The sequence below is a fragment of the Devosia sp. P3_B2 genome (genome assembly GCF_056402875.1).
The window spans coordinates 1-55777 of record NZ_JBFUGO010000013.1 but is presented as its reverse complement, the minus strand read 5'-3'; the positions used below and the strand labels follow the sequence as shown (position 1 = coordinate 55777).

54 protein-coding genes (1 of these 54 cut by a window edge) are annotated in these 55777 nt (G+C 65.3%); 28 read left to right on the top strand and 26 right to left on the bottom strand.

Features of this window, described 5'->3' with window-relative positions:
- Positions 1-611: the end of a beta-ketoacyl-ACP synthase I gene (gene fabB, locus AC1DV8_RS18755; RefSeq protein WP_477158488.1), read on the top strand. 613 nt of this gene lie to the left of the window's left edge; 611 of the gene's 1224 nt are visible here — the last part of the coding sequence; its start codon lies off the left edge, out of view; it ends in the stop codon at positions 609-611.
- Between the two features lie 163 nt (positions 612-774).
- Here fabB and AC1DV8_RS18750 read toward each other — a convergent pair whose 3' ends face one another.
- From AC1DV8_RS18750 to ubiE, 6 genes are all read right to left on the bottom strand, one after another.
- Complete coding sequence (locus AC1DV8_RS18750; RefSeq protein ID WP_477151612.1) at positions 775-1491, bottom strand: HesA/MoeB/ThiF family protein; 717 nt, start codon at positions 1489-1491, stop codon at positions 775-777.
- On the bottom strand, positions 1488-2243 hold the full coding sequence (locus tag AC1DV8_RS18745) for a DUF2259 domain-containing protein (protein WP_477158487.1): 756 nt from the start codon (positions 2241-2243) through the stop codon (positions 1488-1490). The genes AC1DV8_RS18750 and AC1DV8_RS18745 overlap by 4 nt, the downstream gene beginning before the upstream one ends.
- Positions 2197-2655, bottom strand: a complete 459-nt coding sequence (gene dut, locus AC1DV8_RS18740; protein WP_477151610.1) for a dUTP diphosphatase — start codon at positions 2653-2655, stop codon at positions 2197-2199. The genes AC1DV8_RS18745 and dut overlap by 47 nt, the downstream gene beginning before the upstream one ends.
- A 2-nt stretch (positions 2656-2657) precedes the next feature.
- Complete coding sequence (locus tag AC1DV8_RS18735; RefSeq protein WP_477151609.1) at positions 2658-3278, bottom strand: hypothetical protein; 621 nt, start codon at positions 3276-3278, stop codon at positions 2658-2660.
- Between the two features lie 117 nt (positions 3279-3395).
- Positions 3396-4934 carry a 2-polyprenylphenol 6-hydroxylase gene (gene ubiB / locus AC1DV8_RS18730; protein WP_477158486.1) on the bottom strand — a complete coding sequence of 513 codons (1539 nt, stop codon included), beginning with the start codon at positions 4932-4934 and terminating at the stop codon, positions 3396-3398.
- A 4-nt stretch (positions 4935-4938) separates the two neighbouring features.
- Positions 4939-5694 (bottom strand): bifunctional demethylmenaquinone methyltransferase/2-methoxy-6-polyprenyl-1,4-benzoquinol methylase UbiE, encoded by a 756-nt coding sequence (gene ubiE, locus AC1DV8_RS18725; protein WP_477151607.1) that lies wholly within the window; start codon positions 5692-5694, stop codon positions 4939-4941.
- 150 nt (positions 5695-5844) lie between these two features.
- Between ubiE and mutM the strand changes: the two genes are divergently transcribed.
- The 9 genes from mutM (at position 5845) to AC1DV8_RS18680 (ending at position 15990) form a co-directional block, all read left to right on the top strand.
- Positions 5845-6726, top strand: a complete 882-nt coding sequence (gene mutM, locus AC1DV8_RS18720) for a bifunctional DNA-formamidopyrimidine glycosylase/DNA-(apurinic or apyrimidinic site) lyase (protein WP_477151606.1) — start codon at positions 5845-5847, stop codon at positions 6724-6726.
- Between the two features lie 238 nt (positions 6727-6964).
- Positions 6965-7231: a 30S ribosomal protein S20 gene (gene rpsT / locus AC1DV8_RS18715; RefSeq protein ID WP_055047341.1), complete on the top strand. Its 267-nt coding sequence runs from the start codon at positions 6965-6967 to the stop codon at positions 7229-7231.
- A gap of 853 nt (positions 7232-8084) precedes the next feature.
- Positions 8085-9539, top strand: coding sequence for a chromosomal replication initiator protein DnaA (gene dnaA, locus AC1DV8_RS18710; RefSeq protein WP_477151605.1), 1455 nt, complete (start codon positions 8085-8087; stop codon positions 9537-9539).
- A 150-nt stretch (positions 9540-9689) separates the two neighbouring features.
- Positions 9690-9839: a hypothetical protein gene (locus AC1DV8_RS18705; RefSeq protein ID WP_477151604.1), complete on the top strand. Its 150-nt coding sequence runs from the start codon at positions 9690-9692 to the stop codon at positions 9837-9839.
- A 215-nt stretch (positions 9840-10054) separates the two neighbouring features.
- Positions 10055-11173 carry a DNA polymerase III subunit beta gene (gene dnaN / locus AC1DV8_RS18700; RefSeq protein WP_477151603.1) on the top strand — a complete coding sequence of 373 codons (1119 nt, stop codon included), beginning with the start codon at positions 10055-10057 and terminating at the stop codon, positions 11171-11173.
- Positions 11170-11757, top strand: a complete 588-nt coding sequence (locus tag AC1DV8_RS18695; RefSeq protein ID WP_477151602.1) for a HEAT repeat domain-containing protein — start codon at positions 11170-11172, stop codon at positions 11755-11757. Before dnaN ends, AC1DV8_RS18695 begins: the two co-directional genes overlap by 4 nt.
- Positions 11754-12881 carry a DNA replication/repair protein RecF gene (gene recF / locus AC1DV8_RS18690; protein ID WP_477151601.1) on the top strand — a complete coding sequence of 376 codons (1128 nt, stop codon included), beginning with the start codon at positions 11754-11756 and terminating at the stop codon, positions 12879-12881. The genes AC1DV8_RS18695 and recF overlap by 4 nt, the downstream gene beginning before the upstream one ends.
- A gap of 307 nt (positions 12882-13188) precedes the next feature.
- Entirely contained in the window at positions 13189-15645 is a 2457-nt protein-coding gene (gene gyrB, locus AC1DV8_RS18685; protein ID WP_477158485.1) for a DNA topoisomerase (ATP-hydrolyzing) subunit B, read from the top strand.
- A gap of 12 nt (positions 15646-15657) precedes the next feature.
- Entirely contained in the window at positions 15658-15990 is a 333-nt protein-coding gene (locus AC1DV8_RS18680; protein WP_477158484.1) for a hypothetical protein, read from the top strand.
- A 10-nt stretch (positions 15991-16000) separates the two neighbouring features.
- Here AC1DV8_RS18680 and AC1DV8_RS18675 read toward each other — a convergent pair whose 3' ends face one another.
- The 7 genes from AC1DV8_RS18675 to AC1DV8_RS18645 all read right to left on the bottom strand — a co-directional run bounded on the left by AC1DV8_RS18675 (position 16001) and on the right by AC1DV8_RS18645 (position 20955).
- On the bottom strand, positions 16001-16768 hold the full coding sequence (locus tag AC1DV8_RS18675) for a nucleotidyltransferase domain-containing protein (RefSeq protein ID WP_477158483.1): 768 nt from the start codon (positions 16766-16768) through the stop codon (positions 16001-16003).
- Positions 16769-17006: 238 nt separating this feature from the next.
- Positions 17007-17909 (bottom strand): SH3 domain-containing protein, encoded by a 903-nt coding sequence (locus AC1DV8_RS18670; protein WP_477158482.1) that lies wholly within the window; start codon positions 17907-17909, stop codon positions 17007-17009.
- Positions 17906-18415 carry a hypothetical protein gene (locus AC1DV8_RS18665; RefSeq protein WP_477158481.1) on the bottom strand — a complete coding sequence of 170 codons (510 nt, stop codon included), beginning with the start codon at positions 18413-18415 and terminating at the stop codon, positions 17906-17908. The genes AC1DV8_RS18670 and AC1DV8_RS18665 overlap by 4 nt, the downstream gene beginning before the upstream one ends.
- A 117-nt stretch (positions 18416-18532) precedes the next feature.
- The gene (locus AC1DV8_RS18660) at positions 18533-19450 is read right to left on the bottom strand and encodes an aldo/keto reductase (protein WP_477158559.1); all 918 of its coding nucleotides are present in this window, start codon (positions 19448-19450) and stop codon (positions 18533-18535) included.
- Positions 19451-19503: 53 nt separating this feature from the next.
- Complete coding sequence (locus AC1DV8_RS18655; RefSeq protein ID WP_477158480.1) at positions 19504-19773, bottom strand: YjiS-like domain-containing protein; 270 nt, start codon at positions 19771-19773, stop codon at positions 19504-19506.
- A gap of 49 nt (positions 19774-19822) precedes the next feature.
- On the bottom strand, positions 19823-20809 hold the full coding sequence (locus AC1DV8_RS18650) for an aldo/keto reductase (RefSeq protein WP_477158479.1): 987 nt from the start codon (positions 20807-20809) through the stop codon (positions 19823-19825).
- Positions 20806-20955, bottom strand: coding sequence for a YjiS-like domain-containing protein (locus AC1DV8_RS18645; RefSeq protein ID WP_477158478.1), 150 nt, complete (start codon positions 20953-20955; stop codon positions 20806-20808). The genes AC1DV8_RS18650 and AC1DV8_RS18645 overlap by 4 nt, the downstream gene beginning before the upstream one ends.
- Before the next feature lie 192 nt (positions 20956-21147).
- Between AC1DV8_RS18645 and AC1DV8_RS18640 the strand changes: the two genes are divergently transcribed.
- The 6 genes from AC1DV8_RS18640 (at position 21148) to AC1DV8_RS18615 (ending at position 26855) form a co-directional block, all read left to right on the top strand.
- Positions 21148-22035, top strand: a complete 888-nt coding sequence (locus AC1DV8_RS18640; RefSeq protein ID WP_477158477.1) for a LysR family transcriptional regulator — start codon at positions 21148-21150, stop codon at positions 22033-22035.
- Positions 22036-22097: 62 nt separating this feature from the next.
- A complete protein-coding gene (locus AC1DV8_RS18635; RefSeq protein WP_477151590.1) occupies positions 22098-22631 on the top strand; it encodes a response regulator in 534 nt (177 codons plus the stop codon).
- 244 nt (positions 22632-22875) lie between these two features.
- The gene (locus tag AC1DV8_RS18630; protein ID WP_477158476.1) at positions 22876-24045 is read left to right on the top strand and encodes an MFS transporter; all 1170 of its coding nucleotides are present in this window, start codon (positions 22876-22878) and stop codon (positions 24043-24045) included.
- Positions 24045-25229, top strand: coding sequence for an MFS transporter (locus AC1DV8_RS18625; protein ID WP_477158475.1), 1185 nt, complete (start codon positions 24045-24047; stop codon positions 25227-25229). Before AC1DV8_RS18630 ends, AC1DV8_RS18625 begins: the two co-directional genes overlap by 1 nt.
- Positions 25222-25683 carry an MmcB family DNA repair protein gene (locus AC1DV8_RS18620; protein ID WP_477158474.1) on the top strand — a complete coding sequence of 154 codons (462 nt, stop codon included), beginning with the start codon at positions 25222-25224 and terminating at the stop codon, positions 25681-25683. The genes AC1DV8_RS18625 and AC1DV8_RS18620 overlap by 8 nt, the downstream gene beginning before the upstream one ends.
- Before the next feature lie 35 nt (positions 25684-25718).
- Entirely contained in the window at positions 25719-26855 is a 1137-nt protein-coding gene (locus AC1DV8_RS18615) for an MFS transporter (RefSeq protein WP_477158473.1), read from the top strand.
- Positions 26856-26858: 3 nt separating this feature from the next.
- Here AC1DV8_RS18615 and AC1DV8_RS18610 read toward each other — a convergent pair whose 3' ends face one another.
- The 3 genes from AC1DV8_RS18610 to AC1DV8_RS18600 form a co-directional block, all read right to left on the bottom strand.
- The gene (locus AC1DV8_RS18610; RefSeq protein ID WP_477158472.1) at positions 26859-28532 is read right to left on the bottom strand and encodes an MBL fold metallo-hydrolase RNA specificity domain-containing protein; all 1674 of its coding nucleotides are present in this window, start codon (positions 28530-28532) and stop codon (positions 26859-26861) included.
- Positions 28533-28574: 42 nt separating this feature from the next.
- The gene (locus AC1DV8_RS18605; protein WP_055047327.1) at positions 28575-29126 is read right to left on the bottom strand and encodes an ActR/PrrA/RegA family redox response regulator transcription factor; all 552 of its coding nucleotides are present in this window, start codon (positions 29124-29126) and stop codon (positions 28575-28577) included.
- 119 nt (positions 29127-29245) lie between these two features.
- On the bottom strand, positions 29246-30568 hold the full coding sequence (locus AC1DV8_RS18600; protein ID WP_477158471.1) for an ActS/PrrB/RegB family redox-sensitive histidine kinase: 1323 nt from the start codon (positions 30566-30568) through the stop codon (positions 29246-29248).
- A 123-nt stretch (positions 30569-30691) separates the two neighbouring features.
- Here AC1DV8_RS18600 and AC1DV8_RS18595 point away from each other — a divergent pair, with 123 nt between their 5' ends.
- Positions 30692-31141: a DUF2852 domain-containing protein gene (locus AC1DV8_RS18595; RefSeq protein WP_477158470.1), complete on the top strand. Its 450-nt coding sequence runs from the start codon at positions 30692-30694 to the stop codon at positions 31139-31141.
- 95 nt (positions 31142-31236) lie between these two features.
- Entirely contained in the window at positions 31237-31980 is a 744-nt protein-coding gene (locus AC1DV8_RS18590; RefSeq protein ID WP_477158469.1) for a M48 family metallopeptidase, read from the top strand.
- A gap of 69 nt (positions 31981-32049) precedes the next feature.
- Here the strand turns inward: AC1DV8_RS18590 and AC1DV8_RS18585 are convergent, their stop codons facing one another.
- Both AC1DV8_RS18585 and AC1DV8_RS18580 read right to left on the bottom strand, forming a co-directional pair.
- Positions 32050-34218, bottom strand: a complete 2169-nt coding sequence (locus tag AC1DV8_RS18585) for a transglycosylase domain-containing protein (protein WP_477158468.1) — start codon at positions 34216-34218, stop codon at positions 32050-32052.
- Positions 34219-34753: 535 nt separating this feature from the next.
- A complete protein-coding gene (locus AC1DV8_RS18580; RefSeq protein ID WP_477151580.1) occupies positions 34754-35656 on the bottom strand; it encodes an AraC family transcriptional regulator in 903 nt (300 codons plus the stop codon).
- Positions 35657-35844: 188 nt separating this feature from the next.
- Here AC1DV8_RS18580 and AC1DV8_RS18575 point away from each other — a divergent pair, with 188 nt between their 5' ends.
- Together AC1DV8_RS18575 and AC1DV8_RS18570 are read left to right on the top strand one after the other, a co-directional pair.
- On the top strand, positions 35845-35979 hold the full coding sequence (locus AC1DV8_RS18575) for a hypothetical protein (RefSeq protein ID WP_477151579.1): 135 nt from the start codon (positions 35845-35847) through the stop codon (positions 35977-35979).
- Positions 35972-36346, top strand: coding sequence for an Atu4866 domain-containing protein (locus tag AC1DV8_RS18570; RefSeq protein WP_477158467.1), 375 nt, complete (start codon positions 35972-35974; stop codon positions 36344-36346). The genes AC1DV8_RS18575 and AC1DV8_RS18570 overlap by 8 nt, the downstream gene beginning before the upstream one ends.
- A 67-nt stretch (positions 36347-36413) precedes the next feature.
- On the opposite strand, the gene rhaI is transcribed toward AC1DV8_RS18570, so the two are convergent.
- A complete protein-coding gene (gene rhaI / locus AC1DV8_RS18565; protein WP_477158466.1) occupies positions 36414-37706 on the bottom strand; it encodes an L-rhamnose catabolism isomerase in 1293 nt (430 codons plus the stop codon).
- Between the two features lie 162 nt (positions 37707-37868).
- The gene (locus tag AC1DV8_RS18560; RefSeq protein WP_477158465.1) at positions 37869-39968 is read right to left on the bottom strand and encodes a bifunctional rhamnulose-1-phosphate aldolase/short-chain dehydrogenase; all 2100 of its coding nucleotides are present in this window, start codon (positions 39966-39968) and stop codon (positions 37869-37871) included.
- A gap of 178 nt (positions 39969-40146) precedes the next feature.
- Between AC1DV8_RS18560 and AC1DV8_RS18555 the strand changes: the two genes are divergently transcribed.
- The 6 genes from AC1DV8_RS18555 to AC1DV8_RS18530 all read left to right on the top strand — a co-directional run bounded on the left by AC1DV8_RS18555 (position 40147) and on the right by AC1DV8_RS18530 (position 47054).
- Positions 40147-40962: a DeoR/GlpR family DNA-binding transcription regulator gene (locus tag AC1DV8_RS18555; RefSeq protein ID WP_477151575.1), complete on the top strand. Its 816-nt coding sequence runs from the start codon at positions 40147-40149 to the stop codon at positions 40960-40962.
- Positions 40963-41004: 42 nt separating this feature from the next.
- Positions 41005-42000, top strand: a complete 996-nt coding sequence (rhaS, locus tag AC1DV8_RS18550) for a rhamnose ABC transporter substrate-binding protein (RefSeq protein WP_477151574.1) — start codon at positions 41005-41007, stop codon at positions 41998-42000.
- Positions 42001-42191: 191 nt separating this feature from the next.
- Positions 42192-43697, top strand: a complete 1506-nt coding sequence (locus AC1DV8_RS18545; protein WP_477158464.1) for a sugar ABC transporter ATP-binding protein — start codon at positions 42192-42194, stop codon at positions 43695-43697.
- Positions 43694-44704, top strand: coding sequence for an ABC transporter permease (locus tag AC1DV8_RS18540; RefSeq protein WP_477158463.1), 1011 nt, complete (start codon positions 43694-43696; stop codon positions 44702-44704). Before AC1DV8_RS18545 ends, AC1DV8_RS18540 begins: the two co-directional genes overlap by 4 nt.
- A complete protein-coding gene (locus AC1DV8_RS18535; protein WP_477158462.1) occupies positions 44701-45693 on the top strand; it encodes an ABC transporter permease in 993 nt (330 codons plus the stop codon). The genes AC1DV8_RS18540 and AC1DV8_RS18535 overlap by 4 nt, the downstream gene beginning before the upstream one ends.
- Positions 45690-47054 (top strand): FGGY-family carbohydrate kinase, encoded by a 1365-nt coding sequence (locus AC1DV8_RS18530; protein ID WP_477158461.1) that lies wholly within the window; start codon positions 45690-45692, stop codon positions 47052-47054. Before AC1DV8_RS18535 ends, AC1DV8_RS18530 begins: the two co-directional genes overlap by 4 nt.
- A 23-nt stretch (positions 47055-47077) precedes the next feature.
- Here the strand turns inward: AC1DV8_RS18530 and AC1DV8_RS18525 are convergent, their stop codons facing one another.
- On the bottom strand, positions 47078-47287 hold the full coding sequence (locus AC1DV8_RS18525; RefSeq protein ID WP_477158460.1) for a hypothetical protein: 210 nt from the start codon (positions 47285-47287) through the stop codon (positions 47078-47080).
- Positions 47288-47971: 684 nt separating this feature from the next.
- On the opposite strand from AC1DV8_RS18525, the gene AC1DV8_RS18520 reads away from it, so the two are divergent.
- Positions 47972-48970, top strand: a complete 999-nt coding sequence (locus AC1DV8_RS18520; RefSeq protein WP_477158558.1) for a LacI family transcriptional regulator — start codon at positions 47972-47974, stop codon at positions 48968-48970.
- A gap of 90 nt (positions 48971-49060) precedes the next feature.
- Here AC1DV8_RS18520 and AC1DV8_RS18515 read toward each other — a convergent pair whose 3' ends face one another.
- On the bottom strand, positions 49061-49468 hold the full coding sequence (locus AC1DV8_RS18515; protein ID WP_477158459.1) for a tautomerase family protein: 408 nt from the start codon (positions 49466-49468) through the stop codon (positions 49061-49063).
- A gap of 97 nt (positions 49469-49565) precedes the next feature.
- Between AC1DV8_RS18515 and AC1DV8_RS18510 the strand changes: the two genes are divergently transcribed.
- The gene (locus AC1DV8_RS18510) at positions 49566-50435 is read left to right on the top strand and encodes a LysR family transcriptional regulator (protein WP_477158458.1); all 870 of its coding nucleotides are present in this window, start codon (positions 49566-49568) and stop codon (positions 50433-50435) included.
- Between the two features lie 79 nt (positions 50436-50514).
- On the opposite strand, the gene AC1DV8_RS18505 is transcribed toward AC1DV8_RS18510, so the two are convergent.
- From AC1DV8_RS18505 to AC1DV8_RS18490, 4 genes are all read right to left on the bottom strand, one after another.
- On the bottom strand, positions 50515-51546 hold the full coding sequence (locus AC1DV8_RS18505; RefSeq protein ID WP_477158457.1) for an aldo/keto reductase: 1032 nt from the start codon (positions 51544-51546) through the stop codon (positions 50515-50517).
- Between the two features lie 98 nt (positions 51547-51644).
- Complete coding sequence (locus AC1DV8_RS18500) at positions 51645-53456, bottom strand: ABC-F family ATP-binding cassette domain-containing protein (protein WP_477158456.1); 1812 nt, start codon at positions 53454-53456, stop codon at positions 51645-51647.
- Positions 53457-53798: 342 nt separating this feature from the next.
- Positions 53799-54275 (bottom strand): iron-responsive transcriptional regulator RirA, encoded by a 477-nt coding sequence (gene rirA / locus AC1DV8_RS18495; RefSeq protein WP_477151564.1) that lies wholly within the window; start codon positions 54273-54275, stop codon positions 53799-53801.
- 195 nt (positions 54276-54470) lie between these two features.
- Positions 54471-55517: an aldo/keto reductase gene (locus tag AC1DV8_RS18490; RefSeq protein WP_477158455.1), complete on the bottom strand. Its 1047-nt coding sequence runs from the start codon at positions 55515-55517 to the stop codon at positions 54471-54473.
- Between the last annotated feature and the right edge of the window lie 260 nt (positions 55518-55777).

Sequence of the window (55777 nt, the reverse complement as noted above, 5' to 3'; positions counted from 1 at the left end):
TGTCCACCGACTTCAACGCCACGCCGGAAAAGGCCTCGCGGGCTTACGATGCGAAGCGCGACGGCTTCGTCATCGCCGGCGGCGCCGGCGTACTTGTGCTCGAGGAATACGAGCACGCCAAGGCGCGTGGTGCCACCATCCTCGCGGAACTGGTCGGCTATGGCGCGACCTCCGACGGCTACGACATGGTCGCCCCGTCGGGCGAGGGCGCCATCCGCTGCATGCGGCAGGCGCTGTCGACGGTGACGGGCAAGGTCGACTACATCAACCCGCACGCCACCTCGACGCCGGTCGGCGATCTGAAGGAAATGGAAGCGATCCGCACCGTGTTCGGCAGTGGCGACAGCTGTCCGCCGATCTCGGCCACCAAGTCGCTCACCGGCCACTCGCTCGGCGCGACGGGCGTGCAGGAATCGATCTACTGCATCCTGATGATGAAGGAGCGCTTCCTCTGCGAAAGCGCCAACATCGAGGAACTCGATCCGGTGTTCGCCGACATGCCGATCCTGCGCCAGCGCCGCGACAACGTCGATATCGGCATCGCGCTCTCGAACAGCTTCGGCTTCGGCGGGACGAACGCCACGCTGGTGTTCCAGCACCCGGACGCGTAGGCGCGTCTGGTCGGTCTGCGCTTTCTAGGTCGCCCATCACCACTGGTGTCATTCCCGCGAAGGCGGGAACCTAGTGCGATATCTCGACGTCCGCTGGTCCTGAAGCATCCCACCGGACCCCCGCCTTCGCGCGGATGACGCCGGTGGATAGATGAATACCAGCCTAGTAGTTCAACTCCGTGAACCGCGCCGCCCTGCCATCGTAGAGTAGCAGGCGGCCGACCAGCGGATCGCCGACGCCGGTGATCAGCTTGATCGCTTCCATCGCCATCAGCGTGCCGATGACGCCGGTGACAGCGCCGAGCACGCCGACCACCTCGCAGGAGGGCAAGTCGGCTTCGTCCGGGGTATCGGGGTAGAGGTCGCGGAACTGCCTGCCGCCCGGCATTAGGACCGTGACCTGGCCGTCGAACATCGAAACGGCTCCTGAAACCAGCGGGATCCCAGCTGATTCCGCCGCTTCCGCGACGATCTTGCGGGTACCGAAATTGTCGGTGCCATCGAGCACCAGGTGGTAGCCCTCCAGCAGTCGCGCGGCATTCTCCTGGGTGATGCGCTCGATATGCGGGATGTACTCGACATGCGCGTTGAGCCCGGCAACGAACGTCCCCGCGCTCTCGGCCTTGGGCGTGCCGATGCCGTTGCTCTGGTGGATCATCTGGCGCTGCAGGTTCGAGAGCGACACGGTGTCGTGGTCGACTACGCCGAGCGTCCCGACGCCGGCCGCCGCGAGATAGGCGATCGCCGGGCTCCCGAGCCCACCGGCGCCGATCACCAGCACCCGCGCCGACTTCAGTTTCTGCTGGCCGTCGCCACCCACCCCGCGCAACACGATGTGGCGGGCATAGCGCTTTATTTCTTCCGGACTGAGGGCGGTCACTTAAGGCCAGTCACCGGCACGGCGATGAAGCGGCGGTCCGGTCCCTCGAAGCCGTGCGAGAACACCGAGATGATGGCGACCGGCGTGCGGCCCAGCCACGACCAGTTGACCGGCGCCACGATGCCGTACGGCCGGTAGGCGACGGTGCAGTTGCGCGAGGCGGGGACGCTGGTATCGCGATGCAGTTCCGTGGTCTTGCCATCGGCCTCCAGCGTCAGCGCGAAGCCGACCGGTGGCTCGAAGCTGAAGTCCTCTACGCAACGGACCGTCGAGGTGGATGCGAAGGTCTCGATCTTCAGCTTCACCGGGTTGGGTGGCGGGTTCATGTCGAAGCCACGCGCGCCGAAGGTGAGCGTCGTGCCGTCATGCCCCACTTCACCGTCGCCGTTGAGCGCCTCGATAACCGCCGGCTCGGTGATGTCGAGATCGGCAAATGCCTTGGCCGCCTTTGCCGTCGCCTCGGTGCGGACGCCCGCGAGCGTTGGGCTCTCCTCGTCGTGCCGGACCCGGAACGGCGAGCCGCCGACCCATTTGTCCTCGGCGACATCGAGAATGAAGATGTTCGAATAGGGGAAGCCCGAGCCGTCCTGGATGCCGAACTCCTCGTAGCCGAAATAGCGGCCATCCGGAGAAAAACCGAGCAGTGCCAGGTTGGCGGCATCGCCGGCCAGCGTCGGGGCAGCCGCGAGCGCGAGAAAACCGAAACTAGCGGCCAGTCGAACCGAAGCCGCCTTCACCACGCTTGGTTTCATCGAGGGTCTCCCTGAGCGCGAATTCTATGCTCGAAACCGGTGCCACCACCATCTGGGCGATGCGATCGCCACGCTGGATGGTGAATGGGGCGTCGCCGTGGTTGATCAGGATTACCTTGATCTCGCCGCGATAGTCGGCGTCGATCGTCCCGGGAGTATTGAGCACCGTGACCCCGTGCTTGACCGCAAGTCCCGAGCGCGGACGCACCTGCGCCTCGTAGCCGGCCGGCAACGCGATCGACATGCCTGATGGCACCAGGGCCCGCTTGCCGGGCTCGATCGTCATGGTCTCGGAAGCGCCGAGCGCGGCAAGGAGATCAACTCCTGCCGCGCCCGTGCTCTGTTGTTTCGGGGCTTCGAGGCCCCGGCCGTGATCGAGCCAGATGAAATCGACTTTGACCCGATCCGTCATGGTCAGTTCGTATCGACGACGGCGAAGAACTCTTCGGGCAGCTTGGCGGTGCCATCGAGCAGTTCGGTGAACTTCAGCACCACCTCGGCGGCGTTGTCGCCGACCTTGGTCATGTTGGTGTCGACGATCCTCTTGCCCTTGATGCGGATGGTGGCGGTGTGACCCTCGAAATAGGTCTTCATCATCGCCGCGGTCTGCGCGTCCTGTTCGCCGCCGGTACCTTCGCTGAGCTGGCTGGTCATCTCGCTGGTCTTGAAGGCGACGCGCACGACGCCCGGGCTCACCACGGTGAAGCTCGAATCCTTGTTCGGGCCGTCTTCTTCGGTGAGCTTGGCGAGTTCGCCTTCCTTCACGCTGACGCAGGTGGCGCTGCCATCGGCGTTCTCGGTGAGGACGTCGCCCTCTTCCTTGCAGAAGCCGTCGTCCGGCTTGGCGTTCTCACCGCCCGCGGCGGCCATCTGCTTCAGCATCGGGTAGAAATCAGCGCCCATCGTCATGGTGGTGGTCGCCTTGCCGGTCGTTTCCGACTGGACGTCGATCTCCGCCGTCATGTCGATACAGCCGGCGAGGCCCGCGCTGAGCAGCAGGATCCCGGCGAGCCGGGAAATGGTCTTCAGGGTCATGGAATTCTCCTCAACATCGCCCGCCGCATTGCCCCCGTTGTAGGAGCCGGTCCCAAGCGCCGCAAGCTCATGTTGCCTCGGTATGGCCTCAGTGATGAACGCTTGATGAACCGGCGTTCAGAGTCCGAGCAGCCGCCACAGCGCCATCACCAGCACCGCCGCGGCGAGCCAGAATCCAGCCACGATCATGAAGCGGTTGAACTTGCGGTCCGGCGAGTTCTTGTCGCGCTCGTAATCGTCGAGCGCTGTCTCTGCCTTGGTGACGATGGCCGGCAGCCGGCCGAGGGTCGCAACCACGGTGTCGAAATGATCCTTCAGCTCCTCGATCCGGCCGAGAGGGCCGGCGGAGCGGCGCACCCAGTCGCCGACGATCGGCTCGGAAATGGTCCAGATATCGAGCTCGGGGTCGAGCGCTCGCGCCACGCCCTCGACCAGCACCATGGATTTCTGCAGCAGGATCAGCTCCGGCCGGGTCTGCATCTCGAACAGTTCGGTGGTGGCGAACAGCTGCCCCAAGACCTTCGCCATCGAGATATCGGAGACACGGCGGCCATGCTGCGGCTCGCCGATGGCGCGCAGCGCCAGGGCAAAGTCGTCGATCGACTGGGTGCGCGGCACGTAGCCGATCTCGAAATGCCGCTCGGCGATCAGCCGGTAGTTGCGGGTGATGAAGCCGTAGAGGATATCGGCGAGGAAGCGCCGCTCGCGCCGGGTGATGCGGCCCATGATGCCGAAATCGACGGCGATGACGTCCTGCGTCCTGGGGTCGGCGAAGAGGTTTCCCGGGTGCAGGTCGGCATGGAAGAACCCGTCGCGCACGGTGTGGCGGAGGAAGGCCTGTAGCAGGTTCTTCGCCAGTTCCTTGCGGTCGACCCCGGCAGCATCGAGTGCCGCATTGTCGCGGATCGGGATGCCGTCGACCCAGGTGGTGGTGAGCACGCCGTCCGAGGTGTAGTCCCACAAGACCTTGGGGATGACGAAGCCGGCATCGTCCTTGATGTTCTCGTAGAACTCCGAGATCGCCGCTGCCTCAAGTCGCAGGTCGAGTTCGACGCGGGCCGAGCGGTCGAGCGTCGTCACGACGTCGACCGGCCGGAGGCGGCGGAGCTTCGGCACCAGCGTTTCAGCGAGCCTGGCGCCGGCATACTGGCTCTCGATATCCGCGCGGAAGCGCTGGCGAATACCGGGGCGGAGGATCTTCACCGCCACCTTGTGCCCGCCATTGCCCTCGGTGAGCGTCGCGTGATGGACCTGGGCGATCGAGGCCGCGGCGATGGGCGGGGAGATATTGGTGAGTTCTGCGGCGCGCGAACCGAGTGCCGCCTCGAGCAGCCCCGGAACGAGCTTGTCGTCGAACGGCTCCATCGCATCCTGCAGCACCGCGAGCTCGGCGGCGACGTCGGCGCCGACGATGTCCGGGCGGGTGGCCAGCGTCTGGCCGAGCTTCACATAGGTGGGCCCGAGCCGGTTGAGGGCGCGGGTGAGCCGCTCGACCTTGCCGGTGCGCTTCACCTCGCCACGTTCGAACAGCCGCCCGAAGCGTACGCCGGCCTGCATCACCGGCGGCAGCGCGTCATTGTCGAAGATCGACAGCGCACCTTCGCGCGCCAGAACGAAGCCGGCCCGGGCCAGGCGGAAATAGGCGGCGAGCCCCATGGTGTCAGAGCTTCCAGGCCGCGTGCAGCGCCGCGATGTTGCCGGTAAACGGGGTGTGGGTGACGCGCTTGAACCCGGCGTCCGAAATCATCCGGCTGAAGCGCTCGGGCGTCGGGAACTTGCGGATCGATTCCACCAGATACTGGTAGGGCTGCGCATCGCCGGTGACGGCGCGGCCGATCGGCGGAATCACCCGATCGGAGAAGGCCTTGTAGATATCGGAGAGCACCGGGGTATCGACCTGGCTGAACTCGAGGCAGAGGAACCGCCCGCCGCGCTTCAGGACGCGATGCGCCTCCTTCAGCGCCAGCTCGATCCGCGGCACGTTCCGGATGCCGAAGGCGATGGTGTAGGCGTCAAAGCTCTCGTCCTCGAACGGCAGCTCCTCGGCATTGGCCTCGACGAACTTCACCTGCGCCGGGAAGCGCCAGCCGTGCGAGCGCTCCTCGCCAACACGAAGCATATCGGCATTGATGTCGGAGACGGTGACCTCGGCATAGCCGACCGAGGCGTTGACAATGCGCTCGGCGATGTCGCCGGTGCCGCCGGCCATGTCGAGCACGCGGTACGGGACGCTCCCCTGTTTGGGCGGAGCAAGCCTCGCCACCATGGCGTCCTTCCAGATGCGGTGGACGCCGCCGCTCATCAGGTCGTTCATCAGGTCGTAGCGATCGGCAACGCGATGGAACACGTCGTTGACGAGGCCCTGCTTGTCGTCGAGGGCGACCGTCCGTTCGCCGAAATGCGTGGTCTCAGCCATGCTCGCGTCTCCGAATTGCCGGCGTTATAGCGGATGGGGCTGAGGCTTGCCATGCGGGAAACGGGCGCATGCTAAACCCTGACAGAACGGTGGGCTTGTTACCGGCGCCCCCTGCGGTCACATAGAGGCGCCGAACCCAGCGAGGATCCGATGCCCGAATTGCCAGAGGTCGAAACCGTGCGCCGCGGGCTCGAGCCTTACGTGACGGGCGCCCACATCGACAAGGTGACGCTGAACCGCAAAGACCTGCGCTTCCCGTTCCCCGACGGCTTCAAGACCGCGCTCGAGGGCGCGACCATCGAGAGCACCGGGCGGCGTGCCAAGTACCTGTTGTTCCGGCTGTCGAACGGCAAGACGTGGCTCAGCCATCTCGGCATGACCGGCGCCTACCGCTTCGAGGATTTCAAGTTCAAGGAACCGTCGCGGTATTACGAGCCCGACGAGGATAGGAAGCACGACCACCTGGTGCTCGAACTCACCCACCCCGAGCACGGCGCAATGAAGCTCATCTACAATGACGCCCGCCGCTTCGGCTTCGTCGATCTGTTCGAGCATGAGGCGGATAGCCCCTATCTCGAGGGCCTCGGCCCCGAGCCGCTATCCAATGCCTTCAATGCCGCCGAGATGGCTGAGCGCTTCGAGGGCAAGAAAGCCCCGATGAAGGCGGCGCTGCTCGACCAGCGTGTGGTGGCCGGGCTTGGCAATATCTACGTGAGCGAGGCACTGCACCGCGCGCATATCCGCCCGGACATCGAGGCACGGAAGCTGGTGCTGAAATCCGGCAAGCCGTCGAAGCGCCTCGAGGACCTGGCGGATGGGGTGCGCACTGTGCTGATCGAGGCGATCGACGCCGGCGGTTCAACCCTGCGCGATTTCCGCAATGCCGACGGCGGCTCGGGCTACTTCCAGCACCGCTTTGCGGTATATGACCGCGAGGGCGAGCCGTGCCCGACGCCTGGCTGTCGCGGGGTGATCAAGCGCATCGTCCAGTCGGGGCGCTCGACGTTCTTTTGTCCCGTGTGCCAGCACTGACAGCTGGTGCAGGTCCCGGACGGAGTACCTTCTCCCCTTGTGGGAGAAGGCAAGACGGTGGTTGTCGGTGGTCGCTCAGCCCCTCTAGCCCCGCCTCCGGGGAATCCAGTTGACGTCCCACCCCGTCGCGACTATACAGCGCCCAACTTGGCGGCCCGAGATGCCGCCGATTTCATTTCATCGCCCCTGGATTTCTGGCTCAGGCTGGGCCAACGGGTTGAGCGCCAAAGAGGAATTGATGGCCAACACTGCTTCCGCCAAGAAGGCCACCCGCAAGATTGCGGCCCGTACCGAAGTGAACAAGTCGCGCCGCTCGCGCATGCGCACCTTCGTCCGCAAGGTCGAGGAAGCCATCACTGCTGGCGACCACGCCGTTGCCGTCGCCGCCCTCAAGGCAGCCGAGCCCGAGATCGTCCGTGCCTCCCAGAAGGGCATCGTCCACGCCAACGTGGCCGCCCGCAAGGTGAGCCGCCTGAACTCGCGCGTGAAGGCCCTGCAGGCCTGATCGGCCACCAGGCTTCAAGACGAAGTTACGACAGTTTTACGAAGGCCGAAGAGCTCCCCCACGGGAGCTTTTCTTATTTCGGGGTGAGCAAAGGCCCATCTCGCAGACTGTGACAGCTTTGCGACACTGGGCAACAGAGTTATCCCCTCGCGAAAGCCCTGCGTTTCCGGGCCTTTGCCAGTGTCCGTCATCAGAATTTCATCTGCCTGTCAGGAATGAAATGCCGCATTTGATGCGACGTTGCCACAATTGCCAGAGTGTCGAAAACCTCACGAAATCCCGATTCCCCCTTGAGTCACAGCGCCTTGGATTTGGGGGCGGACAAAGTGCCGCGGAAAGGTTTTTGCAAGAGGTGCGAGTCAACCCCCTCTAGGCAAAAAACCCCCGTTGATTGGAAAATTCCCCCCCTCTAAGATGGCCCTCGTCGCTCAGGAACATCCGGCGCTAGAACCGAGTAGAGGAGCGACATGACTGGCAGGAATGCTGACTTTGAGATCGTGGCTGAGGCGGTGTGGACGCAGCCGGCAGTCTTGGGGAAATTCCTTTCGTAGTCTGGTTTGATTAGTACTAGTTGTAGTCTTGCGGGCTCGTAAGACGTTGCGGTATCCCGGGCGCGATCAGCGACCCGGATCACTCGAAAGTTTGAATAGACTGAACCGCGGCGAAGTTCGCGGGCAGGACAGGTTTGTCCGCAATTGCGGGCAGCAAGGTTGGCGGCGCTGCTCCCATAAGGGGCGGCATGAGAACAGGATTTGGGGCTAACACGATGGCGATGAACTCGGCGGCGGGTCGTGCTGATTGGATGACGGATGCAAATAGCGGAAAGGGGCTGGGCAGCGACAAGGGGGGAATGATGATGACCGGCAAGGACGGCCAGCAACTCGGCTCGAACGAGGTTTTCCAGCGCGTCCGTGCCCGGCTCAAGGCAGCCGTGGGCGAGGATGTGTTCAATTCCTGGTTCGCCCGGCTCGAGCTCGAAGAGATCGTCGATGATCTCGCCCACCTGAGCGTTCCGACCCGTTTCCTCTGCTCCTGGGTTCAGTCGAACTATTCCGAGAAGATTCTCGAGGCGTTTCGCGCCGAGTCTGCCGGTCTCGAGCGGCTGCACTTCACCGTGCGGGTCAATGGCCAGGCTCGGCCGCGCCTCCATCACGCCGAACCCGCGACCGAGTCGGTGGTTGCCGAGGTGACCACCGCGCCGCCGACGCCGCGTACCATTCGCGAGCCGGTGACGGCTCAGCCGGCCCAGCGCGGCGACGCGCTTTCCGGTTCCGCGCTCGATCCGAAGATGACCTTCGACAGCTTCGTCGTCGGCGGGGCCAATGAGATGGCGCTGCAGGTGGCGAAACAGGTCGCACACGCGGCCGCTAACAATACGGTGAGCTTCAACCCGATCTATATCCACTCGAGCGTTGGCCTCGGCAAATCCCACCTGCTCAATGCCATCGCTTGGGCCGCCGGGGCGGCCGAGCCGGGCCGGAACATCGTCTACCTGACCGCCGACCATTTCATGTACCACTTCATCACCGCCGTGCAGCGCCAGTCGGCGCTTGGCTTCAAGGAGTGGCTGCGGCGGGTCGATCTCTTGCTGATCGACGACATGCAGTTCCTGCAGGGCAAGTCCGCGACCGAGTTCGGCCATACTCTAGGTACGCTCCTCACCGGGGCCAAGCAGGTCGTGGTGGCCGGCGACGCGCCGCCGCGCGATCTCGAGATGCTCGACGAGCGGGTGCGCTCGCGGCTTTCCGGCGGGCTGGTGGTGCCGATCAACTCGTTCGACCTCGACCTCCGCCGTGCCATCGTCACCCGGCGCGCCGAGCAGGCCGTCAGCCGCTTCTCCGATGCGCATTTCGCCCCGGCAGTGCTCGACTATGTGGCGCGCGTCGTGGTCAGCCATGGCCGCGACCTCGATGGGGCGGTGAACCGCCTCCTGGCCGCCAACCAGCTGACCAAGGAGCCGATCACCGTGGCGCTCGCCGAGCGCACGCTGGCCGACCTGGTGCGCCAGCGCGACGCCCGCCGCGTCCGCATCGAGGACATCCTCCGCATCGTCTCGCGCCACTACAAGGTGCCGCGCAACGACCTGCTCTCGTCGCGCCGCTCGCGCGACGTGGTCCGCCCGCGCCAGATCGCCATGTATCTGGCCAAGGCCCTGACCTCGCGCTCGTTGCCGGAAATCGGCCGGCGCTTCGGCGGCCGCGATCACACCACGGTTCTCCACTCGGTCCGCAAGGTCGAGCAGATGATCAAGGATGACGGCGAGCTGGCCCAAGAGATCGAACTCCTCAAGCGCATGCTCGAAGAATGAGTTTTTCGCCCTCTCCTCAGGGAGAGGGCGCCGCCGGCTGAACCATTGGCGGATCTATGAGTTTCGACCCAGTAGGGTCTCTAGTGAGTTGTGGCGTTGCTGACATCGCGTTCGAGAGCCCCGCGGCTATTGCTGCGGATCAGGAAGGGCTTGAAGCGTCTCGACCTCGGGGCGCATCCCGAGCCCCCGCCGGTGCCACCCGATCGGGCCTGGCACGAGATGCTGGTGCGCCTCGACGCGGAGGATGCGGAGCGCCGGCTCGACGACATGGCGCGCGCATTGAACGGCGAGAAGCGCTAGCGGCGGTCGCTCGTTCTTACCTTCTCCCACGAGGGGAGAAGGCGATCGACCTCCAGGGCAGCGTTCGCGGTGCATTTTCTCTAGGGATAGCGGGCCTGCGGCCCCGGGCGCCCTTGCCTTTTGCCCCTTGAATTGTAATGTCGCAGCCCGGTTTCGCTTGGCTTTGACCGGGTTTTGACCGGGCAATAGCCGTCCGCGGTAGGGGTTTTGAGTTTATGAAAGTCACTCTCGAGCGCAACCATCTGCTCAAGTCGCTGGGGCACGTCCACCGCGTGGTGGAGCGCCGCAACACCTACCCAATTCTGGCCAACGTGCTGCTGAAGGCATCCGACGGCAAGCTCGACCTGCGCGCCACCGACCTCGATATCGAAGTGACGGAAAGCGTCCCGGCGATGGTCGGCCAGGCCGGCACCACCACGGTGCCTGCGCACACCCTTTACGAAATCGTCCGCAAGCTCTCCGATGGTGCCGAAGTGCGGCTCGAGAACGAAGGCACCGAGCAACTGCTGGTGACCTCCGGCCGTTCGCGCTTCCACCTCGCGTGCCTGTCGCCTGACAGCTTCCCGGACCTGAAGTCCGGTACCTTCACCCACACCTTCTCGGTCGCGGCGCCGACGCTGCGCGAGCTGATCGAGCGCACCCAGTTCGCCATCTCCAACGAGGAGACGCGCTACTACCTCAACGGCATCTACATGCACATGCTGGAAGTCGGCGGCGTGCCGACGCTGCGCGCCGTCGCCACCGACGGCCACCGCATGGCGCGCGCCGAGGCTGACGCGCCCACCGGCGCCAAGGGCATGCCGGGCATCATCGTGCCCAAGAAGACCGTGTCCGAAGTTCAGAAGCTGCTCGAAGGCGCCGAGGGCGACGTCGAGGTCGAGCTCAGCGACACCAAGATCCGCTTCACGCTTGGCGGCGTGGTGCTGCTCAGTAAGCTGATCGAGGGCACCTTCCCCGATTACGACCGGGTGACGCCCAAGAACAACGACAAGCAGATGAACGTCGACAAGCAGACGTTTGCGACGGCCGTCGACCGCGTTTCGACCATCGCGTCCGATCGCGGCGGCAAGGCGGTAAAACTGTCGATGAAGGAAGGCCAGCTCGAGCTTTCCGTCACCAACCCGGACCACGGCACGGCGAGCGAAGAGCTGGCGGTGGAATTCGAGCCCGAGAGCTTCGAGATCGGCTTCAACGCCCGGTACCTCCTCGACATCATCGGCCAGATCCGCTCCGAGAACGCGGTGTTCCTGTTCAACGACGCAGGCTCACCGACGCTGGTGCGCGAGGATGGCGACGCCAAGGCGCTCTATGTGCTGATGCCGATGCGGGTGTGACCGGCGCCCCCTCCTCCTCCGACCGGGAACGGCTCATCGCGGCGCTCCAGGATCGCGACGCTTTCCGTCGTCGTTCGGCGCTGGAGACGTTGGGGAGGACGCCGGCGGATGGCGTGCTCGATGGCTTGGTGCTGGGCGCACTCAACGACGGCTCTGGTTATGTTGTCCGTGCGGCAGCCGAGATCGCAAGCCGGTGGAGGCTCGGGGATGCCGCGCCGCAGTTGCGGCTGCTGTGCGCTGATGCCGACCCGCTGACGCGACGCGCGGCCTTGGGCGCCCTGCGCGAGGTGGGTTCGGAAGCAGATATCGACATGCTGCTTGGAGTTTTCTCGCGGGACAGGGAGCGCGACGTTCGCAACGCGGCGGCGTGGGCGATGGCGGCGCTGGCCGGCCCCGCCAGCTGGCGGCGTGCGCTGCCAGTCCTGCTCGGCGACACCACGCCACGACACCGGATATTTGCCTGCGAGCTGATCGCCAAGTTCGGTGATGCTGCGGACATGGAAACGCTGCGACCGTTGCTGGACGACGCCGACGGCCACGTCCGAAAAGCTGCGGCGAGAGCGCTGGACGGGCAGCCTTCATGATCCCCTCCCGCTACATCTCCCGGCTCCGCCTCTCCCACTTCCGCAACTATGCGTCGGCGGCGCTCGATCTCGACGGGCGGCACCTGGTGCTGGTCGGCTCGAACGGGGCAGGGAAGACCAATCTGCTCGAAGCGGTGTCGCTGCTGTCGCCCGGCCGCGGCCTGCGTGGTGCGCCGTTCGAGGAGGTTGCGGCGCAGGGTTCTGACGGGCTCTGGGCGGTGGCCGCGACCGTCGAGACGCCGGAGGGACCAGTCGATATCGGCACCGGCGCCGGCGGGCCCGAGGGTGGTCGCCGGGCGCGCATCAATGGCGCCAATGCCCGGACCATCGAGGAGATGAGCGCCTATCTCCGCGTGCTGTGGCTGACCCCGGCGATGGACGGCCTGTTCACCGGGGCCGCCAGCGAGCGCCGGCGTTTCCTCGACCGGCTGGTAACGACGCTGATCCCCGGCCACTCGGCCCAGGTGTCGGACTTCGAAAAGACCATGCGCCAGCGCAACCGGCTGGTCGACGAGGATGCCGATCCCATCTGGATCGACGCCGTCGAAGCACAGATGGCGGGCGCTGCCGCGGCGGTGCATTTCGCTCGTGCCGACAGCCTTGGCGAGTTGCAGGGGCTCATTGCGCAGGGCGTCGACGAGGCCAATTTCCCCGCTGCCCACCTGGCGCTGACCCCGCTCTTCGCCGACGGTCACGAGCCGCAGTCCTCGGCCGCGCTCGAGGCCGAGCTCCGGGCCCTCTGGCGCGCCAACCGCAATCTCGACCGCGCCGCCGGCCGTACGCTGATCGGCCCGCATCGCATCGATCTCGAAGTGCGCCACGCGCAGAAGGACATGCCGGCGGCGCTCGGCTCCACCGGCGAGCAGAAGGCGCTGCTGATCGGGCTGATCCTCGCCCATGCCCGACTGGTCAAGCGCTCCGCCGGCATCGCCCCCTTCCTGCTGCTCGACGAGGTCGCGGCGCACCTCGACCCGGGCCGCCGCGCTGCCCTTTTCGCCGCCCTCGACGGCCTCGGCACCCAGTGCTTCATGACCGGCACCGACCCGATGCTGTTCGAGGCCCTCGGCGAGGGGGCGCAGCGAGTGACGGTGAAGGATGGGCGGCTGGCGAAGGAGCCTGGCTAGGCCCCCGGCGAGCGCGACGAGTGCCTTCTCCCCTTGTGGGAGAAGGTGCCCGAAGGGCGGATGAGGGGTTCTCTCCGCGAACTCTGTCGCTCGTCGCTTCGCTCCGATCGCGCAACCTCCGGTTGCGGACCCCTCATCCGGCCCTTCGGCCACCTTCTCCCGCAAGGGGAGAAGGCCCATGCCCAGCTCCCCTCTGCGAACTCCTAAGCCTTGTAAAACGGGCTAAAAATAGCCATTTCCCTTGGGTAAGAGCACCCGATCCGCTAGACCCACTTTAGCGGACCTGCTGACCTGATTCGGGACCCCCTTGAGCACCTCCGAGACCCCCTCCGATCCGAACGAATATGGCGCCGATTCCATCAAGGTCCTGAAGGGCCTCGATGCCGTGCGCAAACGTCCTGGCATGTATATCGGCGACACCGATGACGGCTCGGGCTTGCACCACATGGTCTACGAGGTGGTGGACAACGCCATCGACGAGGCGCTGGCCGGCCATGCCGACCTCGTGACGGTGCAGCTCAATGCCGATGGCTCGGTGTCGGTGAACGACAACGGTCGCGGCATTCCCACCGGCATCCATGCCGAAGAGGGTGTTTCAGCGGCCGAGGTCATCATGACCCAGCTGCATGCCGGCGGTAAGTTCGACCAGAACTCCTACAAGGTGTCGGGCGGCCTGCATGGCGTCGGCGTTTCGGTGGTGAACGCGCTCTCGGTGTCGCTGAAGCTCAATATCCGTCGCGACGGCGAGGTCCACGAGATGGAGTTCGCGCACGGCAACGCCGTGGCGCCGCTGAAGCAGGTCGGCACCTATGTGCCGAACCACCAGCCGGGCACCTATGAAGGCCGCTCGGGCACGCTGGTGACCTTCCTGCCGTCGACCGAGACCTTCACCATGGTCGAGTTCGATTTCAAGACGCTGGAACACCGGCTGCGCGAGCTCGCCTTCCTCAATTCCGGCGTGCGCATTATCCTGCGCGACCTGCGCCATCCCGAGCCGGTGGAGATCGAACTCCACTACGAGGGCGGCCTCGAAGCCTTCGTGCGCTATCTCGACAACGCCAAGACCCCGCTGATCGGTGCGCCGATCATGCTCTCGTCCGAGCGCGACGGCATTACCGTCGAAGTGGCGATGTGGTGGAACGACAGCTACCACGAGAATGTGCTGTGCTTCACCAACAACATCCCGCAGCGCGATGGCGGTACGCACCTCGCCGGCCTCCGCGCAGCGCTCACCCGGCAGGTGACCAACTACGCCGAATCGAGCGGTATTACCAAACGCGAGAAGGTCACGGTTACCGGCGACGATATCCGTGAAGGCCTGACCTGCGTGCTTTCGGTGAAGGTGCCGGATCCGAAATTCTCGAGCCAGACCAAGGACAAGCTGGTCTCGTCCGAAGTGCGGCCGGTGGTCGAGAACGGCGTCAACGATAAGCTGCAGCAGTGGCTCGAGGAGCATCCGGCCGAGGCGAAGTCCGTCGTCGGCAAGGTGGCGGAAGCCGCCATGGCGCGCGAGGCTGCCCGCAAGGCGCGTGAACTCACCCGCCGCAAGTCGGCTCTGGACGTCAACTTCCTCGCCGGCAAGCTCAAGGATTGCTCCGAGAAGGACCCGGCCAAGTCCGAAATCTTCCTCGTCGAGGGCGATTCCGCCGGTGGCTCCGCCTCACAGGGCCGCGACCGCTACACCCAGGCCGTGCTGCCGCTGCGCGGCAAGATCCTCAATGTCGAGCGCGCCCGCTTCGACCGCATGTTGGGTTCCGAGCAGATCGGCAACCTGGTGATGGCGCTCGGCACCTCGATCGGCCGCGAGGAGTTCAACCCGGACAAGCTGCGCTACCACAAGATCATCATCATGACGGACGCCGACGTCGACGGCGCCCATATCCGCACCCTGCTCCTGACCTTCTTCTACCGGCAGATGCGCGACCTGATCGACCGCGGCCACGTCTACATCGCCCAGCCGCCGCTCTACAAAATCAAGCGCGGCTCGTCCGAGCAGTACCTGAAGGACGAGCGGGCGCTCGAGGATTACCTGATCGATACCGGCACCGATGATGCGGTGCTGAACACCCGCGATGGCGTCGCCCATGCCGGCGAGGACCTGCTGCAGATCGTCAGGCAAGCGCGCGAGATCGTCCACGCCATCGAAGGGCTCAACACCCGCTACAACCGCTCGCTGATCGAGCAGGCAGCCATCGTCGGCGGCCTCGATGCCGAGGCGCTGCTCGACCCGGCGCGCACCGCCACCGTCATCGAACGCGTTGTCCGCCGGCTCGACCGGCTGGCCGATGAAGTCGAACGCGGCTGGCAGGGCCAGTCCGATGGCCAGGGCGGCCTGAGCTTCACCCGCACCATCCGCGGCGTCACCGAAGTGCACTCGATCGATGCACAGTTGCTCGCCAGTGCCGATGCCAGGAAGATCCGTGCCACCGTGGAAAAGCTCGCCGATCTCTATGGTGGGGTCGCCAAGCTCACCCGCAAGGACCAGAGCTTCGACATCTACGGCCCGTCCTCGCTGTTCGGCGCCATCAACGCTGTCGGCCGCAAGGGCATCTCGCTGCAGCGCTACAAGGGCCTGGGCGAAATGAACCCCAGCCAGCTGTGGGAAACGACGCTCGATCCGAACGTCCGCACCCTGCTGCAGGTGCAGATCAAGGAAAGCGACGACCACGACCGGTTGTTCTCCAACCTGATGGGCGACCTTGTCGAGCCGCGCCGCGAGTTCATCCAGGACAACGCCCTGAGCGTCGCCAACCTCGACGTCTGACAGGGGCCGGCGATGGAATGGGTCGTCGCGGGCATTCTCGTCATTGTCGCGATCGCGGTGCTGTGGTTCGTCGCGATCGCGCTGGCGAAGCGTAGCCGCTACGCCCGCCTGATGCAGAAATATGCCGACGAGAAGCTCGTCGACGCCCTGATCTCGAAGACCATCTGGCAGGGCATGACCGCCGAACAGCTGCGCGACAGCTGGGGCGAGCCCGCCTCGATCGAGGAAAAGGTGATGAAGACCAAGATCAAGCAGGTCTTCAAATACCGCCCGGTGGCCAAGGACCGCTACCGTGACAAGGTCACCCTCGAAGATGGGGTCATTGTCGGCTGGGACCAGAAGTAGCGGGCGGACCTCAGTTGCCGGGAGTGCTGGCAGCGATGCGTGCCTCCAGCGGCGCCTGCTGGCTGTAGCCATCGAAATGGTACCCGCCATGGCGCTCGAGCTCCGCCTCGGCCAGTGCGACGAGGGCGGTGGCGTTGCCGTGGACCGCCGCGCGGAAAGCCTCGTCGAAGCTGTCGGCGAGCTGGCTGTCGAGCCGTCGCAGCAGCCGTGGACCCCACTTGCCTACGCCGCTCCACGCTCCGCGCCCCAGCAGCATCAGGTCGATCAGCCTGGGATAGAGGTGTGCCGCGATGGCGGCGATCTCGGCAACCGGCCGCTCTCCCTTGAGGTCATCCACCAGGTCGCTGGCCATGTAGCGCATTGTATCGTGGGCGGGCCCGGCAAGCGGGAGAGGGCCCTTCGCGAGTGCTTCTGCCGCGCTGATCCGGATCGGCTCGGCGAGAGCGCGGTTGGGGCCGATGACCACGCCTGAAGCCACCATATTGGCCATGATTGGACGACCGCCCTCGATGTCCTTGTCCTGGTAGTAGGCGAGCGTCTCGGGATCGTGGGCGAACACCTCGACCGGGAAGCCGTCTTCGATGAACGATTCCCGCCAGGCGCGTTCGAGGCGGGGGAACACGACGACCAGGTCGATGTCCGAGCCTGTGGTGCCCTGCCCGCGCATGATCGATCCGGTGACGAAGGCGCAGGCGGCACCGCCGTATCGGTTGGAAAGGGCCTTCTCGGCTACGGCAAGCGCGCGGTCGGCGATGGCTTTGTTGTGGTGCTCGTTCACGGCGATGTCCTTGTGGGTTGGGACACGTCGGGACCAAGAAAAACCCCGCTCGTATCCGGGCGGGGTTGGTCTGCGCAGTCAATGAACAGGGCTAGTTCATGCGCCAACCGACCACCGCGGCACGGTGGTGGTGGAGGTGGTCAAGGCTGCCTGGTTCCTGCTCATGGCCGGAGCGTAGCCTAGGCGAGCGGGGCCGTCAAAGCTGGCGCTCGCCGGCGGCCCCTTCGTCCGGCCAAAATCACTGTGCGGCGAGGCGCTGCTCGATCATCGACGCATTGTTGTCGAGGTTCTTGCGATTCACGCCGTCGATCGCCTCGGTCGCGAGTGGACCGGCATAGCGCTCGTAGGCGGCACTGACCCGGTCGTTGAGGGCCTTGGCGCCCTCGAGGTTGCCAGCGTTGATCATCTCCGGAATCAGCGAATAGAGCCGCAATTCCCATCGATCATATTCGGTCAGTGCCTGGCGAATATCCGGGATGCGCAGAAACGGCTCGAACGAGCCCTTGGTCTCCTGACCCTCGTCGACTGCGGTCACGATCTCGCGCAGCCGGTCCACCAGCTCGGGCTGCAACCCCCACGGGCTGAGGCCCAGTCCGTGGATCGGCCGCACCTTGGTGAACAGGTAGTACGAACCGGCAAACCACCCGCGCAGCCCCCTGAGGTGGGACTTGGTCCACTTCTCGTCGGCACTTTCAATCAGCTTGACCCATTCCTGGCAGCCGAACAACGCGCGGAACGCGCTCTTGATGTCGCTCGGCTGCGTATGCCAGCAGAGGGCATCCGCCTTGTCGGCGTCATTGAGCGTGAAGTTGTACCGGTAGACCCGCACCGGGATCTTCTTGCCCGAGTACGGGGTGAAGACGAATGCCGGAATGCTGGTGCTGTTCTGACTGTCCCACTCGATGGTGAGGCTTACCGGCAAGTCATCGACAAGCCCCGGCGTGAAGGCAATCGGCCCGGCACTGGCATCCTTGGTGAACGCCATCGAGATCTCGTCGCCGCCCGACGAAACGTAGGCGCCCTTGGCAATTCCCGAGGGCTCCACATAGACCATCAGCTGAACCGAAGCGTCCTCGGCGTAAGCGGCGGTGGCGATGGTTGCGGCGAGCGCCAACAGTCCAAGCTGCGCAAGTGACCTCATGGTTGTTTCCCCAGCGTCTGGCCGATCAGCAGCATCATCACGATGCCCAGGTTGCTGGCGACATCCCGGAACAGCGTCGGCAGCCCGGCGTACCGTGCCTTGATCTCGACCGATTGGAACGCATCCAGCAGGCTGGCGGCGAGCAATGCGGCGATGGTGCCCAGCAGCGGCACGAGAAACAGCCAGGCCGCCACCCGTCCGTTGCGCAGCATGCTGAAGTTCGCGCCGAGAAACAGCGCGGCCAGCGGCAGCACCAGCTTGTGCAAGACCTTCAGCACGCTGCCCTTGGCGCTGGCCAGCGGGTTGACGAACTCGATCAGTGCGTTCGTGTCGATCACCGGCTTCGCCCCGGCGGGCCCCGATGCAAGCTGCAGGATGAAGTCCGTCACCAGCACCACCGGCAAGGCGGCGTAGACGGTGATCAGTGCCGCCAGCACAAACAGCTGCTGGCGGCCCTGCAACCGCGCGAAACCCTGTACATCGCCTGCTTCCAAGTCCTGTGCCATGGCTGGCCCTCCCCTTGGCGGAACACTACCCGCGAGGGCGGAACTTGAGGTGAGGGTTACTACGTGCGCAGTTTCGCGTGTCGGGTTGGACATCCGCCGACACGCCCGACGTTCGCCTCAGGCCGGCAACCTGGTCAACCCGAGACCGTCGATCGCAGCGATCTGTGCCGGCTCGAGCGGGCCCTCGCGTTCGGCACCCAGCGCGTCCGCGAGTTCGTCGCGGTTCTTGACCCCGAGCACCAGTGTTTCGACCCCGGCCATGCCCAGCGCATAGCGATGTGCGATGATGGCCGGGTCGGCGCCCCATTTTGCGCAGAGCTCGCGGAAGGGCGCGGCGCGGCGAAAATCCTCCATGTCGCGATCGTCGGCCCGCAACTCACGGTCGAAGCTGTTGGTGAGGGCGCCCGCCTGTACCGCGCGGATCGCCATTACACCCACTCCGTTGGTCTGTGCCGAGGCGATGATCTCGCGCGATCGCGAAGGTGTCCTGAGGCCGGCGAGGCCGCCCGGGCTGTCCATCAGATTGGCCACCGCCTGCACGGCATCCGGACGCGGCGTGTGCACGAGCGCATCGAGGATGGTCTCGGGAACGCTGACCCCGGTGATGCCCCAGCCGCCGATCAGCCCCTCGCGCTTCAGGCGTTCGAAGGCCGGCACTACGGCATCGCGATAGCTCGACCAGCTGGTGGCGATTTCGGCGCGACGCTCGTTCTCCGCCGGGTAGACAAAGTCGTCGGCGCAGATCTGGTTGTGGAGGAAGAACAGGTCGACCCGTTCGAGCAGCATGGCCTTGAGGCTCGCCTCCAACGACGCACGGAAACGTGGATAGACCTGGTCATCCGGGATGGTGCCGATGCCGCATTTGGTGGTGACCTTTACCCCCTCGGGCACCCGCCCCTCGAAGGCTTCGCCGATCAGCGCCTCGCAGATCTTGTAGCCGGGCGCCGCGTCGATCACGTCGATCCCCTCGTCGACCGCCATTCGCAGCGTGGCGATACCCTCCTCGCGGCTGGTCGGACCCCAGACCTGGCCGATGCCGCCCCCCCCCCCCCCCCCGCCCCCCCCCCCCCCCCCCCCTCCACTCTGGTTCAGCTCATGCTCGGCACGGTGCTACATTCGCTGCCCTTTCGGCCGAGCGATGGCGGTCGTGCCGTGCTCGCGGCTACCACAGCCGGTCGACTGGCCTCGTCCGCCAGCGTCGCATGGGCAACGACGATCCCGGTCCGGGAAATCTGCGGGATCAGTTCCCGCTCGATGCCCATATCAGCCAGCAGGCGGTCATCGAGCCCCTGCAGTCGTTCGATGCCGGACTGGATGCGCGCCCAGGACATTATGCGTTCAATGAGAGTGTCGAACATAGGTTCTCCTTCATCGACGCGAGGGGCGGTCGTTGCTGATCGTCTCGCGTCAGGCCAGTTCCCGCGAAAGCAGGGCACTGATTTCGGCCATCGCGGCCGGGGGGAGCGGGCCCTTGTCGAGCGCGCCCAGGTTGTCGCGGATCTGTGCCTCGGTCTTGAACCCGGGGATTGGGATGGTCTGCGGCGAACGCGCCAGCACCCAGCCGAGGGCGCCCTGCGCGATCGTGCGGCCGCCGCTGGTGAGCACGTCGCGAATGGCATCGAGCTTCCGCAAGGACTCCGCCGACGGCCGCCCATCCTTGAAGTCGCGCACCCAGCTATGCCCGGCGCCCCGCACATCGTCCGTCGACACGCGCGACTGCGCGGTGAACTTGCCGGTGAGGAACCCCATGGCAAGCGGCGACCGGATCAGGTTCGGCAGCCCATGCTTGTCGCACAGCGCCACCATTTCCGGACCGTCGCGGAACACATCCAATCCCTGCTGCACCGCCTTGAAGTGCGGGAAGTGCAGCACCCTCGACACGGCTTTCGCGTCATCGGTACTCCAGCCCCAGGCGGCGATGTCGCCGGACTCGGCGCGGCGCTCGAGGGCCGGTGCCAGGCGGTCCATCGCTTCGGCCGAGGCATCGCCAACATGCAGCTGGTAGAGGTCGATGCGATCGCGCTTCAACCGCTTGAGCGAGGCATCGAGCGCCAGCTCCATGTAAACAGGCGTGACGTCTGTGCCGGTCAGCTCGCGCTTCGCCCGGTCATGGGTGAAGCCGAACTTGGTGGCGATCACCACGTCCGGACGGTTGCCGAACGCTTCGCCCAGCACCTCCTCGCTGTGGCCGGTGCCATATGCATCGGCCGTGTCGAACAGGCGGGCGCCGAGCTCGTGGGCCAGCGTCAAGGCCCTCAGCGACTGGTTGTCGTCGATCTCGCCCCAGCCATCGTTGCGACCGTCCATCTTGAACGGGCCGCCAATGGCCCAGCAGCCGATGCCGATGCGCGGGACCTCGAGCCCGTTCCAGATGCGTAGCGTCGTCGGGCTCATTTCTCGCCCGTCCGTACGCTGTGGGCGATGCAGCCGCGTTCGATGCCGAGATCGGCCAGCAGGACATCGTCCAGCTGCTTGAGCCGCCGGATGTCGCGGCGGATGCGTGACCATTCGGCCAGGCGGCGTGACAGTGTTCCGAGCATTTTCCTTCTCCTTCATCAGCGCAAAACATCTCGTCCGTCGGCAACTCGGGGTGAACTGCCGAAACCAGACTGTCGCTTTGCGGCTTGGCGGAAAGTCACTGTTGCTTCAGTGCTTTCCTGAGACCCATACTTGCTCATTCCGGGCTTGAAGCGATACAATCAGCTTCGCAACGTGCTTTTCAGGAATGAAAAATGAGCGTCGGTGAAGCAATCTCCTGGGACGACCTGCGGCTGTTTCTCGATGTGGCGCGGCTGGGCGGACTGAGTGCCGCGACCGCCACCACCGGGCTCAGCGCCGCCACCCTCGGGCGCCGGGTCACCGCCCTCGAGCAGCAGATCGGCGAGCCGCTCTTCGTGCGCCGGCAGACCGGCTACCAGCTGACCCTGGCCGGCGAGGAGCTGCTGGCTCGCGCCCAGGATGTCGAAGCCGCTATGCAGGAGCTGAAGCGCTGGCGCGACGGCACGGTGGGCGAGAAGATCGTCCGCATCTCGGCCGGGACCTGGACCTCGGCGTTTCTCTCCCGGCATATCGGTGAGCTCTGGCACGTAGACGACAACATCCGGGTCGAACTCGCCACCGCCTACGGCAAGCTCGACATCGGGCGCCGCGCCGCCGACCTGGGGCTACGGTCGGAGCGGCCGGTGGAGCCCAATCTCGCCGGCCGGCAGATCGGCCGCGTAGCGCATGCGATCTATTCCGGCCTCAATCTGATCAACGGCATAAAGGCGGGACTGTTTGTCGGCATCACCGGCGAGGCGGCAAACGTCGCTTCGGCCCGCTGGCTGATGGCCCACCACGGCGACCGGATCGGGGTGCGCGGCAACGATGTGCAGAGCGTGCGCGAACTGGTGGCAGCCGGCGCCGGGCTCAGCGTCTTTCCCTGCTTCGTGGGCGACAGCGACCCGCGGCTGGTGCGGGTGGCGACGCCGATCGCCGAACTCGAGACCGAGCAATGGCTGGTGTCGCACCACGAGGACCGCCACCGGCCGGAAGTGCGGCTGGTCGCCGACCGGATCGCCAAGCTGATGCGCGAGCATGGCCCGCTGTTCAAGGGCGAGCGGCGGCTCTCGCCGTCTTAACCTCGCGGCAAGCGGCGCGGGCCGATACTCCGCGGGGGAATGCAATCGTGGAGTGCCTGAGGATGCGGGCCTGTGCCTACGTGGTCGGCCCGCCGGATGGCCCCGGCGCAGCGCTGGCGGATCTGGCGCGCGGACTGGGTTTCCCGATCGTGCAAACTTATGCCGGGCTGGCCGCGGCCGAGACCCAGGCGCAGCAGACGCCACTGCTGTTCTTCCTCTTCGCCGCGGTCGATGACGTCGCCGGGCTGAAGGCCGTGGCGGATGCTATCCGCTTCTCGCCCAGCCGGCGCATCCGCTTCTCGCCCATGGTGTATTTCTCCGAGAGCCCGCTGGTCGAGGCGATCAAGACCTGCGTCGAGATGGGCTTCGACGACGTGCTGACCCTGCCGTTCACGCAACAGCGGGTAACGGCACGGCTCGAGCGGCTGGTCGAGCACACCCAGGTGTACTTCGAGACCGCCGACTATCTCGGCCCCGACCGCGGGGCGCAGCGGACCCACAGCCGGTCCGGCAGCCAATACCGCAGGCTCGAGATCATCCGCTCCCCATCGCGCGGCGTGAGCGTGATGCGCGATGAGATGCAGGTGGCGATTTAGTTCATCCGGGCAATCTCACACCCACCGACGTCATTCCCGCGAAGGCGGGAACCTAGTGGGATGCTGCATCGCCAGCAGATGTCGAGAGATCGCACTGGGTCCCCGCCTTCGCGCGGATGACGCCAGTGGCTGGGCGCCAGCGGGTAGTCGTCCGGCACCAATACTCCCCATCACAAAGCCTAACTTGCCCAATTGAACCGATTTAACTACGGTCGCCCGCGTTTCTTTCCGCGAGTTCCCCACCATGAGATTCGGTATCGAGTTGCCGCCGCAGCAGCGGGTGTATGGCGGCTTCTTCATCTATTCGTTCTGCATGGGGAGCCTGCCGCCGCGCCTGCCGGATATCCAGCGCGCCATGGGCATCGAGGAGGGCGCGCTCGGGCTCGGGCTGATCGGCGCGGCGCTCGGCACGCTGATCTCGCTGAGCCTTGCCGGGCCGCTGCTCGATCGCTTCGGCTATCGCCGCGCCATCCTGACGCTGATCCCGCTGCTGGCGCTCGGCTATGCGCTGGCGTCGTTCGCCACCGGCCCGATCGCCTTCTTCATGCTGCTGGTGCCGGTCGGCCTCGTCATTGGCGGCATCGAGATCATCCTCAACCTCGAGGCGGATCGTACCGAGCACATGATCGGGCGGCGCATCATGAACCGCTCGCACGCATTCTGGAGCTTTGGCTTCTTCTCGGCCGGCATCGTCAGCGCGGCGATCGCGCAGACCGGGCTGAGCGTGCAGTTGCACCTGCTGCTGATGGTGCCCGTGGTGATCGCTGGCGTCGCGCTGCTGCTCGGCCGCTTCACCCCGGCGCCGCACCGCACCGGCGGTTCGACCGATGAGGCGCCACGCTTTGCCGCGCCGACGCTCGCCATCATGATCCTCGTGGCGGTGACGCTCTCGGCCATGATCATGGAGGGCGCTGGCATCGACTGGTCGGCGATCTACATGCGGGACGAGTTCCAGGTGTCGCCGTTCCTCGCCGGGTTCGCCGTGGCGCTCGGCGCCTTCACCCAGGCGGTGACGCGCTTCTTCGCCGATCCGTTCGTCGAGCGTTACAGCCCGACCATCGTCTCGCGCGTGCTGCTCAGCGTGCTCGGCCTCGGCGCAGTGATCGTGTTCTTCTCGCCCGTCGACTGGCTATCGTTGATCGGCTTCGGGCTGATGGGCGTCGGCACCTCGGTGATCTTCCCGCTCGCCATGTCGGCGGCGGCGCAGCGGACCGACCGGCCGGCGGCGAGCAATGTGGCGTCACTGGCGCAGATTTCCTTTGTTGCCTTCCTCTTCGGCCCGCCGCTTCTGGGCTATGTTGCCGAGCATTTTGGTATCCGCTGGTCCTTCGGTATCGGCGTTCCTTTGGTTATTCTAAGTCTGGTTTTCGCCGGGGCGCTGGGCGCCAAGCCGATCCGGCATGAGGTTGATTGATGTTTAGTTTGAAGCCGCATCAGCGGGTCTATGGGATTTTCTTCGTCTTCGCGCTGTCGATGGGCGCCCTGTTGTCGCGCCTGCCGGATCTGCAGCGCTCGCTCAAGCTCACCGAGGGCCAGCTTGGCCTGACGCTGATCGCCATGTCGATCGGCGCGCTGTGCGGGCTGACGTTCTCGAGCCCGCTGATCGAGAAATACGGCGCCCGCACGACGGCGTTCGTCACGGTGTTCGGTGCCTCCGTGATGTACGCGATCGTGCCGTGGATCCCGTCGGCGATCCTTCTGATCCCGGTGTTTTTCATCGCCGGGCTGTTCGCCGGGGCGCTGGAGATCAACGTCAACCTCGAGACCGACCGGCACGAGGCGCAGCTCGGCACCCGCATCATGAGCCGCGCGCACGGTATGTGGAGTCTCGGCTTCTTCGTCACCGCGTTCATTTCGGCCGGCGTGCGCCAGGCCGGCGTGTCCGTGCACATGCACACCTTCCTCGCGCTGGTGGTGGTGGTGATCGCCGGGGTCTTCGTATTCTCGAAGATCGAGAACGCTCCGGCGCGCGCCGATAGCCACGATGGCAAGATGCCGCTCGTCGCCTTCCCGACTGTCGGGCTTCTGCCGCTCTGCCTGATCGGTGCGGCGCCGCTCTTGGTCGAGGGCGCCGGCATCGACTGGTCGGCGATCTACATGCGCGACGTGTTCGACGTGCCGCCATTCGTCGGCGGGCTGTCGATCACCATCTTCTCGCTGTTCATGGCGCTGGCCCGGTTGTTCATGGATCCGGTGGTCGAGCGCTATAGCCCACGGGTCGTTGCCGGTGCGTTGCTCGGCATCGCCGCCATCGGGCTGATCACCGTCGGCGTCGCGCCGCACCCCTATGTGGCGCTGTTCGGCTTCATGCTGATGGGCCTCGGCTGCTCGTCGGTCTATCCGCTGGCGGTTTCGGCGGCGGCGCAGCGCACCGACCGGCCGGCCTCGGTCAATGTGGCCTCGCTCGGGCAGATGACGTTCGTGGTGTTCTTCCTCGGGCCGCCGCTGCTCGGCTTCGTCGCCCAGAGCTTCGGCATCCGGATCTCGTATTTCGTCTGCGTGCCACTGATCATCGCGGCGCTGCTGGTGATCCGGGCGCTGTCGCCCAAGCCGACGCCGCTGCTGGCTGAACCGGAGCCAGCCACGCCCCATGGCTGAGCTGCCGCCGATCGTCGATCTCAGGCAATCGCCGACGGCGCTCAGGGTGCAACGCGGGGTGATGCGGTTCCTGCGCAACGCGCATGATTTCTGCTGCTACGCCGAGGTGCCGCTGGCCAATGGCCGGCGCGCCGACGTGCTGGCGGTGGGGCCGAAGGGCGAGATCTGGATCGTCGAGATCAAGTCGTCGCTGATCGACTTCCAGGTCGATCGCAAGTGGCCGGACTACAAGGAATTCTGCGACCGCTTCTTCTTCGCCAAGCCGCCGGAACTCGACCCCGACATCTTCCCGGCGGGCGAGGGGCTGATGGTGGGCGACGGACATGACGCGGCGATCCTCCGCATGGCGGAGGAGACGCCGCTGCCTCCCGCCCGCCGCAAGGCCATGCTGCTGAAGCTGACGCGACTCGGCGCCGACCGCATCCACGTCCTGATGGATCCCAATGACCTCTGACGGCCGGTGGCCACGGACTTGCTGAAAGCGCCCCGGTGAAACTGCCCCAGCCGATCGTCATCGTGTTCTTCCTCCATGCGCTGGCGCAGGGCGGCATGTTCAGCCGTATCCCCGACATGCAGCTGGCGCTTGGGCTCAACGAGGCGGAGCTCGGCATTGCCCTGCTCGGCCAACCGGCAGGGGCGATCGTGACCTTCCTGTTCGCCAGCCTCGTGGTCGAGAAACTCGGTACCCGGGCGATCATTCTCACCACTATCCCGCTGCTGGGGCTGGTACTGGTCGGCATCGCACTGGCGCCGAACCTGCTGGTCATGTGGCTCGGCTTCGTGGTGTTCGGCGCGGTGTTCGCGCTCAGCAATATCTCGATCAATGTCGAGGCCGACCGGGTGGAGGCGGCGGCGGGCCGGCGGCTGATGAACACCTGCCACGGCATCTGGAGCGTCGGCCTGCTGACGTCGTCGCTGATCGGCACGGCGATGCGCGGCGCCAATGTGGCACCGGCCGTGCACTTTGCCATCATCCTGGTGCCGGTGCTGGTCGGGCTGGCGCTGTTCGCCTGGCCGATGCAGGCGGCCCCGGCGCGGCCGCATGCCCAAACCGCCAAGGGCTTCCGTATCGCGTTGCCGACGACGATGACGCTGCTGTTGCTCGGCTATGCGGTGGCGGCATCGCTGCTCGAGGGCGGCCTGCGCAACTGGTCGGTGATCTTCATGCGCGACAGCTTCGTCGCGCCGGACTGGGTCGATACGCTGACACTCCCGGCCTTCATGACGGCGCAGTCGATAGGCCGGCTGCTGGGCGATCGCGGGGTCACGCGCTGGGGTCCGGTGCGGCTGGCGCGGGCGCTGACACTAACGGCGCTGGTCGGGCTGCTGCTGGTGGTGTTCTCGCCCAACCTGATCGTGGCGCTCATCGGCTTCACGCTGATCGGCTTCGGCGTTTGCGTGTCGTTTCCGCTCTCCACCTCGGCGGCGGCGCGGCTCGGCGACCGCCCGGCCTCGGAGAATGTCGCGGCGCTGACCATGAGCCAGCAGATGCTGCTGCTGTTCGCGCCGGCCATCATGGGCTGGATCGCCACGGTGGCGTCGATCCGTGTGACATTCGCGGTGTTGTTGCCGCCGCTGCTGCTGGCGTTCTACCTGGCGCGGTATTTAGCGCCGCGGAAGGGCTGACGGTTACTCCCCGCTGGGTTCCCCATGTAGCACCGACGGTGCACTCCCCGCCTGGGTCTTCATCGGCAGCGGTGGGGTCACCGGGCCGGTGCCCGCGAGCGTTGCCTTCAGCGAGTCCATCACCGCGATGCGCCAGGCGTCGTTCGGCGCGTCCTGTAGCTGGTGGCTCAAATCGATGATGAAGCTCGCATAGGCATTGTGCCAATCCGCAGTGATTTGCGTCATGTCCACGCGGCGTTCGGCGGGACGCTCCACACCGGCGATCCCCTCGGCCCGCAGCTCGAACGCATCGTCGAGCAACGGCATCAGCACCTGGTCGCTCGCCAGCCCGTCATCATGCATCAGCGCCGCCTTGAGCGCGGCGCGCTCCTCGTCCTCGCCGTGGGTCAAGAAGATCGCGCCATGTGCCGGCAGGCGCTTGGTCACCCAGGCGACGAGTTCGGAGTGATCGGCGTGTGCCGAGTAGTTGCCGAGGCTGCGGACATGGGCGCGCACCGGCACCAGCTCGGAATGGATCCGCACCTCCTTGGCGCCGGACTGGATGATCTGGCCGAGCGTGCCCGGCGCCTGGTAGCCGACGAACAGCACGGTGGCGTTGGAGCGCGGCAGGTTGTTGCGCAGGTGGTGCTTGATCCGCCCGGCGTCCGCCATGCCGGAGGCCGACATGATGATGGCGCCGCCACGGATCGAGTTGATCGCCTTGCTCTCGTCGACGCTCTCGACGATGCGGAAGCGGGAATCGTTGAACAGCTCGTCGGCGCTCAGCTCGACGTCGTCGAACATGGCGGCGTACTTGCGATAGACGGCGGTGACCTTTGAGGCCAGCGGGCTATCGAGGAAGACGAGGCTCGGGCTGATCTCGCCGGTCTTGATCAGGTAGCCGATGTCATGCAGTAGCTCCTGGCTGCGCTCCACCGCGAAGGTGGGGATCACGAGGTTGCCGCCACGGGCTAGCGCCTCGTTGATTTCCTTCTTCAGCGATTCCTGGCGCTGCTTGAGGGTGTAATCCTCGCGCTCGCGGCCGCCATAGGTGGATTCGCTGAGGATGTAGTCGTACCCGGCCGGCGCGTCGGGCGCCTCCCAGAACACTTTTACGTCGGGGCCCAGATCGCCCGAGAACAGGATGCGGATGGCCTTGCCGTCGCTGTCCTGCACCTCGACTTCGATGGAGGCGGAGCCGAGGATGTGGCCAGCGTTCCAATAGCGGGCGCGAACGCCCGGGCCCGGGGTGATCCACTCTTCGTATTTGACGCCCTTGCGCAGCTTCAGCGCCTCGTTGGCGTCTTCCATGATGTAGAGCGGCTGGAACGGTTCCTCGGCGCGGCGGGTGCGCTTCCTGGTCTCGCGATCCGCCTCGCTCTCCTGGATACCGGCGGCGTCGGGGAGGAGATATTCAAGCAGGCCGTTGGTCGGCTCCGTGGCCCAGATGGGCTTCCGATAACCCATATGCGTCAGCCGCGGCAGCAGCCCGGCATGGTCGATATGGGCGTGCGTCAGCAGCAGGAAGTCGATCGCCTTGGGATCGAACGGGAATGGCTTGTAGTTGAGATCGCGGACGGTCTTGTTGCCCTGGAACATGCCGCAATCGACGAGGAACTGGCCTTTGGGGTGCACCACCCGGTAGCAGGAACCCGTAACGGTGCCCGACGCCCCGTGGAAATGTAGCGTGACGGTCATCGTGGCCTCCCGGGCGAACTATCTGATCTCAGTGTGACAGGTTTATTTCGGCGCGCGCTTGGCGAGGATGCGCTGCAGCGTGCGGCGATGCATGTTGAGCCGGCGTGCGGTCTCCGAGACGTTGCGATCGCAGAGCTCGTAGACGCGCTGGATGTGCTCCCAGCGCACCCGGTCGGCCGACATCGGGTTCTCGGGCGGCTCGGGCGGCTTGTTGCCGGTGGCGAGCAGCGCGTTGATCACGTCCTCGGCGTCGGCGGGTTTGCTGAGATAGTCCACCGCGCCCAGCTTCACCGCTGTGACGGCAGTGGCAATGTTGCCGTAGCCGGTGAGGACCACCGCGCGGGCATCCTCGCGCTTCTGGTGCAGCGCCGCGACCACATCGAGGCCGTTGCCGTCCTCGAGTCGCAAGTCCACCACGGCGTAGGCCGGGGGTGCCTCGGATACGGCCGCGAGGCCGCCGGCTACGGTGTCGGCGATCCGGACATCGAAGCCGCGTTTCTGCATCGCCCGCTCGAGGCGGGTGAGGAAGGTCTTGTCGTCATCGACCAGCAGCAAGGTACGGTCGGCCGCAAGGAGTTCATCGACTGTGCTCATCGCCGCCTCATGTAGGGTCTTTTGGTGAAAAGGTCAAAAATACGGAGGGACGCACAATCGGTATCTACCCGCCTGCGCGGGAATGACGCCGGTGGGGAACGCAGGCATTCGCGCCACACTCACACCTGCTCGATTGCCGCGCGCGGCCAGATCAGCCGCACCTGCGCATGGCCGTCCGCAGCCTCGTTCTCGAAGCTGAGCTTGGCGCCGGTGCGCTCCAATAGAGTCTTGGAAATGAAGATGCCCAACCCCAGTCCGCCTGGCTCTCCGCTGTCGGCGTTGCGCGGCCGCGTGGTGAGATACGGCTCTCCCAGCCTGGTGATCAGGTCCGTCGGAAAGCCTGGGCCATCATCGGTGATGGTGACGGTGACCGCCTGCTTGTCCCAGCTGGCTTCGACCAGCACGGCGCGCTGCGCGAACTGCGCCGCGTTGTCGATCAGGTTGCCGAGACCGTAGAGCAGTCCCGCGTTGCGGCGGATCACCGGCTCGGCGCCGGCACCCTTGCCGGTGCGAACCGAGATCACCTTGCCGCCGCCTTCGAGCGGTTTGATCACCTCGGCCAGCAGCGCCGAGACCGGCACCGCGGCGAACGGGTCGCCCGGCGTTTCGCGCAGGCTCCTGAGCTTGCCGAGGATTTCTCGGCAGCGCGCCGCCTGCGACATGATCAGTTCGATATCCTCGCGCACCGGGCCGGCCGGTACCTCGTCGCGGATTTCGCGCGCGGCGAGCGCGATGGTGGAGAGTGGCGTGCCGAGCTCGTGCGCGGCGGCTGCCGCCAGCCCATCCAGCGCGCTCAACTGCTCATGCCGTGACAGCGCCAGCTCGGTGGCGGCGAGCGCGTCGGCGAGCTGGCGTGCCTCGTGCGCCACGCGGTTGGTATAGCCGGCGATGAAGATGGTGCCGCAGATAATCGAGACCCAGATGCCGATGACGTAGACGCGGTCGAAGACGATGCGCGAGTCGGGATCCCAGGGCAGGTCGAAGTGGAACACCGAGAGGAGGGAGGCAAGGACGATGGCCAGTGTCGCAAGGATCACCGTCGAGCGCTGCGGCAGCGTCGTCGCCGATACCGATACGGGAGCCAGCAGCAGCAGCGAGAACGGGTTCTGCAGCCCGCCGGTCAACGCCAGCAAGGCGGCCAGCTGAAACAGGTCCCAGCCAAGATGCACCGTCGCGACGGTGGGCGACGGCCGGTAGCCCTCGCCCAGCCGGAACACCAGCCACAGGTTGAGCAGCACCGATAGCCCGATGAGCATCAGGCACTGGGTCAGCGGCAGCGGAAAGCTGAGCCCGAAGGCGACGAACAGCACGCCGATGGTCTGCCCGGCGATTGCCAGCCAGCGCAGCCCGACCAGCGTCGCGAGCCTGAGAGGGCGCCAGTTACCCGGCAGGATCGCCGCCGAGGAGTCCGCCAATGCCATGAAATCATCCTTTCCGGGCATGTCGTTTCCGCCCGCATGGGAAGTCTAGCATGGCATTTCAAGGGCAAAAATGCGCGAGCGAAACGCTTGACCCCCAGTCCGGTGGGACCACATCGGAGCTGTTCGTGACTGGGAGAAAGTCCAATGCACACTGCGATTATCAAACCGCAATGGGGCCCGCTGACCATAGCTTTGATGGTCCTGGGCTTCGTCATCTGGTGGCCGCTCGGCCTCGCTGTTCTCGCCTACATCCTGTGGGGCGAAATGTTCGGCGGCTCGGCGGACAAGGCTCAGGGGTTCGTCAATCGATCCCGGGCCTGGGCCGAAAACTGCGGTCCCCGCGCCAACGGGTACCGTCACCACGGCTTCCGCAATTCGAGCGGCAACGCCGCGTTCGACGACTATCGCACCGAGCAGCTCAAGCGCCTCGACGAGGAACGCCGCCGGCTCGACGAAGAGGTCAACGCCTTCCACGAGTACATGCGCAACCTCCGCATGGCCAAGGATCGCGAAGAGTTCGACCGCTTCATGCGCGAAAAGAACGGTAACCGCCCGAACTACGGCGGCGACCAGAACAACGGGACGAACGTCTAGTTCCCTCCCGCTTATTGTCCTCCTGACGACTGGCGCCCCCTTGTGGGGCGCTTTTTTGTCGTCGGGGATCAGTTCGAATCAGCGATGATCGGCCCATGAACTTCCTGTTCCCCGCCAAGGCGCCGAAGGTGCCGGCCGCGACCACGCTCCTCTTCGACGATGAGCCGGTCGAGATCACGGTGAAGGTGAGCCCGCGGGCGCGGAGCTATCGCCTCACCGTGCCGCATCACGGCAACCCGGTGCTGACGCTGCCCAAGACCGGACGCTGGCCCGAAGCCGAAGGCTTTCTCAACCGCCATCGCGGCTGGCTCGCCGCGCGGCTGAAGCGCAGCGCACCCCGCACCGCCTTTGCCGATGGCGAGGTGGTGCCGCTGCGCGGCATCCCCCACCGCATCCATGCCACCGGCCGGCTGCGTGGGCGGGTGGAAGTGTCCGAAATCGATGGCGAGCTGTCGCTGCTGGTGCCGGGCGAAGCGGCGCACATCCCGCGCCGGCTGACCGAATGGCTGAAGGCCGAGGCCCAGCGCGACCTAGCGGTGCGCTCCGACGTGCATGCGGCGGCGCTCGGGGTAGAGGTCAAATCGGTAGCGATGCGCAGCCAGGCCACCCGCTGGGGCTCTTGCTCCTCATCGGGCAAGCTCAACTACAACTGGCGGCTGATCCTCGCCCCGCCATTCGTGCTCGACTATGTCGCCGCCCACGAGGTGGCCCATCTCGTCCACATGAACCACTCGCCGAGCTTCTGGAAAACCGTCGAGAAGGCGCTGCCCGACATGACCAAGGGCAAGGCCTGGCTCAAGGCCCACGGCAAGGTGCTGATGGGGTACGGGCTGGAGTAACTGATCTGTCCGTGATCACCTTCTCCCACAAGGGGAGAAGGCAAGACTGAGAGGCCGAGTCCGGGAGCCTCAGCCCCCGAAGATATCGCCCAGGAGATCCACCAGCGTCCGCCTTGGCCGTTCGGTCTGCTGCTGTTCCATGGGCTGCAGCTGCTGCTGTTCCGTGCCAGGCTGGGTCATGGCGCCCGGCAGTTCGGCAACCGGAATGCCCTCGTGGGCCTTGGTCATGAACTGGCTCCAGATCTCCACTGGCACGTTGCCGCCAGAGAGCTTGGTGCCCACGTCGTCGTCGTTGCCGAGCCAGACGCCTGCCACCATGCGCGAGGTGTAGCCGACGAACAGCGCGTCGCGGGCCTTCTGGCTGGTGCCGGTCTTGCCGGCCATCGGCCAGCCGTTGAGCTGGGCCCGCTTGCCGGTACCGATTTCGACCGCCGCATGCAGCATGTCGTTCATTTCAGCGACGATGTTGGGCTCGATCACCCGTCCCGGACCGGCGGCGACAGCGTCATACAGCACCTTGCCGTCTGCCGTTTCGATGCGGGTGATGACGTTGGCGATGACGCCGATGCCACCATTGGCGAACGGCGCATAGGCCGCCGTGAGTTCGAGCAGCGAGACTTCCTGCGTGCCGAGCGCGATCGAGGGCACGGCCTGCAGCGGCGAGGAGATGCCCATGCGCATGGCAGCTTCAACCACCTTGTCGGGGCCGACATCGTTGGCGAGTAGCGCCGAGACGGTATTGCGCGACAGCGCCAGCGCCTGGCGCAGGGTCATGTCGCCGCCATACTTGCCGTCGGCATTCTCCGGCTTCCACCCGCCGATATCGACCGGGCCGTCGGTGGCGATGGTGTCGGGCGTATAGCCCTTCTCCATGCCGGCCAGGTAGACGAACGGTTTGAAGGTTGAGCCCGGCTGGCGGCGCGCGGTGACGGCGCGGTTGAACTGGCTCTGCTGGTAGTCGACGCCGCCGACCAGCGCACGCACTGAGCCATCGACGTCCATGGCCACCAGGGCGCCCTGGGTGAACTTCATCTCGGCGCCGTGGTTGGCCACGGCTTCCTTCACCACGAATTCTGCTTCCTTCTGGAGGTCCCAGTTGATCGTGGTGTGAACGATCACGTCCTGTTTCACTTCGCCCAGATAGGCGGTCATAAGGCTCTCGACCCAGTCGGCGACGTAGGATTCGCCGCCCACCACCTTGGTGCGCACAGTCTGGTTGGGGTCGATCGCGGCGGCCTTGCTCTCGGCCGTCGTGATGTAGCCTTCCTTGGCCATGGCGGCGAGCACCAGGCCCTGGCGGGTCTTCACCGCGTCGGAATTGCCCTGCGGGTTGAGTCGCGACGGCGCCTGCAGCGAGCCGGCGAGTATCGCCGCTTCGCCTAGCGACAGGTTGCGCGCCGATTTGCCGAAATAGCGCTGCGACGCCGCCTCGATGCCGTAGGACTCGTGGCCGAAGAACATGCGGTTGAGGTAGAGCTCGAGGATGTCGTCCTTGGAGTAGTTCTGCTCAAGCCAGACGGCGAGCAGCGCTTCCTGCACCTTGCGGCCCAGCGTCTGGTCGGGGGTGAGAAAGAGGTTCTTGGCCACCTGCTGGGTGATGGTGGAGGCGCCGCGGGTGACTTCACCGGCCTGGACGCTTTCGAGCGCCACGGAGACAAGGCCGACCACGTCGATGCCGAAATGGTCGTAGAAGCGCCGGTCCTCGATGGCGACGAACGCCGCCGGCACATAATAGGGCAGCTCGCGCAGCGACACCGCTTCGCCGCCGGTCTTGCCGCGGTTCGAGATCAGCTGGCCGTTGGCCGCGACGATGCGGATATTGGCGGCGCGGTCGGGCACCTTCCAGGTGTCGGACGAGGGCAGCTGCACCGCGTAGTAGACCACCACTGCGCCCAGGGCGAGGGCGCCCCAGATGCCGAGGATGAAGAGCCAGGAGATGAGCTTCCAAATGACGCCGAACAGCGTAAGCGGCCGCCGCTCGCGCCGGCCGCCACGGGTCTTCTTGGCCTTCGGCGCACGTCCGCGCGGGGCCTTGCCGCGCGGAGCGCGCTCCTGGCGCTCGTCGTCGACGCGAATGTCGCCGTCGCCAAAGCCGGGTTCGATCCGGGCGCCGCGTGCGGCTTTCTTCGCCGGTGCAGTTCGCTCCGAACGCGTGCCCTTCTTGGGCGTGGCGCCGACGCGATCATCAGGCGAAACGTGGAAATCCATGTACAGGGCCCCGGCATTCTTTTTGCGCATGGCGAGTGTCCGGCAGCCGGTTCCCTGTCGAGGGGCAGCATGCGGACGCCATGGGGCGATCCGACCGTCTCGCCAAGCCCAAGCCAACCCGAAATTCTGGGTCTTCGGCCAGCGCGGTCCCCTTGGCTATCCAAGTTAAATGTGGCCGGTTTATGTGGGCTTAAGCAGGCCGCTTAAGCTGTGTTGCGGCGCGGTGACAACTCGCAGGACATGAGGTCATCGAGGCCGACCACATTCACCGCTCGGCGGCGACCGCGTCGAAACGGGCGCGCGAGTGCTCGATGACCGACTGGTTGGCCTCGGTCCGTTCAGCGAGCTTCAATAGCGTCTGGAACAGCGTCGCGCTCGAGCTGCCGCAGCGTGGCTGCCAGCATGCGATGGCTGATGCCGTCGAGGGCGCGCAGCAGTTAAGGACCCGCCGCCGAACTCGAGGCGATCCGGCTGGCGCTGGCGGTGCCGGTCGGCGCAACGTTGCTGGCGCTGCTCCTTTCGGGGTTCGTCCTCAAGCGGAGGGTGGCACTCGCCGGCTAGACGGTCAGCCGGCCGAGAGTAGGTCGCCGGCCTTCAGGCGCGCCACATCCCGCAGCGGTGGCGCGCCGAAGGTGCGGGCGTACTCGCGGCTGAACTGGCTGGGGCTGTCATAGCCGACGCGGTGGCCGGCGGTCGCTGCGTCGAGCGCTTCCGACAGCATCAGCCGACGCGCTTCCTGCAGCCGCAGCTGCTTCTGGTACTGCAGCGGGCTCATCGCCGTTACCGCCTTGAAATGGAAATGCAGCGCCGAGGGGCTCATCCGCGCCTCGATGGCCACCGTCTCGATGGCAAAGCTGTCGCGGAAGTTGGACTTGATCCAGCCGATGGCGCGATTGACCTGCTGCAGCCGGCTCTCAGCCAGCGCGATCTGCTGCAGCTTGGTCGCCTGGTCGGAGCGCAGCAGTCGGTAGAGAATCTCGCGCTTGATCATCGGGCCGAGCACCGCGAGGTCCTGCGGCCGCTCGAGCAGCTTCACCAGCCGGATGGCGGCATCGAGCAGTTCGGGCATGATCGGGCTGACCGTGACGCTCGGCTCGGCGTCGGCTGCCGCGGCTGCGGTCACGCCGCCGACCTCGATCAGCAGCGCGCCGATCTCGGCGGCATCGAGTTCCAGCTTCACGCAGAGGTACGGCTCCTCCGGCGTCGCTTCGACCACCTGGCCGATCACCGGCGTATCGACCGAGACGACGAGGAAGTTCGACGCGTCGTAATTCATCACCCGATCACCGGCGATGACGCGCTTTCGCCCCTGCGCCACGATGCACAGCGCCGGGTGGTGCACGGCATGCATCGGCTCGGACGGATGCGAGATCCGCACCAGTGACATGCCTTCGATCGGCGTTGCCTGAATACCATCTGACGTTGCGAACTGTGCAATCGCCGCTTTGAGTTCGTCCATGCGATCCATGACCAATTCCTTCATTCTGCGTGCGAGTTACATAGCACTTCGCGTGCACGAGTCACCATCGATCACGATGTTTTGGAGGATTGTGCAATCACTCTGGAGGATCGGTCTACCGCTCCGGGGCTCCCGTGAGCGATATAGCTGTCACCGCGGATGGACGAACATCGGCGGCAGAAAGCGAGGACCCCAAAATGAACATCGATCTTTCCAACATCGCCCGGACCCTGCAGCCCGCGGCCATCCTCGCCATCACCAACAAGCTTCTGAAGCAGGTGAACGCGACGCCGCGGCGGCCCCGCCGCGAGCGGCGGAGCATGAATGGCTAGGCGCCGGATCGTCGCGACGTTCGCCGGCGCGGTGCTGATCGCCGCGCTTGCACTGGTCGCAGGCATCACCTTCGGCCTGCCACAGGCAGGCCGGCACACCGCCACCGCTTATGGAGTTTCACAGATGCACACCAAGCACGACTACATCGGGCTGTGGGTCACCGAGGACGGCGAGATCCGCCAGGCGCTCCTGCCCAATGGCCGCTACATCGAAGCCCGCGGCCATCTCGAGGTCGCCTATCAGGGCGACTATCGTATCGAGGGCGACCACATCGAGTATCGCGACGACACCGGCTTCTCGGCCGATGGCGATTTCATGGGCGGCGTGCTCTATCACGCCGGCATTGTGATGTACGCGCGGGACTGACCCGGTCCTGCGCTGCAACGAAAAAGGCCCGCCAACCGGCGGGCCTTTGCTTTTCGAGGTGGTCGAACTAGACGATGCCGCCGCCACCCGCAGCAACCGCCGGGCGGACGGCCGCGACGCGCTGGCGATACCCAGCCCTGCGATAAGCCGCGATCGGGTCGATCGCCCCGTTCGCATCGAGACGGGCCTTGGCGAGGATCGGTTCGACATCGGTGCGGAACGCCGTCTTCAGCGTTTCCGACGCCATCAGCGCATCATTGCTTTCCTGGAAGCCTTCGAGCGCCTTGCGGTCGACCAGCAGCGCCAGCGCATAGGCGCGGCGCACTTCGTTGGCTGAGCGGATCAGCGACTCGATCGGGTCAGTGACGTTGTGGCTCTGGTCCAGCATGTGCGCCGGCTCGAAGCCCTCGGTGTTGCGCAGCTCGGCGTCGACCAGCTCGTTGAACACCAGAAACAGCCGGTAGGGGTCGATCGAGCCGGTATCGAGGTCGTCGTCGCCGTATTTCGAATCGTTGAAGTGGAAGCCGCCGAGCTTCTTGAACTGGATCAGCCGGGCGACGATCATCTCGATGTTGACGTTCGGCGCATGGTGCCCGAGGTCGACGAGACACTGCGCCTGGTCGCCGAGTTCAGTGGCGATCAGGTAGTTGGTGCCCCAGTCCTGCACCACGGTCGAGTAGAACGCCGGCTCGTACATCTTGTGCTCGGTGAAGAGCTTCCAGTCAGCCGGCAGGTCGGCGTAGATCGCCTTCATGGCGTCGAGATAGTACTCGAACACCCTGGTGAAGTTCACCTGGCCGGGGAAGTTCGAGCCGTCGCCGATCCACACCGTCAGCGCCTTCGACCCAATGGTCTTGCCGATTTCGATGCACTCGAGATTGTGCTCGATCGCCTGCTGCCGCGTTTCCTTGGCGTAGTTGGCGAGCGAGCCGTAGCGGTACGAGTGCTTCTGGCCCGGCGCATCCGAGAAGGTGTTGGAGTTCATCGCATCGAACCCCAGCCCGAAACGGCTTGCCGCCTGCTTCAGTCGGTTCGCATCGGCCTTGTCCCACGGAATGTGCAGCGAGACATTCGGCGTGGCGCGCGTCAGCTGGTTGATCACCGAGCAGTCCTCGAGCTTGTCGAAGATGTCGCGCGGCTCGCCCTCGCCGGGGAATTTTGCAAAGCGCGTGCCGCCGGTGCCGACGCCCCAGGAGGGAACGGCGACGGTGTAGGCCGAGACCTTCTTCAGCACCGCGTCGATATCGATGCCGCGCCGGCTGAGCTGCTCGCCCAGATGCGCGTAGTCGGAACCCAGCGCTTTGCGGTTGGCGTCATTGGTCTGGTCGACCACGGACTGGTCGATGAGTTGGTCGGTCATGTTCTCTCCCCTCAGTTCAAAAGGCCCCCTCACCCGCCGCTTTGCGGCGACCTCTCCCGCAGAGGGAGAGAGGTAATGCGAAGGCACGATCTCGCCCCATCACACCTCTCCCTTTGGGGGAGAGGTCGGCGCGTCAGCGCCGGGTGAGGGGGCCTTTCTCGCTTACCGCGTAAAGCTCTGCGCGTTGCCCGCGTCGACGTTGATGATGTTGCCGGTGGATTTGGCCGACATCTCGGAGGCGAAGAAGTAGATCGCCTCGGCGATGTCCTCGGGGAACACGCTCAGCTTGAGCATGGAGCGCTGGCGATACATTTCCTCGAGCCCCTCCTTGTCGGTCTTGTAAGTCGAGGCGCGCTGTTCCAGCCATTCGCCAGCCCAGATCTTCGAGCCGCGCAGCACGGCATCGGGGTTCACCACATTGACGCGGATCTGCTCGGCCGCGCCTTCCAGCGCGAGGCAGCGGGCGAGGTGGATTTCGGCGGCCTTGGCCGTGCAATAGGCCGCGGCATTCGGCGACGCGGCGAGCCCGTTCTTGCTGGCCACGAACACCACGTTGCCGCCGAGCTTCTGCGCCCGGAACATGCGGAAGGCTTCCCGGCTGACGAGGAAATACCCCGTCGACAGGATGTCCATGTTCTTGTTCCACAGCTCGAGCGAGGTCTCCTCGATCGGCGCGGAGGAGGCGAGCCCGGCATTGGACACGAGAATGTCGATGCCGCCGAACTCCACCGCGGTGTAGGCGAAGCCCGAGATCACCGCCTCTTCCTTGGTGACGTTGAGGTTGACCGGCCGGACCACGTCCTTGCCGAACACCTTGGCGAGTTCGTCGTTGGCTGCAGCCAGCGCCGTCTCGTCGATATCGGCGAGCACCACGCACGCGCCCTCGCGCAGCAGCCGCACCGCCGTCGCCTTGCCGATGCCGCCGGCGCCGCCGGTGACCAGCGCAATGTGGCCGGCCAGCGACTTCGGCTTCGGCATGCGGGAGAGCTTCGCCTCCTCGAGCAGCCAGTACTCGATGTCGAACGCTTCCTGCTCGCTCAACCCCTGGTACGTGGATACCGCAGATGCTCCCCGCATCACGTTGATGGCGTTGACGTAGAACTCACCCGAGATGCGGGCCGTCGCCTTGTCCTTGGCGAAGGTGAACATGCCGACGCCCGGCATCAGGTAGACCACGGCGTTGGCATCGCGGATATCAGGGCTGTCTGGGTGCTTGCAGCGGTTGTAGTAGCCCTCGTAGTCGGCGCGGTAATCCGCCGTCGCCTTCTCGAGCCCGGCCACCACCGCGTCGATATCGGGCTGTGCCGGATCGAATTCTATCACCAGCGGCCGGATCTTGGTGCGGAGGAAATGGTCGGGGCACGAGGTGCCGAGTGCCGCCAGCGGCTTCAGGTCCTTCGAGCCGACGAACTCCAGCACCGCGGCGCTGTCGTCAAAATGCCCGAGCATCTTGAACTCGTTGGAGATCAGCCCGCGTATCTTCGGCATCAGCCGCGCTGCGATCACCCGGCGCTCAGCCGCCGGCAGCGGAGCCACCACCTGGCCGCCGAAGGCCGCCTTGCCCGCGGTCTTTCCTTCGAACCAGGCGATCGCCTTGTTGATGGTGTCGATGGTCTGCTCGTAGCACTCCTTGGGCGTGTCGCCCCAGGTGAACAGCCCGTGGCTCTCGAGGATCACGCCCTTTGCGCCGGGGTTCTCGAGGCAGAACTTTTCCAGCCACAGCCCGAGCTCGAAGCCCGGCCGCTTCCACGGCAGCCAGCCGATCTCGTCGCCGAAAATCTCCTTGGTCAGCGCCTTGCTATCCTTGCTCGCCGCGATCGCGATGATCGCGTCGGGGTGCATGTGGTCGACGAAGGCGTGCGGCACATAGGCGTGCAGCGGCGTGTCGATCGAGGCGGCGCGCGGGTTCAGGTTGAACGTCGCGTGCGGCAGGTAGCCGACCATCTCGTCCTCGTGCGCGAGCCCGCGATAGAGACCCTTCAGCGCGCGGAGCTTGTCCATATAGAGCGTCGAGAAGCCGTCGAGCTTGATCGAGGCCGAGTCGCCGCCCGAGCCCTTCACCCACAGCACTTCCACGTCCTGGCCGGTCAGCGGGTCCTTCTGGAAGATCTTCGACGAGGTGTTGCCGCCGCCATAGTTGGTGACGCGCTTGTCCGAGCCGAGAATGTTGGAGCGGTAGACCAGCCGTTCCGGCTCGGTCATCCCTGCTGCCTTGGCATCGTCCCAAAGGTTTTGCAGGCGCGCTGGCGCGGTCCCCGACATGATATTCCTCCCGTAGGCATTGGTCCTGATTTGGTATCGGACATGCCTCCGAAGGGCCGACGCTGTCAATCAGAAACACTCAATAACAATCAGAGTTGGGCCGAAAGTCGCACTCTCTGCCGCACAATGATTGACACTGACGGGTTTTGGTGAAATTGAGGCAGTAAGGGAGAAGACTTTGCACGAAACCGAGCGACACAGGGTCATTCTGGCCGCGGTCCAGGCGCGCCCACTGGCGACGGTGGCCGATCTGGTGGATATCACCGGCACGTCGGAAGCCACCATTCGCCGCGATATCGCAGCCCTGCACGTGCAGGGCCGGCTGCGCCGTGTGCGTGGCGGCGCCGAGGCCATCAACCCGCCCGAACAGGGCAGCCTGATGGGCCGTCCCTTCTCCGTCAACGAAACGATCAACATCGGCGCCAAGCGCGCCATCGCCCGCGCCGCCGCCGACCTCTGCAAGGACGGCGAGCCGATTATCATCAATGGCGGCACCACCACCTATCAGATGGTGCACTACCTGACGGGCCGCCGGCTTTCGGTGTTCACCAACAGCTTCGGTATCGCCGAGCACCTGCTGCACAATTCGCGCAACAGCGTCGTCATTCCGGGCGGCACCGTCTATCGCGAGCAGAACGTCATCCTCTCGCCGTTCGGCGGCGTGGTGGCCTCGCACTTTTACGCCAAGCGCATGTTCATCGGCTGCCAGGGCCTCGGCCAGCACGGCCTGATGGAAGCCGACCCGATGGTGGTGCAGTCCGAACTGGCGCTGATCGGGCAGGCGGAAGAGCTGATCGTTCTGGCGGACTCCTCGAAGTTCGAGGGGCGCTCCAGCCTGATCCTTTGCGGGCTCGATCGCATCACCATGGTCATCACCGATGGCGGCATCCGCGACGAGGATCGCACCATGCTGGAGAAAGCCGGCGTCGGCCTTACTGTGGTCGATGCTGCCGTGGAAACCGCCGAGATCAACAAATCCCAATCGGTCGCCTGACCGGCTGGCAATAACGACTAACAACCGCTCAGGGAGGAAATCATGAGCCTATTGAAGAAACTGGCCGTCGCCACGGCGCTGACCGCAGTGATGCTGTCGGCCCCCGCCGCGCTCGCCCAGACCAAGATTGCGCTGGTCGTCAAGTCGCTCGGCAACGGCTTCTTCGATGCCGCCAACAAGGGCGCGCAGGAAGCCGCCAAGGAACTCGGCGACGTCGAGGTGATCTATACCGGCCCGACCACGGCAACCGCCGAAGGCCAGATCGAAATCATCAACTCGCTGATCGCCCAGAACGTCAACGCCATCGCGATTTCGGCCAACGATCCGGATGCGCTGGTTCCCGCCCTGAAGAAGGCGATGGAACGCGGCATCACCGTGATCAGCTGGGACTCGGGCGTTGCCGCCGAAGGCCGCCAGGTTCACCTCAACCCGTCCGACACCAACCTGATCGGCGAGACCATCCTGAAGCTCGCTGCCGACTACCTACCGGATGGCGGCGACGTCGCGATCCTCTCGGCCTCCTCGACTGCCACGAACCAGAACGCCTGGATCGAAGCGGCCAAGAAGGTGCAGCCCGAGAAGTTCCCCAAGCTCAACATCGTCGCCACGGTCTACGGCGATGACGACTCGGTGAAATCCACCAACGAAGCCAAGGGCCTGATCGCCTCCTACCCGAACCTCAAGGCGATCATCGCACCGACCACCGTCGGCGTCGTTGCCGCCGCGCAGGTGGTGACCGATGACAACCTGATCGGCAAGATCAACGTCACCGGCCTCGCGCTGCCGTCCGAGTTCAAGCAGTTCATCGACAACGGCGCTTCGCAGGCCGTGGCGCTGTGGAACCCGATCGACCTCGGCTACTCGGCCGTGCAGATCGCCTACCAGCTCGCGACCAAGAAGGTCGAAGCCAAGCCGGGCGCCACTATCTCGATCGGCCGCGTCGGCTCGATCACGCTGGACGACACCAACTCGGCCGCCATGGCCGCACCGTTCGAGTTCAACAAGTCGAACATCGAAGAGTTCTCGAAGATCTACTGAGGTCGCTGACCCGGCCCGGCGGCGCTCGCGCTGCCGGGCTTCTGTTTCCACACCCACGGTGTCACCCCGGCGCAGGCCGGGGGCCATCCTGAGGTCTCACCACCCACGCCGACAGCCATATCTCAGGCTGGATCCCGGCCTGCGCCGGGATGACATCGGTGAATGGGTTGGCAAAGAGTACAATGCCCAGCATGCCCGAACCCAAGCTCACCCTCTCCGGCGTCACCAAGTCCTTCCCCGGCGTGCGGGCGCTGCACGAGGTTAGCCTCGAGCTCTATCCCGGCCAGGTTACCGCGCTGATCGGCGAGAACGGCGCCGGCAAGTCCACCCTGGTGAAGGTCCTCACCGGCATCTACCAGCCCGACGCCGGCGAGATCGTGCTCGACGGGAAGCCCGTGACCCTCAGCTCCGCCCACAAGGCGTTCGAGCTCGGCATCACCGCCATCCACCAGGAAACCGTGCTGTTCGACGACCTCGCGGTGGCCGAGAACATCTACCTGGGCCACGCGCCCAAGACTCGCTTCGGCACCATCGACTGGACGCTGATGCGGAAGAACGCCCGCCAGGTGCTCGCCGACATGGGCGCCAGCCACATCGGCGCCGAGACCCGGCTGCGCGACCTGTCGATTGCCAACAAGCACCTCGTCGCCGTCGCTCGCGCCATGTCGATCGACGCCGAAGTGGTGATCATGGACGAGCCGACAGCGGCGCTCTCCCATAAGGAGATCGAGGACCTGTTCGTCCTGATCGAACTCTTGAAGGAAGACGGCAAGGCGGTGCTGTTCATCAGCCACAAGTTCGACGAGATCTACCGCATCGCCGACCGCTTCGCGGTGTTCCGTGACGGCGAAATGATCGGCAAGGGACTGATCAACGAAACGCCGCAGAACGACATCATCCGCATGATGGTCGGCCGCTCGGTCGATCACATCTTCCCCGAGCGCGCGCCAACCATCGGCGAGACCGTGCTGAAGCTCGATGGCCTGAGCCATCCCACCGAATTCGACGATATCGGCTTCGAGCTGCGCCGCGGCGAGATCCTCGGTTTCTATGGCCTCGTCGGCGCCGGCCGCTCCGAGGTGATGCAGGCGATCTTCGGGCTGACGCGCACCTCGCGCGGCGCCATGACCCTCGACGGCGCGCCGTTCGATCCGCACTCGCCGGCCGACGCCATCGAAGCGGGTATCGTCTATGTGCCCGAGGAACGCGGCAAGCAGGGCGTGGTGGTCGACCTGCCGATCGTCCAGAACGTCTCCCTGCCGTCCCTCAGGAAGACCTCGCGCCAGGGCTTCCTGCAGATGGCGGAGGAGTTCGCGCTGACCCGGAAATACACCGAGCGGCTCGACCTCCGCGCCGCCTCGCTCAGCCAGAATGCCGGCACTCTATCAGGCGGCAACCAGCAGAAGGTGGTGATCGCCAAATGGCTCGCCACCCAGCCCAAGGTGATCATCCTCGATGAGCCGACCAAGGGCATCGACATCGGCTCCAAGGCCGCCGTCCACGCCTTTATGGCCGAGCTGGTGGCCGAGGGGCTCGCGGTGATCCTGGTGTCGTCCGAACTGCCCGAGGTGATGGGCATGTCCGACCGCATCGTGGTGATGCGCGCCGGGCGGATCGACGCCATTCTCGACAATAAGGGATTGACCGCCGACGCGCTGGTCAAGCGTGCCATCGGCGCCCATGAGGTGGCGGCATGAACCGGAGTTCTTTTGCGCTCGCGCCGCGCCGGCTGTTCCGAACACGCGAGCTCTGGCTCGCCCTCGGCATCGCGGTGATGATCGGCGCCATCGCCACCCGCGCACCGAGCTTCGCCGCTCCGGCCAATCTCGCTGACATCTTCAACAACACCGCTATCCTGATGATCCTGGCGCTCGGCCAGATGGTGGTGATCCTGACCCGCTCGATCGACCTGTCGATCGCCGCCAACGTGGCGCTCTCGGGCATGGTGATCGCGCTGCTGAACTCCACCATGCCCTGGATCCCGGTGCCGTTGTTGATCCTCGCCGCGCCACTGATCGGGCTGGCACTCGGCGCCATCAACGGCTTCCTCGTCTGGAAGCTCGATATCCCGGCAATCGTCGTGACTTTGGGCACCCTCACCATCTATCGCGGCACCACCTTCCTCGTCGCCAGTGGCCAGTGGGTGAACGCCGCCGAGATGACGCCCGACTTCATTTCAATCACCCGCATTGAGCTCGTCGGCCTGCCGCTGCTCAGCTGGTTCGCCATCGTCATCGCCGCAGTGTTCTACGTGGTGATGACCCGCACCCCGATCGGCCGCTCGATCTATGCCATCGGCGTCAACCCGACGGCCTCGGTCTATGCCGGCATCAATGTGGGCCGCACCAAGTTCATCGCCTTCTGCATTTCCGGGCTCGTCGCCGGGCTTTGCGGTTATCTCTGGGTGTCGCGCTACGTCATCGCCTCGTCCGAGACGGCGGTGGGCTACGAGCTGCAGGTGATTGCTGCCTGTGTCATCGGCGGCGTTTCGATCGCCGGCGGCGTCGGCACGGTGGGCAGCGCGCTGCTCGGCGCGCTGTTCCTCGGCGTCATCAACTCGGCTTTGCCGGTGATCGGCGTCTCGCCGTTCTGGCAGATGGCCATTTCCGGCGCCGCGATCATCCTCGCCGTCGTCCTCAACGCCCGCGCCGGCAAGAAGACCGGCCGCATCATCCTCAAGCGGGCGGAGGCCGTCGCACCATGAACGACCAGACCCCGGCCACGCGCCACATCCCCGACCGGCTCGATAACCCGCTGCGTTCGGCGCTGTTCAGCTGGCCGAGCCTGCTGCTGGTGGTCGCCCTGGCGATCTTCATCGCCAACTCGCTGGCCTCGCCCTATTTCCTCTCGCCCTGGTCGCTCAGCGACGCGACCTTCAACTTCACCGAGAAGGCGCTGATCGCGCTCGCCATGGCGCTGCTGATCATCTCGGGCGAGATCGATCTTTCGGTCGCTGCGATCATCGCGCTGGCCTCGACCGCCATGGGCTTCGCGCTGCAATTCGGCGTCGATACGCCGGGGCTGGTCGCCATCGGCATCGGCACGGGGCTGATCTGCGGCGCCTTCAACGGCTTCCTCGTTACCCGCCTAGGGCTGCCCTCGATCGTCGTCACCATCGGCACGATGAGTCTGTTCCGCGGCATCAGCTTCATCGTCCTGGGCGACCAGGCCTTCAAGGGCTACCCCGCAAGCTTCGCCTTCTTCGGCCAGGGCTATGTCTGGTGGGTGGTGTCGTTCGAGTTCGTGCTCTTCCTCGCCGCGGCCGCCATCTACTACGTCGTGCTGCACCGGACGAGCTTCGGGCGCCGCATCTTCGTCATCGGCAACAACGCCACCGCCGCGCAGTTCTCCGGCGTCCGCGTCGAGCGCATCAAGTTCGTGCTGTTCTGCCTGACCGGGCTGATGGCCGGCATCGCCTCGGTACTGCTCACCAGCCGGCTCGGTTCGACACGCCCGTCGATTGCCCAGGGCTGGGAACTCGAGGTCATCACCATGGTAGTGCTCGGCGGTGTCTCCATCCTCGGCGGCGCCGGCTCGATCATCGGCGTGGTGATCGCCGCGTTCATCATGGGGCTTGTAACGTTCGGCCTGGGGCTCTTGAATGTCCCCGGAATCGTCATGTCGATCTTCATCGGACTGCTGCTTATCGTGGTGATCGCCCTCCCCATCGTCTACCGGATAATTCGCAAGTGACCTGTCACAAGGTCGGGGTCATCGACATTGGCAAGTCCAATGCAAAAGTGGCTATCGTCGATCTCGACACCCGCACCGAGATCGCCGTGCGCAAGCGGCCCAATTCCGTGCTCCGCGATGGGAAGTATCCGCATTTCGACATCGACGGGCTCTGGGATTTCGTCATTGGCGCGTTGCGCGAACTGAACGCCGAGATCCCGTTCGACGCCCTCAGTGTCACTACGCACGGTGCCTCCGCCGCGCTGATCGATGCCGATGGCGAGCTGGCCCTCCCGGTGCTCGACTACGAGTTCGCCGGCCCCGACCAATTCTGGGCCGAGTACGACCGGGTCCGGCCGAATTTCTCCGAGAGCTTCACCCCGCGGCTGCCTGGGGGGCTCAACCTCGGGGCCCAGCTGTTCTGGCAAGCCCATGCGTTTCCAGCCGAATTCGCCCGAACCAAGTGGATCCTGCCCTATCCGCAGTATTGGTCGTTCCGCCTCACCGGCGTCGCCGCCGCCGAGATCACCTCGCTCGGTTGCCACACCGACCTGTGGGATTTCACCACCGACCTCTATTCCTCGCTGGTGATGAAACAGGGCTGGCTCGACAAGTTCCCCGAAGTCCGCCCCGCCTCCGATGTCCTCGGCGTCACCCTCCCTGCGGTGACCGCCGCGCTGGGACTGAAGCGCCCGCTGCCGGTCTATTCCGGCATCCACGATTCCAACGCTTCGCTGCTGCCGCACCTGCTCGAGCGCGACCCGCCCTTCGGCCTCGTCTCCACCGGCACCTGGGTGATCGTGGCGTCGCCCGGCGGCGATATCGACCACCTCGATCCGGCCCGCGATTGCCTCGCCAATATCGATGCGCTGGGCCGTCCGGTGCCTTCATCGCGCTTCATGGGCGGCCGAGAGTTCGAGATGCTGACGACGCCGCGCGAACCCTCAGCCGAAGCAATCGAGCGGGTGCTCCGCGAGCGCATCACCCTCACCCCGTCAGTGGTGCAGGGCTCGGGCCCGTTCCCCAACCGGCAGGCGCAGTGGACCGTGCCGCGCGACCAGTTGAGCGATGACGAGGTCTACGTCGCCACCTCGTTCTACCTGGCGATGATGACCGCCGAATGCCTTGACCTGACCGGCGCCGAGAACCACACCGTGGTCGAGGGCCCGTTCGCCGGCAACGCGCTCTATCTGCGGATGCTGGCGGCGGCGACCGGGCGTCCGGTGGAGCCGGTGAAGCGGAGTGCGACCGGCACGTCGATCGGAGCAGGCTTGCTGGCGCGGATGGATCGGCCGCTTGCCGATGGGCAGCCCGCGGCGCTGGTTGAGGGCGATGCGGCTGCTGCCGGATATGCGTTGGACTGGCAGAAGATCATGACCTAAGCGCCTCTAGCGGGGACCCTTTGTCATGCTTCGGGACGTAGTGCATCGCGCACTGCCGCCTCGGCAGCTTCGATGCTCTCGAAGATCTGGCCATCCACTCCGAACGCGTCGAACTTGACGGCGAGGAAGCGGAAACCTGCATCGAGCGCAACCAGAACACCCTTCGGCTCGCCATCGACATCGACGGCTATGGGCTTGGCGCTATGTGGCTTTTCGAACGGGGCATGCTGCATGGAATGACCTCCATCGGCACGTCTCTAGGGACGGCCGGGGTGTTACCTGAACTGTGAGACGAATGGGTGACAGAGGTCACATTCGTTGGGGTCGGTAACACCCGTTGGAGCGATCTACCCATTTACCAATAAGCCCGGTTTGGAGAGTGGTGCGAATTGCGATGTGCATGTTCGTCTCCTTCCGGCGGCCATCGGCCTGGGTGATTCCAATGAGGGCGAGAATAGCTCGTCGCCCGCAGCTTTTCTGTGGCGAACCTGAGTCCGCCATCTGGTGGTTATACGGCGTCGGCTGCCGCAGGTCTATCCGGCTTTCGTCGTCGATCTCGCAAACATAGGCGGGCCACGGCCGTTTCGCCAGCCCGGCGCGTTCCAAACCGCTAGCATCAAAGTGAAATTTCCTGCCCGTTAGATTTGATCGGACGAAAAGCTCGGCGCGTCGTCATGGCCGCCGCAACGGTTGCTACCAAAGTATGCCAGCGTGATGGAAGCCTTGGGCTTCCTGCCTTGAAATCGATTGCATAATCTGTTGAGCTACGCCTGAGCGGATCTGGGGAGCATCGCCGCTCACCCAATATGCCTCGCAAGAAGGCATCATCCGCTCGAGGGAGGACATCGTTGGCCGATACGGAAACGCGCGACAAGAAGCGCGCCAAAGGTCGTCGCCCTCTTGGCGTTGACGGCGCCATCAAGCCGGGCGGCAAGCCCACCTTGCGCACCATTGCAGAGATGACCGGCCTCGCCATCACCACGATTTCGCGTGCGCTCAACAATGCGCCGGAACTGTCGGAGGAAACCCGCGTCCGGGTGCAGAAGATCGCGGCCGAAATCGGCTACGTCCCCGACCGCACGGCCCTGCGGCTGAAGACCGGGCGCACCCACGTCATTGGCCTGATCCTCGATCCGCACGACGAAATCCTCGGCTTCGGCCAGTCGATGGTCTCGGGGCTGACGGCGGCGCTGCGCGGCACGCCCTACCACCTCGTTATCACGCCGACCTACGCCAATGCCTCGCCGCTCGACCCGATCCTCTACATCCTTCGCAACAAGGCGGCCGATGGGGTGATCTTCTCGCGCACCGAGCCGGACGACGACCGGGTGAAGCTGCTGATGGAGGAGAACTTTCCGTTCGTCTCGCACGGGCGCACGGCGTTCCCGTCACCGCACCCCTATGTCGACTACGACAACTATGCCTTCGCCCATCACGCGGTGATGCGGCTCAAGGCCAAGGGCTGCCGCAAGGTGACGATCATCCTGCCGCCCGACCGTTTCAGCTTCGGCTATCACCTGCGCGACGGCTTCATGGCGGCGATCAACGAGACCGGGCTCGCTTACGAGATCATCGACGGCGCCACGCTCGACAACACCGCCGACGAAATCCGCCTTGCCATCATGCGGCGGATCGCCGAGCCCGACGCGCCGGACGGCTTCATCTGCACCGGCGACGCCGCTGCCCTATCGATCATGGCGGGCATCACCGATGCCGGCCGTCAGATCGGCAATAACGTGCAGATGGTGGTGAAGCAGACTTCCGGCATCTTCAGCCAGGTGCGGCCCAAGGTCGACGCGATCTTCGAGGACACCGCGCTCGCCGGCAAGCAGATGGGCGAACTGCTGCTCCGACGGATTAATGGCGAAGCAGCGGAGAATCTGCAGATTTTGCACGAACCGGAGATCTGGTTCTGAGGGCGGCGGCCTGATCTCGAGATGGGCCCCGGCACAAGGCCGGCGTGGCATCGAGGGTGTTGATAGAGCGGTGCTGCACTGCATTGACGCTTAGCCGTCGGCTCCGCGCTGCTGCGCCAGGGCCATGGCGAAAACGCCGTTGCCCACACTCCAGTCCGAGTAGTCGTTCTCATGGGCGAAGATGAAGACGTCCTTCGGGGAGACGGCCGCCCGGGCTTCGAGATTTTGCACAATTGCGGCATAGAGCGCCCGCTTCATCGCATCGCTCCTGCCCCGCCGCATGGTGATCTCGACTACGATCAGCGCGTCGGAACGGGCAATGCCATTAAAGCCACGGTCGAAGAAGAAGTCCTGATCGCGATACTCGTTGACGAGGTTGAACAACTCGTCCCTGGGCATGCCGATGCTGTCGACCAGGGCGTCATGAATGCCCTCAACGATATGATGCCTGCGCGCGGAATCCATTCCGAAGGGGACGGCGGTTCTGACGAAGGGCATGGCTCAACCTGACACGTTGCAATGCTGGCTGAATTATCACAGTGCCGTCGCCGTACATATTGACACCTTGGCCGTTTCGTTGTGAGCTCTAGTCACAATGAGACTTCAAAGAAACCTGCCCCTCGCGGCCCTGCGCGCTTTTGAAGCCGCCGCGCGCCATGGGCAGCTGACCGCCGCAGCCGAGGAGCTCGCGGTGACGCATGGGGCGGTCAGCCGCCATGTCAGCCATCTCGAAGTACTTATTGGAACGCCGCTTTTCGAGGGGTCGCGCAATCGTCCGACGTTGACAGCGGAAGGCCGCGTCTTCGGCTTCGCGCTCACCGCCGCCTTCGACCAGATGGAGGACGCGCTGCGCATCATTGCCAAGAGTGATGACGCGATACTGGATGTGGGGTGCCTCAGCACTTTCGCGATGCGCTGGCTCATCCCCCGCCTGCATGATTTCGCCGCACGATATCCGCGCTATGATGTGCGCCTCGCCACCGACGACAGGCCGGTCCGCACCCCAGTCGATGCGCAGATCCTGGTGGTGCCGCCGGACGCGCCGACCCCGGAAAATGCCAGCCTGCTGTTTCACGAAAAAATCGGCATGGTCGTTGCGCCATCGATCGCCGATGTGGCGGGGTTGCCGCGCCTGGAGACCCAGACGCGCAGCCAGATCTGGCAAGATTGGGCGCGCCTCGCCGGTGAGCCTCGGCAGGACAATGCCGGCGCGATCCGAACGTTCGACCATTATCATCTGACCATCGAGGCGGCGTTGAATGGTCTCGGTGCGGCAATCGTACCGTGGCATCTCATTGCCGAGGACGTGACACGCGGCCGGCTGCTAGCGCCTCTCGGCTTTCTGGACAGCAATTACCGCTATGTCGTGAGGGTCGACCGGCCTGGGAGACGGAAGACGGAGCATTTCGTGGCCTGGCTGAGAGAAGCGGTGGCCAGTTTCCCAGCCCCGCCACCTCAGACCTAAAACTCGCCAAACTGGAGCGTCCTTGCCGTCATAGGTCAGCACCCTTCCGATCAGCGGGTCGCCGATGCTGGGGGATGAGTTAGCGCCCACCCTCGATCTTGCGGTGGCGCTGGTTCACCCCGCCCTTGCCGTACGGATAATCCGCAATCTCCGGCGCGCTGGCGTCGGTCAGCTTCTGCGTGTTCTCGGCATCGAGCTTGAGACCAGCGGCAGCGAGATTGTCCGCCAACTGCTCACGCGTACGTGCCCCCAGAATCACCGAGGTCACCGCCGGGCGGTCGGCGAGCCAGGCGAGGGCGACCTGCGCCATCGACACGCCGAGGGTCTCGGATACGTCCTGCAGCGCGCCGATGATCCGCCAGGTCCGCTCCTGCGCGTTGCGCGGGCCATACGATTCCGAGCCGCGGTTCGGGTTCTCGCCCAGGCGGGTGGCGCCGGTCGGCTGCTGGTCGCGCTTGTACTTGCCCGACAGCCAGCCGCCGCCCAGCGGCGACCACGGCAAGAGCCCGATTTGGGCGTCGAGCGCCGCCGGTACGATCTCGTGCTCGATGTCGCGGACCAGCAGGTTGTATTGCGGCTGCAGCGTCACCGGCGGCGCGAGGTTGCCCATCTTGGCGAGGAACGACGCCTTGGTCAGCTGCCAGCCGATGAAGTTGGAGAAGCCGTAATAGGCGATCTTGCCGTTGCGGATCGAGTCGTCGAGGAAGCGCAGCGTCTCCTCCAGCGGGGTCAACGCGTCGTAGGCGTGCATTTGGTAGAGGTCGACCTGCTCGACGCCAAGACGGCGCAGCGACGCGTCGAGCGCCTGGCCGAGATGCCGGCGCGAGAGGCCGAGATCGTTCGGCCCGGTCCCCATCGGGAAGCGGCCCTTGGTGGTCACCACCACCTGCTTTGCCGCGTCCGGACGGGCCTTCAGCCAGCGGCCGACAATCTCTTCGGACTTGCCGGCGGAGTAGACGTCGGCGGTATCGAGGAAGTTGCCGCCGGCGGCGACATAATCGTCCATCAGCTGGAACGAGGTGGCTTCGTCGGCTTCGGCACCGAAGGTCATCGTGCCAAGAGTGAAGGCGGAGACGACGGCGCCGCTATTGCCGAGCTTTCGATACTGCATGGTATTCCCTCGATGGATTGAATCGCTTCAACGCGTGTCTAGCGCGCGTCGGATGTTCCGTCGAGTCGACCATCGGCTAATGACGATAGAAAGACGCGCTAGCCTTCGATTTGTTCGCGCAGTGCTTCCAGCGTCAGCCACTCGTCCTCGGCCTTGGCGAGAGCTGCCTGGGCCTTTTCCAGCGCCTTGCCGGTGTCGGTGAACTTCTGCGGGTTCTTGGCGTAGAGGCTGCCATCGGCGAGCGTGCCGTTGAGCTTGGCGATCTCGGCTTCGAGTTTCGCCATCTCCTTGGGCAGCGTTTCCAGCGCGTGCTTCTGCTTGAAGCTGAGCTTTTGCTTTGCCGGATGCGAGGTGGTCTGCGGCAAGGCCGCCTGCTTGCCACCCTTGGTCTTGCCCGCATTGGGCGGCGCGGTGACGCCATAGCCGCGCTGGGTGACCATGTCCGAATAGCCGCCCGGATACTCGGTCCACTGGCCACCGCCGTCGGAGACGATCACCGAGGTCGCCACCCGGTCGAGGAAGTCACGATCGTGGCTGACCACGATCACCGTGCCCGGATAGTCGGCAAGCATTTCCTGCAGCAGGTCGAGCGTTTCGAGATCTAGATCGTTGGTCGGTTCGTCCAGCACCAGCACATTGGAGGGCAGCGCCAGGACGCGGGCCAGCACCAGCCGGCCGCGCTCGCCACCCGAGAGCTTGCTGACCGCCGTGCCGGCTTGCTCGGGCCCGAACAGGAAGTCCTTGAGGTAGCCCATGAAGTGCTTGGGCTGGCCGTTGATGATCAGGGTGTCGGAACCGCCGCCGGTCACCGCTTCCTTCAGCGTCATGTCGGCGGTGAGCGAGGCGCGACGCTGGTCGAGGCTGGCGAGTTCGAGATTGGCGCCGAGCCGTACCGTGCCGCTATCAGGTTCCAGCACGCCGGTCAGCAGCTTGATCAGCGTGGTCTTGCCGGCGCCGTTGGCGCCGATGATGCCGAGCCGGTCGCCGCGGATCACCCTGGTGGTGAAATCGTTGACGATGACCCGTTCGCCGAAGGCCTTGGAGATGCCCTTGGCCTCCATCACCATCTTGCCTGAGGTCTCGCCCTCGGAAACCGAGATCTTCACGTCACCGACCGAGCGCTTCAGGTCGCGCCGCTCCTGGCGCAGCGCGAACAGGCCGTCGAGGCGGCGCACGTTGCGCTTGCGCCGCGCCGTAACGCCGTAGGTCAGCCAGTGCTCCTCGCGGACGATCTGCCGGTCGAGCTTGTGCCGGGCGGTCTCTTCCTCCTCCAGCACCTGGTCGCGCCATTCCTCGAAGCCCCCGAACCCCTTGTCGAGGCGGCGGGTGGTGCCGCGATCGAGCCAGACGGTCGAGCGGGTGAGATCGGCAAGGAAACGGCGGTCGTGGCTGATGATCACCAGCGCCGAGCGGATCGATGACAGCTCGTTTTCCAGCCACTCGATGGCCGGCAGGTCGAGATGGTTGGTGGGCTCGTCCAGCAGGATGATATCGGGCTCGGGCGCCAACACCCGGGCCAGCGCCGCCCGGCGAGCTTCCCCGCCCGAGAGCCGCGACGGTTCCTCGGTGCCGGTGAGGCCGAGATGGTTGAGCAGGTAGGTCGCCCGGTAGTGATCGTCGCCCGCCTGCATGCCCGCTTCGACATAGCTGAGCACATCAGCATAGCCGGAGAGGTCTGGCTCCTGCGGCAGGTAGCGGATGGTGGCGCCCGGCTGCAGAAAGCGGCGGCCGCCGTCGGCTTCGATCTCGCCGGCGGCGATCTTCAGCAGCGTCGACTTGCCCGAACCGTTGCGACCCACCAGCGCCACCTTCTCGCCGGGCATCAGCTGCAGTTCGGCGCCCTCGAGCAATTCGGTCGAGCCGAGTCTCAGGCGAATTTGCTGCAGGAACAGAATGGGCGCGGGGGCCATCGGGAAGTCCGGGGTCTAGAGGGGTCGGGCGGCATAGAGCACGTGCGGGCCGCGAGATCAACGCGACGCCGTGCCCGCCACAAAGATGAATGAACCGGGCCTAACGGCCGGAGTCAGAAGCCGTTCAACTGCGACTTGGCAAAAACGCGTTGCCGCGGGCTTCGGGGCAGATTGGCAGGTCTCCGAGGGTCCACTATTCCGGGCCCTTGGCCGCCTGCCGGCAATCCCAGAGAGACTGGGTTCCGCTGCACGAGCAACGCCCTTCGGGTCGGGCGTGTGCAGCGAAAGGGCGGGTGCCGGGCGGTTGGAGTCGGTCCGGCATCCGCTACTTGTACGGAGCGGTCAGTGTGCCGCCTGGGCGATCAGCACCGGTTCCATGTCCTCGAACTTGAGGCCGAGCCGCTCGCGCAGCGACTTACGCTTCGAGGCCAGGTCGGCGATGGTGTAGCTCTCGAGCACGTTGAAGAACGCCCCCAGCGCCTCGCGCAGCGCCGCATTGACGTCGCAGCTCTCGGCCAGCGGACACGTGATGTCGCCGTCCTCGAAGCACTCCGCCATCGAGAAGCTCTCCTCGGTGAGGCGGATGGTATCGAGCAGTGTGATCTCATCGGCCGGACGGCCGAGCTTGATGCCGCCGCGGCGGCCGCGCACCGTCTCGATCAGCCCGTTCTCGACCAAGGGCTTGATCAGCTTGAACAGGAACAGTTCTGAAATGGCGTGCGCCTTGGCGATGTCGGCGACGCGGCTGAGGCCAGGGTCGTTCACCGCGCAATAGATCAGGGTGCGGATGGCATAGTTGGACTGGCGAGTCAGTCTCATCGAATCTCCGATTCGGCGGTCACCGCCGACTTCTGCTGCTTCCCCACGGAAGCCCCGCTTTTCAGGGAGTCTTCCGGCTGGCTGGGGTCTGGAACTGCCTCACACTTTATAACGGTTCTAAACTTAGTCAAGAAAACATGACGCCGCGGTTCAGGATTGTGCGGGCAGGGGAGATCGGCCTGCCCGCACCATTGGTCATTCGTCCATGTATGGCCGATGCAACGCGAGGTCGGCCTCGCCGAGGCGGTCCTGCGCGGTGAAGCTCTGATGCCAGTAGGGATAAGGCAGGTTCGGCTGGCTGACCTTGTCGAGCTTTGCCACATCCTCGGCGGTGAGCTTCAGGTCGACCGACTTCAGGTTGTCCTCGAACTGCGCTGTGCTGCGCCCGCCGATGATCACCGAGGCCACTAGTGGTCGTTGCAGCAGCCAGGCCAGCGACACCTGTGCGCCGGAGACGTCGTGGGCTGCCGCTACCTCGTTGATCACATCGACGATGTCCCAGAGCCGATCCGCGTCGTAGATCGGGGGCTCCCTGAAACCGGTAACCTGCCGTCCGCTTTCCGGCTTGGTGTTGCGGGTGTACTTGCCCGAGAGCCAACCGCCGGCCAGCGGCGACCAGACGAGAATGCCGACGCCCTGGTCGAGCCCGAGCGGCACGAGTTCGAACTCGGCCTCGCGCGAATAGAGCGTGTAGTGAATCTGCTGGGCAACGAAGCGCTGGTAGTGCGCCGCGTCGGCAATGGAGAGCGCCTTCATCAGGTGCCAGGCCGAAAAGTTCGACGAGGCGGCGTAGCGGATCTTGCCCTGCTTCACCAGCGTATCGAGAGCCTCGACGGTCTCCTCGAGCGGCGTCTGCCCGTCCCATTCGTGCACGTGATAGATGTCGATGACGTCGGTCTTCAGCCGCTTGAGCGAGTTCTCGCATTCGCGGATGATATGCCAGCGGCTGAGGCCCTGGTCGTTCGGGCCCTTGCCGGTGGGAAAGCGCACCTTGGAGGAGATCAGCAGCTTGTCGCGCCGCCCATCCACCAGCGCTTCGCCGATCATGCTTTCGGACTTGCCGGCGTTGTAGACATTGGCGGTGTCGATCAGGTTGATCCCGTGATCGAGGCAGAGGTCGATCTGGCGCTGCGCGTCCTTGAGTTCTGTCTCGCCCCACGAGCCGTCATTGCCGAACGTCACCGTGCCGATCGACAGCGATGAGACCTTTAGGCCGGAGCGGCCGAGCAACCGATATTCCATGATGTCCCTCCAGTAATTCGTCGGCGCGGACCCTAGACCAGCCCGATGACAATGGGGAGGGCCGGCCAGGACAAATTGCCCGACAGCCACTCGGCTCCGGGGTGCTCGGGTAGTCGGGCGGTTCCGGCGTGGCTTCGACCACGCGGGTAGTCCGCAATATGAAGGCCGTCGCCACGCCGGAACTGTTCGGGGTTTTTGCGGGGACCATGAGGAAGCGTTCGCACGCCGTGCCAGGCACGGAAACGGTGGACGGGTGCCCA

Bases quoted from the DNA above. Each gene is read 5' to 3' on its own strand.
- mutM (WP_477151606.1), top strand. From the start codon at position 5,845: ATGCCCGAATTGCCAGAGGTCGAAACCGTGCGCCGCGGGCTCGAGCCT.
- AC1DV8_RS18735 (WP_477151609.1), bottom strand. From the start codon at position 3,278: ATGACCCTGAAGACCATTTCCCGGCTCGCCGGGATCCTGCTGCTCAGC.
- AC1DV8_RS18575 (WP_477151579.1), top strand. From the start codon at position 35,845: ATGAACATCGATCTTTCCAACATCGCCCGGACCCTGCAGCCCGCGGCC.
- AC1DV8_RS18655 (WP_477158480.1), bottom strand. From the start codon at position 19,773: ATGTTCGACACTCTCATTGAACGCATAATGTCCTGGGCGCGCATCCAG.
- AC1DV8_RS18510 (WP_477158458.1), top strand. From the start codon at position 49,566: ATGAGACTTCAAAGAAACCTGCCCCTCGCGGCCCTGCGCGCTTTTGAA.
- AC1DV8_RS18540 (WP_477158463.1), top strand. From the start codon at position 43,694: ATGAACCGGAGTTCTTTTGCGCTCGCGCCGCGCCGGCTGTTCCGAACA.
- AC1DV8_RS18515 (WP_477158459.1), bottom strand. From the start codon at position 49,468: ATGCCCTTCGTCAGAACCGCCGTCCCCTTCGGAATGGATTCCGCGCGC.
- dnaA (WP_477151605.1), top strand. From the start codon at position 8,085: ATGATGACCGGCAAGGACGGCCAGCAACTCGGCTCGAACGAGGTTTTC.
- AC1DV8_RS18680 (WP_477158484.1), top strand. From the start codon at position 15,658: ATGGAATGGGTCGTCGCGGGCATTCTCGTCATTGTCGCGATCGCGGTG.
- AC1DV8_RS18650 (WP_477158479.1), bottom strand. From the start codon at position 20,809: ATGAGCCCGACGACGCTACGCATCTGGAACGGGCTCGAGGTCCCGCGC.
- AC1DV8_RS18590 (WP_477158469.1), top strand. From the start codon at position 31,237: ATGAACTTCCTGTTCCCCGCCAAGGCGCCGAAGGTGCCGGCCGCGACC.
- rpsT (WP_055047341.1), top strand. From the start codon at position 6,965: ATGGCCAACACTGCTTCCGCCAAGAAGGCCACCCGCAAGATTGCGGCC.
- recF (WP_477151601.1), top strand. From the start codon at position 11,754: ATGATCCCCTCCCGCTACATCTCCCGGCTCCGCCTCTCCCACTTCCGC.
- AC1DV8_RS18605 (WP_055047327.1), bottom strand. From the start codon at position 29,126: ATGAGCACAGTCGATGAACTCCTTGCGGCCGACCGTACCTTGCTGCTG.
- AC1DV8_RS18595 (WP_477158470.1), top strand. From the start codon at position 30,692: ATGCACACTGCGATTATCAAACCGCAATGGGGCCCGCTGACCATAGCT.
- rhaS (WP_477151574.1), top strand. From the start codon at position 41,005: ATGAGCCTATTGAAGAAACTGGCCGTCGCCACGGCGCTGACCGCAGTG.
- AC1DV8_RS18525 (WP_477158460.1), bottom strand. From the start codon at position 47,287: ATGCAGCATGCCCCGTTCGAAAAGCCACATAGCGCCAAGCCCATAGCC.
- AC1DV8_RS18665 (WP_477158481.1), bottom strand. From the start codon at position 18,415: ATGGCACAGGACTTGGAAGCAGGCGATGTACAGGGTTTCGCGCGGTTG.
- ubiE (WP_477151607.1), bottom strand. From the start codon at position 5,694: ATGGCTGAGACCACGCATTTCGGCGAACGGACGGTCGCCCTCGACGAC.
- dut (WP_477151610.1), bottom strand. From the start codon at position 2,655: ATGACGGATCGGGTCAAAGTCGATTTCATCTGGCTCGATCACGGCCGG.
- AC1DV8_RS18560 (WP_477158465.1), bottom strand. From the start codon at position 39,968: ATGTCGGGGACCGCGCCAGCGCGCCTGCAAAACCTTTGGGACGATGCC.
- AC1DV8_RS18505 (WP_477158457.1), bottom strand. From the start codon at position 51,546: ATGCAGTATCGAAAGCTCGGCAATAGCGGCGCCGTCGTCTCCGCCTTC.
- AC1DV8_RS18635 (WP_477151590.1), top strand. From the start codon at position 22,098: ATGCGGGCCTGTGCCTACGTGGTCGGCCCGCCGGATGGCCCCGGCGCA.
- AC1DV8_RS18500 (WP_477158456.1), bottom strand. From the start codon at position 53,456: ATGGCCCCCGCGCCCATTCTGTTCCTGCAGCAAATTCGCCTGAGACTC.
- AC1DV8_RS18670 (WP_477158482.1), bottom strand. From the start codon at position 17,909: ATGAGGTCACTTGCGCAGCTTGGACTGTTGGCGCTCGCCGCAACCATC.
- AC1DV8_RS18570 (WP_477158467.1), top strand. From the start codon at position 35,972: ATGGCTAGGCGCCGGATCGTCGCGACGTTCGCCGGCGCGGTGCTGATC.
- AC1DV8_RS18645 (WP_477158478.1), bottom strand. From the start codon at position 20,955: ATGCTCGGAACACTGTCACGCCGCCTGGCCGAATGGTCACGCATCCGC.
- AC1DV8_RS18640 (WP_477158477.1), top strand. From the start codon at position 21,148: ATGAGCGTCGGTGAAGCAATCTCCTGGGACGACCTGCGGCTGTTTCTC.
- AC1DV8_RS18580 (WP_477151580.1), bottom strand. From the start codon at position 35,656: ATGGATCGCATGGACGAACTCAAAGCGGCGATTGCACAGTTCGCAACG.
- rhaI (WP_477158466.1), bottom strand. From the start codon at position 37,706: ATGACCGACCAACTCATCGACCAGTCCGTGGTCGACCAGACCAATGAC.
- rirA (WP_477151564.1), bottom strand. From the start codon at position 54,275: ATGAGACTGACTCGCCAGTCCAACTATGCCATCCGCACCCTGATCTAT.
- ubiB (WP_477158486.1), bottom strand. From the start codon at position 4,934: ATGGGGCTCGCCGCCTATTTCCGCCTGGCCCGGGCCGGCTTCGTTCTG.
- dnaN (WP_477151603.1), top strand. From the start codon at position 10,055: ATGAAAGTCACTCTCGAGCGCAACCATCTGCTCAAGTCGCTGGGGCAC.
- AC1DV8_RS18545 (WP_477158464.1), top strand. From the start codon at position 42,192: ATGCCCGAACCCAAGCTCACCCTCTCCGGCGTCACCAAGTCCTTCCCC.
- AC1DV8_RS18535 (WP_477158462.1), top strand. From the start codon at position 44,701: ATGAACGACCAGACCCCGGCCACGCGCCACATCCCCGACCGGCTCGAT.
- AC1DV8_RS18610 (WP_477158472.1), bottom strand. From the start codon at position 28,532: ATGACCGTCACGCTACATTTCCACGGGGCGTCGGGCACCGTTACGGGT.
- AC1DV8_RS18600 (WP_477158471.1), bottom strand. From the start codon at position 30,568: ATGCCCGGAAAGGATGATTTCATGGCATTGGCGGACTCCTCGGCGGCG.
- AC1DV8_RS18630 (WP_477158476.1), top strand. From the start codon at position 22,876: ATGAGATTCGGTATCGAGTTGCCGCCGCAGCAGCGGGTGTATGGCGGC.
- AC1DV8_RS18585 (WP_477158468.1), bottom strand. From the start codon at position 34,218: ATGCGCAAAAAGAATGCCGGGGCCCTGTACATGGATTTCCACGTTTCG.
- AC1DV8_RS18625 (WP_477158475.1), top strand. From the start codon at position 24,045: ATGTTTAGTTTGAAGCCGCATCAGCGGGTCTATGGGATTTTCTTCGTC.
- AC1DV8_RS18620 (WP_477158474.1), top strand. From the start codon at position 25,222: ATGGCTGAGCTGCCGCCGATCGTCGATCTCAGGCAATCGCCGACGGCG.
- AC1DV8_RS18490 (WP_477158455.1), bottom strand. From the start codon at position 55,517: ATGGAATATCGGTTGCTCGGCCGCTCCGGCCTAAAGGTCTCATCGCTG.
- AC1DV8_RS18745 (WP_477158487.1), bottom strand. From the start codon at position 2,243: ATGAAACCAAGCGTGGTGAAGGCGGCTTCGGTTCGACTGGCCGCTAGT.